Annotated in this window: 54 protein-coding genes and 1 other annotated feature (2 of these 55 cut by a window edge); of the genes, 37 read left to right on the plus strand and 17 right to left on the minus strand. The window is 40.4% G+C overall.

Going from position 1 to position 57,671, the window contains the following annotated elements:
* From ATG70_RS00300 to tyrS, 4 genes are all read left to right on the plus strand, one after another.
* Positions 1 to 349 carry the 3' portion of a permease gene (locus ATG70_RS00300; RefSeq protein ID WP_098442405.1) on the plus strand. It extends 26 nt beyond the left edge of the window, so only the last 349 of its 375 coding nucleotides appear in the window; its start codon lies beyond the left edge, outside the window; the stop codon is at positions 347 to 349.
* A gap of 77 nt (positions 350 to 426) precedes the next feature.
* Entirely contained in the window at positions 427 to 777 is a 351-nt protein-coding gene (locus ATG70_RS00305; RefSeq protein ID WP_098442406.1) for a hypothetical protein, read from the plus strand.
* Positions 778 to 1,153: 376 nt separating this feature from the next.
* The gene (hemH, locus tag ATG70_RS00310) at positions 1,154 to 2,089 is read left to right on the plus strand and encodes a ferrochelatase (protein ID WP_098442407.1); all 936 of its coding nucleotides are present in this window, start codon (positions 1,154 to 1,156) and stop codon (positions 2,087 to 2,089) included.
* A 123-nt stretch (positions 2,090 to 2,212) separates the two neighbouring features.
* Positions 2,213 to 2,437: a binding site (T-box leader), on the plus strand.
* A gap of 58 nt (positions 2,438 to 2,495) precedes the next feature.
* Complete coding sequence (gene tyrS / locus ATG70_RS00315; protein ID WP_098442408.1) at positions 2,496 to 3,743, plus strand: tyrosine--tRNA ligase; 1,248 nt, start codon at positions 2,496 to 2,498, stop codon at positions 3,741 to 3,743.
* 41 nt (positions 3,744 to 3,784) lie between these two features.
* On the opposite strand, the gene ATG70_RS00320 is transcribed toward tyrS, so the two are convergent.
* Positions 3,785 to 4,543, minus strand: a complete 759-nt coding sequence (locus tag ATG70_RS00320) for a FixH family protein (RefSeq protein ID WP_098442409.1) — start codon at positions 4,541 to 4,543, stop codon at positions 3,785 to 3,787.
* 260 nt (positions 4,544 to 4,803) lie between these two features.
* Positions 4,804 to 5,610 carry a GNAT family N-acetyltransferase gene (locus tag ATG70_RS00325; protein WP_098442410.1) on the minus strand — a complete coding sequence of 269 codons (807 nt, stop codon included), beginning with the start codon at positions 5,608 to 5,610 and terminating at the stop codon, positions 4,804 to 4,806.
* Between the two features lie 168 nt (positions 5,611 to 5,778).
* Between ATG70_RS00325 and ATG70_RS00330 the strand changes: the two genes are divergently transcribed.
* On the plus strand, positions 5,779 to 7,899 hold the full coding sequence (locus tag ATG70_RS00330) for a lamin tail domain-containing protein (protein WP_098442411.1): 2,121 nt from the start codon (positions 5,779 to 5,781) through the stop codon (positions 7,897 to 7,899).
* Between the two features lie 97 nt (positions 7,900 to 7,996).
* Here ATG70_RS00330 and ATG70_RS22095 read toward each other — a convergent pair whose 3' ends face one another.
* A complete protein-coding gene (locus tag ATG70_RS22095; RefSeq protein ID WP_142329525.1) occupies positions 7,997 to 8,221 on the minus strand; it encodes a hypothetical protein in 225 nt (74 codons plus the stop codon).
* Here ATG70_RS22095 and ATG70_RS00340 point away from each other — a divergent pair, their 5' ends adjacent.
* Both ATG70_RS00340 and ATG70_RS00345 read left to right on the plus strand, forming a co-directional pair.
* Positions 8,222 to 10,666 (plus strand): metallophosphoesterase, encoded by a 2,445-nt coding sequence (locus tag ATG70_RS00340; protein ID WP_098442413.1) that lies wholly within the window; start codon positions 8,222 to 8,224, stop codon positions 10,664 to 10,666. It begins immediately after the preceding gene.
* 116 nt (positions 10,667 to 10,782) lie between these two features.
* Positions 10,783 to 11,469: an HAD family hydrolase gene (locus tag ATG70_RS00345; protein WP_098442414.1), complete on the plus strand. Its 687-nt coding sequence runs from the start codon at positions 10,783 to 10,785 to the stop codon at positions 11,467 to 11,469.
* A gap of 2 nt (positions 11,470 to 11,471) precedes the next feature.
* Here ATG70_RS00345 and ATG70_RS00350 read toward each other — a convergent pair whose 3' ends face one another.
* On the minus strand, positions 11,472 to 11,999 hold the full coding sequence (locus ATG70_RS00350) for a cysteine hydrolase family protein (RefSeq protein WP_098442415.1): 528 nt from the start codon (positions 11,997 to 11,999) through the stop codon (positions 11,472 to 11,474).
* Between the two features lie 174 nt (positions 12,000 to 12,173).
* Between ATG70_RS00350 and ATG70_RS00355 the strand changes: the two genes are divergently transcribed.
* On the plus strand, positions 12,174 to 12,593 hold the full coding sequence (locus ATG70_RS00355) for an organic hydroperoxide resistance protein (RefSeq protein ID WP_098442416.1): 420 nt from the start codon (positions 12,174 to 12,176) through the stop codon (positions 12,591 to 12,593).
* Positions 12,594 to 12,703: 110 nt separating this feature from the next.
* On the opposite strand, the gene ATG70_RS00360 is transcribed toward ATG70_RS00355, so the two are convergent.
* Both ATG70_RS00360 and ATG70_RS00365 read right to left on the minus strand, forming a co-directional pair.
* The gene (locus tag ATG70_RS00360; RefSeq protein WP_142329526.1) at positions 12,704 to 14,278 is read right to left on the minus strand and encodes an IS1182 family transposase; all 1,575 of its coding nucleotides are present in this window, start codon (positions 14,276 to 14,278) and stop codon (positions 12,704 to 12,706) included.
* 404 nt (positions 14,279 to 14,682) lie between these two features.
* Positions 14,683 to 15,516: a transporter substrate-binding domain-containing protein gene (locus tag ATG70_RS00365; RefSeq protein ID WP_098442417.1), complete on the minus strand. Its 834-nt coding sequence runs from the start codon at positions 15,514 to 15,516 to the stop codon at positions 14,683 to 14,685.
* 274 nt (positions 15,517 to 15,790) lie between these two features.
* Between ATG70_RS00365 and ATG70_RS22100 the strand changes: the two genes are divergently transcribed.
* From ATG70_RS22100 to ATG70_RS00375, 3 genes are all read left to right on the plus strand, one after another.
* A complete protein-coding gene (locus tag ATG70_RS22100) occupies positions 15,791 to 16,024 on the plus strand; it encodes a hypothetical protein (RefSeq protein WP_142329527.1) in 234 nt (77 codons plus the stop codon).
* Between the two features lie 186 nt (positions 16,025 to 16,210).
* Positions 16,211 to 17,800 carry a BCCT family transporter gene (locus ATG70_RS00370; RefSeq protein ID WP_098442418.1) on the plus strand — a complete coding sequence of 530 codons (1,590 nt, stop codon included), beginning with the start codon at positions 16,211 to 16,213 and terminating at the stop codon, positions 17,798 to 17,800.
* A gap of 135 nt (positions 17,801 to 17,935) precedes the next feature.
* On the plus strand, positions 17,936 to 18,289 hold the full coding sequence (locus tag ATG70_RS00375) for a hypothetical protein (protein ID WP_098442419.1): 354 nt from the start codon (positions 17,936 to 17,938) through the stop codon (positions 18,287 to 18,289).
* Positions 18,290 to 18,358: 69 nt separating this feature from the next.
* On the opposite strand, the gene ATG70_RS00380 is transcribed toward ATG70_RS00375, so the two are convergent.
* Both ATG70_RS00380 and ATG70_RS00385 read right to left on the minus strand, forming a co-directional pair.
* Positions 18,359 to 19,168: a ZIP family metal transporter gene (locus ATG70_RS00380; RefSeq protein ID WP_098442420.1), complete on the minus strand. Its 810-nt coding sequence runs from the start codon at positions 19,166 to 19,168 to the stop codon at positions 18,359 to 18,361.
* A 181-nt stretch (positions 19,169 to 19,349) separates the two neighbouring features.
* Complete coding sequence (locus ATG70_RS00385) at positions 19,350 to 19,922, minus strand: thioredoxin family protein (RefSeq protein ID WP_098442421.1); 573 nt, start codon at positions 19,920 to 19,922, stop codon at positions 19,350 to 19,352.
* A 160-nt stretch (positions 19,923 to 20,082) separates the two neighbouring features.
* Between ATG70_RS00385 and ATG70_RS00390 the strand changes: the two genes are divergently transcribed.
* The 16 genes from ATG70_RS00390 (at position 20,083) to ATG70_RS00465 (ending at position 33,951) form a co-directional block, all read left to right on the plus strand.
* Positions 20,083 to 20,637 carry a tyrosine-type recombinase/integrase gene (locus ATG70_RS00390; RefSeq protein ID WP_179886119.1) on the plus strand — a complete coding sequence of 185 codons (555 nt, stop codon included), beginning with the start codon at positions 20,083 to 20,085 and terminating at the stop codon, positions 20,635 to 20,637.
* 15 nt (positions 20,638 to 20,652) lie between these two features.
* Positions 20,653 to 22,125, plus strand: coding sequence for a potassium/proton antiporter (locus ATG70_RS00395; RefSeq protein ID WP_098442423.1), 1,473 nt, complete (start codon positions 20,653 to 20,655; stop codon positions 22,123 to 22,125).
* Between the two features lie 149 nt (positions 22,126 to 22,274).
* Positions 22,275 to 23,096 (plus strand): endonuclease VIII, encoded by an 822-nt coding sequence (gene nei, locus ATG70_RS00400; protein WP_098442424.1) that lies wholly within the window; start codon positions 22,275 to 22,277, stop codon positions 23,094 to 23,096.
* 78 nt (positions 23,097 to 23,174) lie between these two features.
* Positions 23,175 to 24,164: a LacI family DNA-binding transcriptional regulator gene (locus ATG70_RS00405; protein WP_098442425.1), complete on the plus strand. Its 990-nt coding sequence runs from the start codon at positions 23,175 to 23,177 to the stop codon at positions 24,162 to 24,164.
* On the plus strand, positions 24,157 to 25,047 hold the full coding sequence (rbsK, locus tag ATG70_RS00410) for a ribokinase (protein ID WP_098442426.1): 891 nt from the start codon (positions 24,157 to 24,159) through the stop codon (positions 25,045 to 25,047). Before ATG70_RS00405 ends, rbsK begins: the two co-directional genes overlap by 8 nt.
* The gene (rbsD, locus tag ATG70_RS00415) at positions 25,044 to 25,436 is read left to right on the plus strand and encodes a D-ribose pyranase (protein ID WP_098442427.1); all 393 of its coding nucleotides are present in this window, start codon (positions 25,044 to 25,046) and stop codon (positions 25,434 to 25,436) included. Before rbsK ends, rbsD begins: the two co-directional genes overlap by 4 nt.
* Positions 25,437 to 25,450: 14 nt before the next feature.
* On the plus strand, positions 25,451 to 26,941 hold the full coding sequence (locus tag ATG70_RS00420) for a sugar ABC transporter ATP-binding protein (protein WP_098442428.1): 1,491 nt from the start codon (positions 25,451 to 25,453) through the stop codon (positions 26,939 to 26,941).
* The gene (gene rbsC / locus ATG70_RS00425; RefSeq protein ID WP_098442429.1) at positions 26,934 to 27,887 is read left to right on the plus strand and encodes a ribose ABC transporter permease RbsC; all 954 of its coding nucleotides are present in this window, start codon (positions 26,934 to 26,936) and stop codon (positions 27,885 to 27,887) included. The genes ATG70_RS00420 and rbsC overlap by 8 nt, the downstream gene beginning before the upstream one ends.
* Before the next feature lie 10 nt (positions 27,888 to 27,897).
* A complete protein-coding gene (gene rbsB / locus ATG70_RS00430; protein WP_098442430.1) occupies positions 27,898 to 28,821 on the plus strand; it encodes a ribose ABC transporter substrate-binding protein RbsB in 924 nt (307 codons plus the stop codon).
* Between the two features lie 106 nt (positions 28,822 to 28,927).
* Positions 28,928 to 29,947, plus strand: a complete 1,020-nt coding sequence (locus ATG70_RS00435; RefSeq protein WP_098442431.1) for a phosphotransferase enzyme family protein — start codon at positions 28,928 to 28,930, stop codon at positions 29,945 to 29,947.
* Positions 29,948 to 30,016: 69 nt separating this feature from the next.
* Positions 30,017 to 30,946: an aldo/keto reductase gene (locus tag ATG70_RS00440; protein WP_098442432.1), complete on the plus strand. Its 930-nt coding sequence runs from the start codon at positions 30,017 to 30,019 to the stop codon at positions 30,944 to 30,946.
* Between the two features lie 112 nt (positions 30,947 to 31,058).
* Entirely contained in the window at positions 31,059 to 31,250 is a 192-nt protein-coding gene (locus tag ATG70_RS00445; RefSeq protein ID WP_098442433.1) for a hypothetical protein, read from the plus strand.
* Between the two features lie 3 nt (positions 31,251 to 31,253).
* A complete protein-coding gene (locus ATG70_RS00450; RefSeq protein WP_098442434.1) occupies positions 31,254 to 31,460 on the plus strand; it encodes an NUDIX domain-containing protein in 207 nt (68 codons plus the stop codon).
* 168 nt (positions 31,461 to 31,628) lie between these two features.
* A complete protein-coding gene (locus ATG70_RS00455; RefSeq protein ID WP_098442435.1) occupies positions 31,629 to 32,321 on the plus strand; it encodes a Na-translocating system protein MpsC family protein in 693 nt (230 codons plus the stop codon).
* Positions 32,322 to 32,467: 146 nt separating this feature from the next.
* Positions 32,468 to 32,653 carry a hypothetical protein gene (locus ATG70_RS00460; RefSeq protein WP_098442436.1) on the plus strand — a complete coding sequence of 62 codons (186 nt, stop codon included), beginning with the start codon at positions 32,468 to 32,470 and terminating at the stop codon, positions 32,651 to 32,653.
* A 74-nt stretch (positions 32,654 to 32,727) separates the two neighbouring features.
* Positions 32,728 to 33,951, plus strand: coding sequence for a protein phosphatase 2C domain-containing protein (locus ATG70_RS00465; RefSeq protein ID WP_098442437.1), 1,224 nt, complete (start codon positions 32,728 to 32,730; stop codon positions 33,949 to 33,951).
* A gap of 35 nt (positions 33,952 to 33,986) precedes the next feature.
* On the opposite strand, the gene chrA is transcribed toward ATG70_RS00465, so the two are convergent.
* On the minus strand, positions 33,987 to 35,180 hold the full coding sequence (gene chrA, locus ATG70_RS00470) for a chromate efflux transporter (protein WP_098442438.1): 1,194 nt from the start codon (positions 35,178 to 35,180) through the stop codon (positions 33,987 to 33,989).
* Between the two features lie 12 nt (positions 35,181 to 35,192).
* A complete protein-coding gene (locus ATG70_RS00475) occupies positions 35,193 to 35,501 on the minus strand; it encodes a PadR family transcriptional regulator (RefSeq protein ID WP_098442439.1) in 309 nt (102 codons plus the stop codon).
* Positions 35,502 to 35,810: 309 nt separating this feature from the next.
* On the opposite strand from ATG70_RS00475, the gene ATG70_RS00480 reads away from it, so the two are divergent.
* The 4 genes from ATG70_RS00480 (at position 35,811) to ATG70_RS00495 (ending at position 41,282) form a co-directional block, all read left to right on the plus strand.
* On the plus strand, positions 35,811 to 37,295 hold the full coding sequence (locus ATG70_RS00480) for an MDR family MFS transporter (RefSeq protein WP_098442440.1): 1,485 nt from the start codon (positions 35,811 to 35,813) through the stop codon (positions 37,293 to 37,295).
* A 423-nt stretch (positions 37,296 to 37,718) separates the two neighbouring features.
* Positions 37,719 to 39,677 carry an LTA synthase family protein gene (locus ATG70_RS00485; RefSeq protein ID WP_098442441.1) on the plus strand — a complete coding sequence of 653 codons (1,959 nt, stop codon included), beginning with the start codon at positions 37,719 to 37,721 and terminating at the stop codon, positions 39,675 to 39,677.
* Positions 39,678 to 39,830: 153 nt separating this feature from the next.
* The gene (locus ATG70_RS00490; RefSeq protein WP_098442442.1) at positions 39,831 to 40,652 is read left to right on the plus strand and encodes an MBL fold metallo-hydrolase; all 822 of its coding nucleotides are present in this window, start codon (positions 39,831 to 39,833) and stop codon (positions 40,650 to 40,652) included.
* Positions 40,653 to 40,898: 246 nt separating this feature from the next.
* Positions 40,899 to 41,282, plus strand: a complete 384-nt coding sequence (locus ATG70_RS00495; protein WP_098442443.1) for a cupin domain-containing protein — start codon at positions 40,899 to 40,901, stop codon at positions 41,280 to 41,282.
* A gap of 101 nt (positions 41,283 to 41,383) precedes the next feature.
* Here the strand turns inward: ATG70_RS00495 and ATG70_RS00500 are convergent, their stop codons facing one another.
* Positions 41,384 to 41,584 carry a cold-shock protein gene (locus tag ATG70_RS00500; protein WP_098442444.1) on the minus strand — a complete coding sequence of 67 codons (201 nt, stop codon included), beginning with the start codon at positions 41,582 to 41,584 and terminating at the stop codon, positions 41,384 to 41,386.
* Positions 41,585 to 41,942: 358 nt separating this feature from the next.
* On the opposite strand from ATG70_RS00500, the gene ATG70_RS00505 reads away from it, so the two are divergent.
* Positions 41,943 to 42,755 carry an STAS domain-containing protein gene (locus tag ATG70_RS00505; RefSeq protein WP_098442445.1) on the plus strand — a complete coding sequence of 271 codons (813 nt, stop codon included), beginning with the start codon at positions 41,943 to 41,945 and terminating at the stop codon, positions 42,753 to 42,755.
* A 285-nt stretch (positions 42,756 to 43,040) separates the two neighbouring features.
* Positions 43,041 to 43,676, plus strand: a complete 636-nt coding sequence (locus ATG70_RS00510) for a YczE/YyaS/YitT family protein (RefSeq protein WP_098442446.1) — start codon at positions 43,041 to 43,043, stop codon at positions 43,674 to 43,676.
* A gap of 191 nt (positions 43,677 to 43,867) precedes the next feature.
* Here the strand turns inward: ATG70_RS00510 and ATG70_RS00515 are convergent, their stop codons facing one another.
* The 5 genes from ATG70_RS00515 to ATG70_RS00535 all read right to left on the minus strand — a co-directional run bounded on the left by ATG70_RS00515 (position 43,868) and on the right by ATG70_RS00535 (position 51,192).
* A complete protein-coding gene (locus ATG70_RS00515; RefSeq protein ID WP_098442447.1) occupies positions 43,868 to 47,032 on the minus strand; it encodes a bifunctional cytochrome P450/NADPH--P450 reductase in 3,165 nt (1,054 codons plus the stop codon).
* Positions 47,033 to 47,107: 75 nt separating this feature from the next.
* Positions 47,108 to 47,680 (minus strand): TetR/AcrR family transcriptional regulator, encoded by a 573-nt coding sequence (locus ATG70_RS00520; RefSeq protein WP_257147565.1) that lies wholly within the window; start codon positions 47,678 to 47,680, stop codon positions 47,108 to 47,110.
* A gap of 274 nt (positions 47,681 to 47,954) precedes the next feature.
* Positions 47,955 to 48,434: a site-2 protease family protein gene (locus ATG70_RS00525; RefSeq protein WP_179886120.1), complete on the minus strand. Its 480-nt coding sequence runs from the start codon at positions 48,432 to 48,434 to the stop codon at positions 47,955 to 47,957.
* A gap of 218 nt (positions 48,435 to 48,652) precedes the next feature.
* Complete coding sequence (locus tag ATG70_RS00530) at positions 48,653 to 49,753, minus strand: M24 family metallopeptidase (RefSeq protein WP_098442449.1); 1,101 nt, start codon at positions 49,751 to 49,753, stop codon at positions 48,653 to 48,655.
* A 44-nt stretch (positions 49,754 to 49,797) separates the two neighbouring features.
* Positions 49,798 to 51,192 (minus strand): sodium:solute symporter family protein, encoded by a 1,395-nt coding sequence (locus tag ATG70_RS00535; protein ID WP_098442450.1) that lies wholly within the window; start codon positions 51,190 to 51,192, stop codon positions 49,798 to 49,800.
* A 542-nt stretch (positions 51,193 to 51,734) separates the two neighbouring features.
* On the opposite strand from ATG70_RS00535, the gene ATG70_RS00540 reads away from it, so the two are divergent.
* A complete protein-coding gene (locus ATG70_RS00540; RefSeq protein ID WP_098442451.1) occupies positions 51,735 to 53,144 on the plus strand; it encodes an MBL fold metallo-hydrolase in 1,410 nt (469 codons plus the stop codon).
* A gap of 40 nt (positions 53,145 to 53,184) precedes the next feature.
* Here ATG70_RS00540 and ATG70_RS00545 read toward each other — a convergent pair whose 3' ends face one another.
* A complete protein-coding gene (locus tag ATG70_RS00545; RefSeq protein ID WP_098442452.1) occupies positions 53,185 to 54,348 on the minus strand; it encodes an MFS transporter in 1,164 nt (387 codons plus the stop codon).
* 333 nt (positions 54,349 to 54,681) lie between these two features.
* Here ATG70_RS00545 and ATG70_RS00550 point away from each other — a divergent pair, with 333 nt between their 5' ends.
* From ATG70_RS00550 to lhgO, 3 genes are all read left to right on the plus strand, one after another.
* On the plus strand, positions 54,682 to 55,290 hold the full coding sequence (locus ATG70_RS00550; protein WP_098442453.1) for a TetR/AcrR family transcriptional regulator: 609 nt from the start codon (positions 54,682 to 54,684) through the stop codon (positions 55,288 to 55,290).
* 378 nt (positions 55,291 to 55,668) lie between these two features.
* Entirely contained in the window at positions 55,669 to 56,601 is a 933-nt protein-coding gene (gene glaH, locus ATG70_RS00555) for a glutarate dioxygenase GlaH (RefSeq protein ID WP_218925484.1), read from the plus strand.
* Between the two features lie 20 nt (positions 56,602 to 56,621).
* A protein-coding gene (gene lhgO, locus ATG70_RS00560) for an L-2-hydroxyglutarate oxidase (protein ID WP_098442455.1) crosses the window boundary here: on the plus strand, positions 56,622 to 57,671 show its 5' portion. The gene runs 162 nt beyond the window's last position; only the first 1,050 of its 1,212 coding nucleotides appear in the window; its start codon is at positions 56,622 to 56,624; the stop codon falls past the right edge of the window.

A 57,671-nucleotide genomic window follows, 5' to 3' on the forward strand; every position in this document is an offset into this window, starting at 1 on the left:
TTTTGGCGTCTTTTTTGCTTTAAATGCTTTATTACTACTGAGCGTTGGGATTGGTACAGGTAATGAACCGATTCCTGCCAGTTATATGCTGATATCAATGTCCATCATGGGTTTTTGCTTAAGTTACCTTCAGCCGCAATTTAAGGCGAAAGATGAGCGAAGTCGCATGATTCGAGAGAAAGGGATGTTTTATTCCTATTTTGCTGTGCTTGGGTATATCATGGTGTTTCTTTCTCTTCTTCAATTCAACATTGTGGATATCAGTGCAGTAACGGTGCTGAATGTGTTAGCTGCCATGCTGATTAGTACCGTTTTTGTTTCAATGGTGATCGTCGCTAAGCAGCATTAAATGCCATCACGATGATTAGAACGGATGAGAATCGGGAAACCCTTTTTATGAGATCATCAAAAAGGAGTTGGATTGACATGAGTAAATCATTACAAGCCTATTTTACAACAGAGAACGATGCAGAAAGTGCAAAAGCTGATTTGCAGACTTATTCGGTAAGTCAATTGTCAGTTGAACATATTCCAGAAGATAAAAAGCTTAACATTGATGCACCTATTCCAGGACAGGGAACAGCTACACCGGCTGGAGCGAACAACGATTTGTTCTTCTCAAACGAAACGCCTACAGGTAAACAAGAAGAAAATGCAGACCCTTCTGGGAAGGCAGATCGAGAGTTTCGCTATTTGTTAGCATTTGAAACAGATGAATCAGATGATACAGATTTACGTGAAGTGGTTTCAAAACATAATGGTGCTATGGAGAAATAAGGATAAGAGCTGCGCGAATGTGCGCAGCTTTTTCTTTTGAGTGGCGGTAGGGGGTCAGGTACGTACCTGACCCCCGCTTCACTACCGCGCTACTTCACAGCAGTATGAAAACAATCGTTGGTGGGCAGGCTTGAGATTGAAGTAGAAGAAGAGAAAGACAGAACGCACGATGTCCGCTATACTAGTGAAGGAAGCGCATCGGAAGTGGCAATCTACATAAAGATTTGGTTCAATGAGTATGACACAAAACGTTGCGAATTTAAGATCAGATTCCTTTGATTCAGGGGAGAAAAAAAGGTATACTGATATCTAGATGATAATGATTACAAAAAGATAGTGTGTTTAATTAATAACTGGACGAGAGGGGAACACATTCATGGCTAAAAAAACAATGGGATTACTCGTAATGGCGTATGGAACACCGTATAAAGAAGAGGATATTGAACGGTATTACACACATATACGACGTGGTCGTAAGCCGTCTGATGAACAATTAAAAGACCTCCAAGATCGTTACAAAGCCATTGGTGGCATTTCGCCACTTGCGAAAATAACAGAAGACCAGGCGAAAGGGCTAGAAGCTCATCTTAATAAGGTTCAAGATGAAATTGAATTTAAGCTATATATCGGATTAAAGCATATTGAACCTTTTGTTGAAGATGCTGTTCAAGAGATGCACAATGATGGAATTGAAGAAGCGGTTAGCATCGTCCTCGCTCCTCATTTCTCAACATTTAGCATCAAATCATACAATGGACGAGCTAAACAAGAAGCGGAGAAAATCGGAGGGCCGGTTATTCATTCGGTAGAAAGCTGGTATGATGAGCCAAAGTTTATCTCCTATTGGGCAAAAAGAATAAAAGCTATCTTTGACGACATGTCTGACCAAGAGCGTGAAAAAGCAGTACTAATTGTTTCTGCCCATAGCTTACCTGAGAAAATCATCGCAAATGGAGACCCTTACCCTGATCAATTGAAAGAAACAGCCGACCTCATCGTTGAAGAGTCTGGCGTGAAAAACGTGGCAATCGGTTGGCAAAGTGAAGGAAACACACCTGATCCATGGATCGGTCCTGACGTACAGGATTTAACGAGAGATCTTCACGAAAAGCAAGGTTTTACTTCGTTCGTTTATGCACCAGTCGGTTTTGTCGCTGATCATCTAGAAGTATTGTTCGATAATGACTACGAATGTAAAGTTGTGACCGATGAAATTGGCGCAAACTACTATCGACCTGAAATGCCGAACGCACAGGATGAATTTATTGAGATTCTTTCAACAGTCGTTTTGAAAGAACTGAATCATAAGTAAAAGGAGAAAGGCTGTCATGCACGGCGGCTTTCTTTTTAGGAAAGTAGTCTATTACTCGAATAGATGAATTGACAACCAAAGTAAAAGAAGATAAAGTAATGAGAAATTGATGTATCGGAATAATCAAAAGCTGTGAAGAGGAAGCAGTAGCGCGTTATGATCAGTAGTGACAGAGAACCAGTGGGTGGTGTGAACTGGTACAGCATAGCCGTGAATTACCCCTCAGAGCTTTCTTGACGAACGGAGTGATCTTACTAGTCAGGAACGGAAGAACCGTTATCCAAATCGAGCCGGAAGAATTTATTTCTTCAATCAGGGTGGTATCGCGTGTTAAGCCACGTCCCTATTTATTATAGGGGCGTGGCTTTTAATATTATAAAAATTATTTTTTAGGAGGTCGACAGGAATGAACAGCATCATGGATCACTTATCAGCAGAACAAAGAAAGGAAATGGAAAGGCAATATGCGGTCTATACCCATGGAACGAGTCAAGTCATTCCTGGAGAGGAGCTTAAGGAGAAAATCGCTACTTCACTTCTAAAAAATAAGCCGCTTAAAGTTAAATTGGGTCTTGATCCTTCAGCGCCCGATGTTCATATTGGACACACCGTTGTGTTAAATAAATTAAGACAGTTTCAAGAAAATGGTCACATTATCCAACTGATTATTGGAGATTTCACCGGAAAAATTGGTGACCCGACAGGAAAGTCTACGGCAAGAGTGCAGCTTACTGACGAAGAAGTGGAACGAAATGCAAAGACTTACCTTGAGCAGTTTGGAAAAGTTTTGGATCAAAGCAAGGTAGAGCTTCACTATAATTCAAAGTGGCTTTCTGAATTAAAATTTGAAGATGTAATTGAACTCGCCGGAAAAATTACAGTTGCTCGTCTACTTGAACGTGACGACTTTGAAAATCGAATGAAGGCGAATAAACCTGTTTCTCTTCATGAATTCTTTTACCCACTCATGCAAGGCTATGACTCTGTTCATTTAGAAAGTGATATCGAACTCGGTGGAAACGATCAATATTTCAACGTTCTCATGGGGCGTCACCTACAGGAGCAGTTTGGGAAAGAGAAGCAAGTTGTGTTAATGATGCCGCTGCTTGAAGGGTTAGATGGAATTGAGAAAATGTCTAAATCAAAAGGGAACTACATCGGCATTACAGAGAAGCCATCCGAAATGTATGGCAAAGCGATGTCCATTCCGGATGAGCTAGTTATAAAGTATACGGAACTCATTACGGACTTATCTCTTGATGAAAAGCTAGCGGTTCGACAGCAAATTGAACAAGATCACATTCACCCTAGAACGGCGAAAATGAATCTCGCCAAAACCATAGTACGCATGTTTCATGGAGAAACAGCTTCTCAAGATGCGGAAGCGCAATTTCAACAAGTATTTCAACAAAAACAGCTGCCAACCGATATTGAGGAAGTCCTATGGGAAGGTGAGCGCTCGATCTCAGTGCCGAATCTAGTTGTTTCGCTCGACATGCTACCCTCAACGAGTGAAGCGAGACGAATGGTGAAAAATGGTGGCATTAAATTGAATGAGACCAAAGTCACAAATGTTAACGAGGACGTGACACTTGAGGATGGACTCGTGGTTCAAGTAGGAAAACGAAAATTTAAGAAGATCAAATTAAACTAATAAAAGGCTCTCCCTTCGAAGTTAAAGGGAGAGCCTTATCGTTATTCTGTGATTGTCAAGTTTTCTTCTGTATGTTCATGAAGTCCTTCGTCATTCTCTACATGAATGGTAACCGTGTAATTACCAGCTTCTTTAAAAGAAGTTGTGGCTTCGTATTCGCTATCTTTCATTTCTTCTGCGTCAACCCACTTAGCTTTTTCTTCATCCACTTTCGAAATTTCATAACGAACGTCAGCACCTGTTAAAGGGGCATCGTCTTTTTGCAGGTGTGCCATTAGGGAGACCTCTTTATTTGCTTTCATTTCTTCTGGCTTCATCATATGAATGGATACAGCGCTTTCATGTTCGTGCGCGTGTTCGTGACTTGCAGAGTCAGCTTCTTCTTCAGAACCGACAATGATTTCATTTTTCGGCATCGTATGTAGATCGCGAGCTGTCACATGAGATTGAACAAAATGTTTTCCAGCCTTATCGAGTTGCTTTTCAGCCGAATACACGCCATCGCCATCATGAGAAGCTTCGATCATTTCGCTCTCTTCTTTGGATCCTTCTTTCCATACTTCAAATATCACTTCATCTGCATCGTCTACCTTTTCTTCTCCTTGCGTAACCGTGGCAGAGAATGTAACCTTTTCTCCTTTTTCTACTTTTTCAGGAGTATCAAGTGCAACATCAAGCGTTTCCACCTGCGTTTCTTCTGCTGTCGAATTGTTTTCAGTTTCATTCGCATTATCCTGTCCGCATGCCGCTAAAATAATCGCCACACTAAGAATAGAAACCAACGATCCTAATTTTTTCATTTCATTCTTCCTTTCATTATCCACTAAACGATTTTCTAAGTTTACAGTATGACCAAAAATCGAATCTTGTAAACTCGATCAACACTTTAATAGTAAGAAAGTTAGGCGGTGATCTCAAGTGGATATTAGATAGACATGTGACTAGCTCATGACAAAATGGTTTAACTCCTAGCTTGTCATAGGGAATTAAGCAAGGGATGAGAAAAAAGGTTAACCCCTAACAAGAAGAAAACGGTTCGCTTGGAGAGGGAGCGTTTTCTTTAAATCATAGGTGTGCCGGTTTGAAAATGAATCATCATCCATTTCTCAATATCCTGAAATCCTATCCGTTTATAAATCTTACCTGCGTCAGGATTATCATAGAAAAGACAAAGCACTTTCCCTTCGTGTAGAACCTCGAAACATAACTTACTCGTACATGTTGTAGCATAACCGTTCCGTTTATAGTCTGGTAAAGTGCACACGCCCACAACCATGGCGGATTGAGAGTTTTCTGCTGCTGTAGAGGCGGCTGATACAGGCTGGCCGTCCCTTTCAATATAGTAGGTTCTCGATAAGCCTTTCTCTTGATTACGTTGTTTTTCCTCTACGGTTTCGGTGGCATCAAACTCATCAATCTTATTATGTAGGGAATGAATTTTATTTAGATCATTTAAATCTGCTTTTTTCACTTCTTCTATGTTCTTTAGGGAAAGCTGCTCCACGCTTTCACACTTTGCATAGAACAGTTCCCGACTTGAATGAGGGGAGTGTGAGATGTGTGGCTGAATGTGATTGGTTACTCGCTTTAGACCTGACATCATCAAGAAGGATGTATCATTTGAAATCACCTGTGCAAAACCTTCCGCATCAAATTCGGCAGGAGCAAAGGGGATATAGTTTCTTTCATATTTTAATAGAACAGCTCGTAATGTTCCGTCCTCAGAGAAATCTCCCCACAGCTTTTGGAATGGTTGATCATATCCGTAGGCTTCAATGTCTCCTAGTATAAACAAATTTTCAGCTGCATGCGGCGTTAGTAAGGAAAGGCATTGGTGATGGTCTTTTTCTGTTAATCGTCTAATCAATTGGTTTATTCCCTCCTTTTGGATACTAACTTTCAATTTTACATAAGGAATTCAAAAAGTAAATAGATTCGGAAAATTTATCCTAATTTTACAATTTGTAAATAAGCCATTAATAGTTCAACTCTACTATAAGAGTGGGGGCCACTATGAATGAATTAGGGGGATGAAATGAAAAGGAATAAAGGTTTTAAATTAGTCAGTGTAGGAATGATTGGATGCATGTTACTTTCGATGATGTTTTCAACGATCATTGAAACCGCAGCACAAGCAGAGGAAGGTGGGTTCTATCCGCTTCTTATTACAGAAATATCACCGAATATTAAAGGGGCGGAAGATTATGAGTATGTGGAGCTTTACAATAATACCAATCAGCCACTTTATTTAAACGATTACGAATTCCTTTATCGCTATACAGATGGAAGCGATCAAGACAAAAAACTGACTGTCGAACCAGCCGTCATCGCTCCAAGCGAAACAAAGGTGTTATGGTATAACAAAAGCGGCAAAACGATTGTTGATTTTGAAAATCACTATGGAGTGAGCGACCTTCAAGATCATGTGATTAGTCTTGGTGGAGAAGAATTTAGTGGTTTTTCAAACGGAGGTAATCGAGGGGTTGTTCTCTTAGATGGAAAGGGGAATGAAATGCTTCATGCCAGTTATACTGGTGATCAGGCAGCTGAGGATTTGAGCGTCCATTATCAATATCCTACTGGTGATAAAGAGATGGTCGTTTATCAAGCAAAACAAGCGCCAACACCAGGAAGTGTTGAGGAGTCCCAGGTTCCACTTAGTCCTCAACCATTATCGAATGTTGCTATTACTCATGATGCACTGACAACGCAAAGTGCAAATGAAGATATGACGATTACTGCTGGAATAACAGCGGAAACCGAATTGCAACAAGTTTCGATTGTTTATCAGGCATCTCAATTAGAAGTACCTGTTGAACTTCAAATGAAGAAAGTAGAAGATCCTTCAGAACCTTATGGAGGAGTCTACGAAGGCATCATCTCCAAAGAGAATTTTGCTTTTTCAAAGGAAATGACTTACTACATAAAGGTTGAAACAGCTCGATATACAAAGAACCATCCTATTCATTCCGGTGAGCCGTTTACAATAAAAATAGAAGAAGCCTTAAAAAATGAGCCGCCGGTAATCACTCATGAAGTTCCTCAACCAACTGGAAATCAAGATGTGACAATTTCCGCGGAAATAAAAGACGATACTGGGGTGCAATCTGCCGTATTATTCTATCGTCAGGATGAAGAGATGGAACCAGTCTCCATTCCTATGGAGATTGAAGAGGGAGATGTGTATACAGCCGTTATTCCATCTAAAAAGCTTTGGTCTAATAAAATTGTCTATACGATTGAAGCGAATGATGGCAAGCACTCAGTGACTTCTGAAGAGTATCAAATTAACGTTGATCGTCCGGAAATTGATTCAGGGAAATTGCCAGAGTTACTCGTTACAGAAGTTGTTCCTGATTCAACGAATGTTAACGGAGCGGATGGGTATGAATTTATCGAGGTTTACAATACGACAGATCAAGCAATTAACTTCAAGGATTATAAAATCCAGTATCGGTACCCGATGGATGGCCCGGAAGCAGATTTGATTTGGTCACCTCAAAAAGAAGATGTCACCATTCCTTCAGGTCAATCAATGGTTTTTTGGATTATCAATTCAGCAAATCAAAACGAAACGGTTGCTGATTTTAACAAGAATTACGGATCAGCGCTAGTTGAAAATGAATCCATTGTAAAAGTAGAATCGAATGGGATGTCGAATAGCAGTTCCCGAGGAATCCTTGTTGCAACGAATACGGGGAAAGAGATTTCGATTGGTAATTATAACGATCAGGTCGGCATTGATGATACCGCTGCAAATAAAGGGATTCTTTATACGTATCCAACAGATGGTACACAAATATTAAGGAAAATCAGCAGTGCTACTGAGCCAGCTTCTCCAGGTAATGTGTTACCAGGTCAGGTACCCGCTGATTTAATCAAGGTAGAAGAAGATAGCGAACCCCCTTCTATTGAAGCGCTACATGATTTTGAGAAAATGAAGCAAACAGAAAATATCGAACTAATCTTTGATGCCGAGGATAATCATCTTGTGAAGACAGTAGCACTTTTCTATAAGCATGAGAGTGAAGAGAACTTCCGCAAAGTGTATTTAAAAGAAGACTTTGACGATACATTCTATCATCGTAAAAGATGGCGATATTCTCTCTGGAAAGGAAATCATAAAAGGTGCGGCAGATGGAGCAACACCAGATGATCTCCTTCTAAAAATCGATGGGGAAGAGCCAACAAACACGTTTAAAGCATTACACCATTTATTCACCCGATTTAATTGGTAGAAATGGAATTGAGTATTATACGGAAGTATCTGATGGAACGAACCGTATCAAAAGTGAGGTAAAAAAGATTGAGATTGAACAGCCAGTGAAGGAGGCCGTTCGATTAAATGCTATTTCAAGCTGACTGGATTGGATCGGAACCGATAGCGTCATGTAGCGATTGATTGTATCATCAAAAATAAGAAGCGCTTCTTCTCCCATCGTCACGCCATTTTTGAAAAAGAGATTTGTTTTCTTCACATGAACCAAAATACGATTAGCATTCGTTCTGGAACGAAAGTATCACCATTTGACGACAATTCAGAAGAAAACCGTGATGATTTCTATGTCAAGAATATTCGACTTGTCATGAGTGATGGCACAATGATTCAAGACGAAGCTTATATGAATCCAGAACAGGAACTTACAATTGGAGACGGGGGAGGAGCTGCTCCAGTTATCGATTTTAACTTTACTCTTTCAGAAGACCTCTTTTCTTCTCTTGCTTACCAGTGGGATACAAGAAAGACAAGGGACGGTTTGCATACCATTCAGGTTCGCGATCCTAAGAAAGGGAGCATGGAAAAAACAGTTCTTGTTGATAATACAGCTCCAACGATCCTCCCAACGATAGAAACAAAAGAATATAAAGGGAAGTTTACGATTGATGCACAGCTTGTTGATAAAACATCAGGGATGGAAGAGCTAACCGCAACGCTTGATGGAGAAACAATCGAATTGCCTTATGAGACATCTTCTGTTGAACTAGAGGCTGGTGAGCACGTTGCGGTATTTACAGGATATGATGTAGCTGGAAACAAAGCAGAAGAAAAGGTTCCATTTACAGTAGTAGAAGAACAGCCTGAAAAACCTGAAGTCATTTCACCAGAGAATGGAGAAGGAAATGTAACAGGAAACCCAAAGCTAAAAGTACTTGTGGAAGATCCAACAAATGATAAGTTAGACGTTGATTTTTATAAAGGCTATCAATATTCCGCTGGAGATAAAAATATTAGCGTCCATGCGAACACAGTAGATACAGAACCGCCTGGCGTTTTTGAACCAGAAGGGGAGAAAGCATTCACTGAAAAAGAGATTCAGCTAATTTCAGAAGTAGATCAACAATATATGACCACTGATTCAACAACTCAATTCCCATATCACCGTTTTGATATTGAGGTAGAAGAGGCGGTTCAGGATGGTGATCGAATTGCTCTTAATTGGAAAGGAAAATCATTAGAAGGAAGAAAAGTATCGATGTATGCCTGGAACCATAATCAGGAAAACTGGTATCCGATTGTGCAGCAGATCGCACCAGAAGGAGATTTCACTCTTGAAGGATCTGTCACGGCCAAAGATTATGTGAAAGACCAAAAAGTGACGGTTCTTGTTCAAGACGAAATTCCAGAAAATCGTAATCAATATGATTATACGTTTGTATGGATGAGCGATACGCAATATTATTCTGAGAGCTATCCGTATATTTATCAAAAGCAAACTGAGTGGATTAAAGATCAGCAAGAAGAAATGAAAATTAAATACGTGTTCCATACCGGAGATTTAGTGGATGAAGCGGATAAAGTCTACCAGTGGAACAATGCAGATGCAAGTATGAAAGTGCTTGATGATGCCGGCATTCGTTACGGTGTTCTAGCAGGTAACCATGATGTTGATAATAAAACCGGTGACTATACAGCCTTTTCGAAGTATTTTGGAGAGTCGCGCTTTAACGGTCGAGATTATTATGGTGAGTCTTATCAAGATAACAGGGGACACTATGACCTTATCTCTGAGAATGGCAATGATTATCTGATGCTTTATATGGGCTGGGGAATTGAGCAAGAGGAAATCGACTGGATGAATGCTGTTTTAGCTCAGTATCCTGATCGAATGGCGATTCTATCTTTCCATGAATATTTGCTTGTTTCAGGAAATCGAAGCCCACTTGCAGACGAAATCTATGAAAAGGTTGTTGTGCCAAATAAGAATGTTGTTGCAACTTTATCAGGCCATTACCATGACAGTGAGTTATTAGTAAATGAAATTGATGACGATGGTGATGGGAGAGCAGATCGAAACGTGTATCAAATTCTTGCAGACTATCAGGGAGGACCAGAAGGCGGGCAGGGGTATTTACGTTTGTTACATGTCGATGTTGCGAATAATCGAATCTATATGAACACATATTCTCCTTACTTAGATGATTATAACTTCTATGATAATGAGCAATACCCAGGAAAAGATGAATTTACGATTGATCTTAATCTAGAGCCACAAGTGAAACGTGTAGCGACTGATTATTTTGAAGTAAATGTTTATACGGAAGAAAAAATCGGTTCAGATCGCGGTGTAAGGAGTGGAGCCATTGCTGAAGCGAAATGGAAGAAGCTTGCTAAAGGTGAAACGTATTATTGGTATGCCACCGCTTCTGATCAGTTTGGGGGGAAAACAACGTCTGACATCTGGCACTTTACAATGAAGGGGTCAAAAAATGAGAGAGTCGAAAAAGAGAAAGATAAAGAACCTACTCAAAAAGAGGATCTAAAAAAAGAGGATAAAGAAGTAAAAGAAGATAAGAAAGGTGAGAATGGGATTAAGAAAGTTCAAACGAAAGATGAACAAAAACCTAAACCGAACGATGAGCTTGTAGATGAAGAGAATTCAAGCAGTGAGCAAGTAAACGAAGAAGATCCTGAGAATAAATAATTTTGCGGAGATCGTGAGTCTGACTCACGATCTCTTTGTTTTGGAAGGAAATATACGCTCTATAACAGAAGTGAAGAGAGAGAAGTGTGAGCAAACAATGAAAGGAATTAAGAAGGATGATAAAAGGAATTCTCTTTGACCTGGATGAAACACTTTTAAATCGAAAAGAATCGGTGGAATCTTTTATACAAGATCAGTATAAGCGCTACAAACCCTATTTGGCAGGAGTAAAAGGAGAAACGTATTGCTCTCGTTTCATTGAACTTGATAACAACGGATACACGTGGAAAGATAGCGTCTATGAGAGGTTAGTAGATGAATATCAATTACCGTTATCTTCTGTAGAGCTTTTAGATGATTATCTTCTTTATTTTAAACAGCATTGTCACCCTTTTCCAGGCATGCTAGAAATGCTTGAGGCGTTGAAAAAACGGCACTACAAACTTGGCATCATTACAAATGGAAGAACGTCATTTCAACTAAGCAATATTCGTGCTCTTGGAATTGAAGTGTATTTTGATACCATTGTTATTTCAGAGAAGGAAGAAGTAAAAAAACCTGAGAAAACGATATTTCGACGAGCACTTGAACGTATCGGTTTAGAAGCTCATGAAGCAGTTTTTGTAGGAGATCATCTCATTAACGACATAAAAGGTGCGAAAGACGTAGGGATGAAAGCGATATGGAAAAAACGAGATAAGGAAATCGTAGAGACGGGGATAGACTACGTCTATTCGTTGATCGACCTATTATCCGTTGTAGAGGAATGGAATGCGAATAGAAACAAAACTAATCAACATTGAACCTAGCGAAGCCTGTCTACAAATTGATCAGTTGAGATGGTGTTTGCAAACCATTGAAGCGTATGATTATGATGTTGAATCATTTGTGAAGCCTTTAGAATCGGCGTATCCCAGGTACTATGTGCATCTTCAATTAAATGTGTAGAAAAGCCTTTAGAGTGGGCACTTCGGCATGTTGTATCGATACAAACTTCTGTTTGAAGGCCGGCGATGAGTAAGTTTTTGATCCCATTGTCATGTAGCTGTTTTTCAAGAGTTGTTTCACAAAAGGAATCGGGTGTCGTTTTCTGAATCACGAGATCGTCTTTTTCAACAGTTAGAAAAGGATGAAGCTTCCAGTTTTCGCTATGTCGCTGTAAATTTAATCCTTTGGACTCGTGTTGAATGTAGAAGATGGGCATTTGTTTCGATTTAGCAGATGCGATCAGTTTTTTAAGGTTATATAAAAGTTTTGCATCATGATAGACGGATCCTCCGCGTTGAAACATGCGATTTTGAACATCGATAATGAGAAGTGCAGTTTCTTGCAAAAATATCTCCCCCTCCAATAATAAGAACAAGTGTTCTGTTATTTATAATACACTTATCAAAAGAAAAATTCAATCTGTATTTGAAAAAAACATTCATTGGCACTATGAATGTTTAAAACAGGTAAAAAAAGGGGACATTTCAGTTGTATGCAAATTAGAAGGAGCTGATATTCAATGAGTAATGTAATGTTTACTTCACAAGCAACTGCAGAAGGCGGACGTAATGGACAAGTTAAATCTTCGGACGGTTTAATTGACTTAAATCTTGTTATGCCAACAGAGAAATCAAGCGAAACAGGCTCAAACCCTGAGCAACTGTTTGCTGCTGCTTATGCCGCTTGCTATGATGGTGCATTAAACCTTGTGGCATCGAAGAAAAAAATGGACATTGATTCAAAAATCACAGCAGACGTTAGCTTGTTGAAAGATGAAGCAGATAATGGCTTCAAAATTGGCGCAGCCCTTACTGTAGAAATTAAAGGTGTTAGCCAGGAAGACGCAGAAATGTTAGCAAAAGAAGCTCACAAAGTATGTCCTTACTCTAAGGCAACACGAGGCAATATTGACGTAGAAATTAACGCAAAAGCTGTTTAATAGCTAAAGAGGCTGGGACATAACTAGCCTGAAATATCGATAAAAAGGTTCCGTTCATCGTTTTTGATGAACGGAACCTTTTTTGTTCGGTTATTCCTAAGATTATTGGATCACTCTGCACTCATGGCGGTGTACTTTCTCAAGTTCACCGCCATGATCGCAAAGCCCATTTCATTTTTGACCTTCTCTTTGCCCCTTACGGACATCCGAGTGAAACCCAAAATAGCCTTCAGAAATCCAAAAACTGGCTCTACATCGATTTTCCGTTGACCGTAGATTTCACCTGTTTTTTCGTCCGAAAGCAGCTCTTTAACCTTATTCTTTTGTTGTTCCCACTTGGTATTGTAATAGATTCTCCGATTCGTGCCATCTTTGGTCTTTGTACATTGTTTACGTAAGGGACAACCGGTACAATCTTCGCATTCATAAACTTTAAATTCTCGTTTGAAGCCACTCCGGTCAGTGCGATGAGAGACGTAACGGAACGGCAACAGTTTCCCATTTGGGCATGTGAATAAATCTTCTTCTTCATTGTAGTCCCAGTTGGATACGCGAAACGTATCCTTCGTAAAGCTCTTCTTTTTCTCTTTGCGATAGGTATTGTACGTGATGAGAGGGATTCGCTTCCGATTCTCCAGGACATCGATGTAGTTTTCTTCGCTTCCATAACCGGCATCCGCGACGATGTAAGGTGGGAGTTTAAAGGAATCATTCTCCACACGATCTAGAAAGGGACGAAATGTGCGTGTATCCGTTGGATTCGGGAAGATATCATAAGCGAGCGTATATTGTCCCTCCGTCGCAATCTGGAGATTGTAACCGGCTTTGAGTTGCCCATTTTTCATATAGTCATCTTTCATGCGCATGAACGTGGCATCGTGATCGGTTTTGGAATAACTGTTCCGTTCTTTGAAGATAGCCATATCGTTTTCGTATTTTGTTTTGCGCAATACGAAATCCTTCATTTGTTTAAGGAACTGCTTCGATCCTTTTCGCTCTGAACGAAGCTTTTTTCGTTCGGTTACATCGGCACTGGTTTCAATCTTCTCATTGTATTCTCCGACTTTTTCTTCTAGCTTTTCTTCTATTTTAGAAAGTTCTTTAATGGAAAGTTGTTCTGGACTTTCCCGTTCGATTTCGGGGATCACTTCTTTTTCAATCAACTCATCGTACATCGCATTCGACTTTTCAATCAGACTCTCGCTGTACCTTTCAACAGCCTTTCGCCACACAAATGTAAACTTATTGGCATTCGCTTCAATCTTCGTACCATCAATAAAGATCGCTTCATCATCAATGAGGTCTTTTTGAACGAGCTGACAACGAAACTGTACGAAGCCCTGACGAAGAAGTTCTTTGACTTCTGGGTGGACACGGAACCGATTGATTGTGCGATAGCTGGGTTCATACCCTTGCGCTAACCACATCATCCGTACACTATCCTTGAGGAGACCTTCAATCTTTCTTCCTGAAAAAGCCGATTGGGTGTACGCACATAAAATAACTTTCATCATCATACGTGGGTGATAAGCAGGGCATCCCGTATCACGTAGGAACGCAGAAAAAGCTTCATCCGGAATCTGTTCGACCAACTCATGGACGGCATAGGCGATATCATTTTCTTGTAATTTCATTTCTAAATCTAGGGGCAAAATCACTTGATTCATGTTATAATCTTTAAACATAAGGGCACCTCCGATGGTTATTGTGTGGTAACTATAATTTTATCAGAGGTTGTCCTTATTTTATTGTTAAATTAAGATGAAAATATAGAAAGAGTGGCCCTGCGAACAAATTCTTTGTCCGCAGGGCCACTCTTATTTTAATTTACTGGGTTTTGTCCCAGCCTCTTTTTCATTAGGCTCTTTTCTAATAGATTGTTGCTTTTGAATCAATTATTGAATAAAAAACCACACTTCGCTAATTGTAGCGGAAGGATGCTCGACTCCTGCGGGACTAGCGGGACAGATGAGACCCCACAGGAGCGAAAGCGACGAGGAGGCTCACCGCCCGCCCCGCGGAAAGCGGGTAGGAGCGGAAATTAACCACTTATCTAAAAGCAACAATATCTAAGAAAGGAGCGGTTAAGTTATTTCTCGAATTCAATATCTTCCGGTAGCTCTGTTACATCTGCATCGTTAAAGAATGTCTTTGAGAGGTCGCGGATAGTACCGTCTTCGAGCATTTCTTCAATAACGCCATTCACCTTTGAAATGAGTTCTTCGTTTTCTTTATTCATCAATAGTCCACCTTCACTCGGCATGTACTGAATATCAGGGTGAATGGTAAGGTCAAGTTCAGGGAAGGCTGCTAGAGCCAATCGCTGTAAATAGACATCATTTAAAATAACATCCGTTCTTCCGTTATCAACGTCACGAAGGTACTGTTCATTTGTAGCGTTATCGTAGATGACTTCTTCAGCGCCTTTTTCTTTTGCAAGCTTCATAAAGTTTGTTGTCGCAGCCCCAGCTGCTTTTTTGCCTTCCAAATCGTTAATTGAGTCAATCCCAGAAAGGTCATCAGCCCGTACGATCGCTGTACCGTAAGAATGTTTGTATGGGGTAGACAGGGCGAATTTTTCTTTACGCTCTTCTGTAATGCCAATATCGTTAGCGGCCATGTCAACTTTTCCCGTTTGTACAGCCGTCAACATTCCATCAAAGCCCATTTCAACAAATTCAACTTTTAAATCCAGACGGTTAGCCATTTCTTTCACGATTTCAACGTCGAAACCGGTTAAGTCATTCGTTTCTTGCTCGTGATAAGAAGTTGGGTAAAGCGTGCCAGATGTTGCCACTTCAATTGTTCCCTTATCCTGAATTTCTCCCCATGTCGTTTGTTCCTCTTCTTTCGCATTATTGTTACCACATGCTGCTAGTACTCCAATTAAGACTAGCAATAAAAGCATTTGCTTTAATTTCATCTAGTATTTCCCCCTTTTTAGTCAGAACTTTACCATAGCAAATCTTAATACATTCTAGCAAACGATTAGACTAAATTTTGTTAAGGAGATTGGAGGTGGGTGTCTGTTTCGTACAAGTCCTGACGCAAACCAATAATGAAAAATTGACTAGATAAAAAGTGTGTAATCGACGGCCATAAGACCTAGTTTAGTTTATAAATGAGAGGGTAACTGGAGCATATCGAACCCCCTTGAGATTGCTGTGGGTTATTCAATAAAGGAAGGGGAATGAGCTTTGAAACAATCGGTTGGAAGTTGTACGCACCGATACTCGGTCGTGCAACACCAAACAAAAATGGCGATTGAACATTCCAAGCGCTTGTCTAAAAAGAAAGTAGATGTTCGGAGGATATCTCAAATGACTGGATTTTCAGAAGAACAAATTCTTGAATCGATGGAATTTGGTGATCCCGATTTTAAAGTTGAACGTCCGACGCTTCCAAAACAACATATCCATTTGGACCTATAATGTAAACGTCCAGCAAATGAGTGAGCCTGCTTAGGTGATAAAAGTAGGCTTTTTTTTGTGATGCCTGATAAAAGGGAAAAGTTGGTTAGTTTCGTAGCTAGTTGGGTACAAGATAGACATAGAAAAATGGATTAATCTTGATTGAGAGTTGATGAATGATAACTTTCAATCTGAAAGGAGAGGTGTATGAAAGAAAAGAAAAATCAAAAAGGAAATTCAGTATTTTGGATATCGGGTTTAGTCATATTCGTGCTCGTCATATGGGGAGCTCTTGTTCCTCAATCCTTCTCATCTGTCGCAAGTTCAGTCTATTCATTTACAACGAATGCATTTGGCTGGTTTTATTTATTGGCCGTTATTTTCTTTGTACTGTTTTGTTTCTATCTTGCGATTAGTAAGTATGGAAAAATTCGATTAGGTGATGATGAGGAGAAACCGGAATATCCCTTTTTTACATGGATTGGCATGTTGTTTAGTGCAGGTTTTGGAGTTGGTCTTGTCTTCTGGGGTGTCGCAGAGCCGATGACGCATTTCGCAAACCCTCCAACTGGTTTTGGGGTTGAAGGTGAGACGGAGCAAGCAGCAAAGCTGGCGATGCGGTATTCATTTTTCCATTGGGGCATACACCAGTGGTCTGTATTTACAGTTGTCGGTCTTGTGATGGCGTATTTCCAGTATCGGAAAGGTCGCAGAAGTTTGATCAGTGAAACGATTTCGAGTGGCTCGAATGCGAATAAAAAATCATCATGGAAAAAAGTGATCAATATCCTTGCTGTTATTGCAACCGTAATGGGTGTTGCCACATCGCTTGGCTTTGGCATCTTACAGATTAACGGCGGTTTAGATTATATGTATGGGCTTCCTCAAAATGCCCTGGTTCAAATCGCTATTACTGCAATTCTTTTTCTCTTATATATGGCTTCTTCGACAACGGGACTTAACAAAGGCATCAAGTATTTGAGTAATTTAAACCTGGCCCTTGCTCTTCTACTGATGCTGTTTATTCTTTTCCTTGGGCCAACGGTGTTTATTCTTGAAAGCTTTACGCTTGCACTTGGAGGATACATTCAGAAGTTTATTGAAATGAGCTTCTTTATGACGCCATATCAAGGCGGATCATGGGTGAAGGAATGGACCGTCTTCTATTGGGCGTGGGTCATTGCGTGGTCACCCTTTATTGGCGCTTTCGTTGCCCGCGTTTCAAAAGGACGAACCATTCGTGAAATGATTTTTGGCGTATTGATTGTTCCTCCATTCATTGCGATGATATGGATAGCTGTATTTGGTGGAGCTGCTTTTCATCTGGACCTGTTTCAAGGGACAGCCATTGCAGACGCTGTCAATAATGATGTAACAAGTGCTTTATTTGTGACCTTAGAGCAATTTCCACTCACTCAGGTGCTATCCATCTTGTCACTGTTTCTAATCTGTGTCTTTCTTGTTACTTCCGCTGATTCAGCTACGTTTGTTCTCGGGATGATGACCTCAGATGGTGACTTAAATCCTTCTCTTTTCTCAAAGCTTGTATGGGGCACCTTGATTGCCGCCATTACCGCGGTCTTAATTATTAGTAGCGGGCTACAGGGGCTTCAGACGGCTTCTCTTGTGGCAGCTTTACCATTTACGGTGATCTTACTCATCATGTGCGTGAACCTTTTTAAATCGCTACGGAAAGAAGTAAGAGTAGCAAATAGGAAGCGAGAGCAAACATTATTGAAAAAAGTAGCTGAAGCAACGAAAGAGAAGAAAGAACATCGACAAAAACAATCTTCTTAACAAGTTATTCAATAGAAAAGTTTTTTTCATGTATCTATCTTGTCTCTTATTCTTGTAGACTAGTAGTAAGGGTGTGCTTGAAAAATAGTGAGGTAGAGTTAATTTCACGAAGTTGTGAAAGAAAGAGGATTGAGAATGTCAGATCTATTATGGATTACGTATCTTGGAATTTTAGGAGCCCCAGCGATAGGGTTTTTATTAAAAGGGAAATATAAAACAATCGCGATGAAAGTTGATTTTATCGTCTCATGTATGACATGGACTGGTTTATTTGGATATGTAACGAGTATAAGTATTGGACCAACTCTACTATGGAAAATTGTTTTCGTCGTCGGAATCGTGTGGGATCTCCTATTTGTGATTTATATCGACAAAAGTGATGAAGCGGTTGAGGGATTGAGTGAGAAAACAGTGAAAGCTACAACAGTCGTATTCTCAATTTTGATGCTCCTACCACTATATTATGGGCTCTTTCGCTATGCTTTTTAAAGGGAATCTTAATCGTTTGTAGAAAGAAAAAAGCGCGTTCCCCCGGGGAACGCGCTTTTCGTATGCGGACTAGCCAAGTGCTACATCGAGAACCATCATGACGGAGAAACCAATCATAAGTGACATGGAAGCAATTTGAACATTCCCTTTCTCTTGAGAACCAGGAATGATTTCTTTCGCTACTACAAAAATCATCGCGCCAGCTGCAAAGCTCAGCGCATACGGTAAGAGGGGTTGAATGTAAATGACAGCAAGTGCTCCAACAACAGCTGAAATAGGCTCAACAACTCCTGATAGCTGTCCGTAGAAAAAGCTTTTCGCTTTAGACATACCGTCACCTCGAAGTGGTACAGAGACGGCGGTACCTTCAGGAATGTTTTGAATTCCAATTCCGATCGCAAGTGCAATCGCACCGGCAAGTGTTGAGCTCGAAAACTCTGCAGCTACAGCACCGAATGCGACACCAATAGCAAGACCTTCAGGAATGTTGTGCATCGTAATGGAGAAAACAAGCATTGCGGTACGGTGTTTTGCTTTTTTATCTTTAATGTCTTTAAAATACAAATCTTCATTGATGTGTGGCAAGATACGATCAACGAGAAGAAGGAAAAAACCTCCTAATAGAAAACCAACAACTGCAGGAATATACCCAGGTACTCCCTGTTGTTCAGCCATCTCTATCCCAGGGCTAAGCAGGGACCAAAAACTTGCTGCGATCATAACGCCTCCCGCAAATGCAAGCATGCCATCAAAGACTTTTTGATTAACAGTTCTTGTGAAAAATACAAATGATGCCCCAAGTGCAGTGGCGCCCCATGTAAACATCGTAAAAAGGAATGCCTGTGAGACAGGGCTTAATCCAACAATCCAATCACCCATGAGTAAACTCTCCTTCTAAGAATCTATCTATACTTTCCTATCATCATATTTTTTGCCTTTAGGAAAAATCTATACACTCAAGTCTAATCCGACTGTTGGTAACTGTCAACATACGTGAATTATAGGAAGTGTTTAATAATCAATTTAAAAAAGCCCGGCAATTGTGCCGAGCTTTGTAAAACTATTTTGTAACGGTCACCGATTGACTTAGCATAGCTAGCATGTCGTCCTTGATGTGCTTCCACATGTCATGATCCGTTGTAAATCGTTCAGTGGTTTCACTAATAAATGAGAGGAACGCCTTCTTAAAGTCTGGATCGCCCTTTGGTGGAAGTGATTGTTTTGCTCGATCCACATAGGCTTGGACTTCTGGAGCACGTGGCCCCCATTTTCCAACTTCACGGCCTTCTGAATCAATCAATACAATAATCGGAATCGATCTTGCTGTTCCATTTGTTAAATATTGATCCATCAGTTCAAGGTGATTGTCACGAATAAAGTATGCACTTTCAATTAAAGCTTCATCAGCCATGCGCATAAAAATAGGAAGGTTAACCATTGCATCACCGCACCAGTCAGCTGTTAGGACAAGAGCACGGAGCTTTTCTGATTGAAGAGAATGAAGAAATTCAAGGTCATCTTTTTCGAGAGTAACATGATTATAAATGGTTAATAAATCTTCTCGATGTTCGTCCATACTATGAATGTATTGTTGCATGGACATGCCCCTATCAAACCAATTCGTTAGATCCATTGATGGCCCTCCTTTATTCGAATTCTACCATAATTAATTATACTACGAAAAAGCCTGGAAATCCTTTTTATCATAGAATAGCCTTTTCGTATGAAAGCATATCGATAGTGACATAACCTAGGCTATGATATAATTGAGTCACATAAAGGACGTGATAAGAGTGAATTCTGTCGGAGCCATTCAAAGCACGGAGCAGATTGAGATATTAAAAAGAGCGTTATTGAACCGATCAAAACGAGACTATTTGTTGTTTATTTTCAGTATTAATACGGGCTTGCGTTTAACGCCTCTTTTGCATCTTACCCTTAATCATGTGATGAATGGATCTTTTAATGAATTCCTAGAATCATCTATTACCGAAACAACAGATATCTACCTCAATTCAGAAGTGAAACGCGCTCTTACGCTTTATGTGAATGAGCATCCTTCAAATGATAACTTTTACCTTTTTCATACGAAAAAAGATCCTACTCATCCAATTACAAGACAGCAGGTTCATCGCATCTTATCTCAAGCGGGAAAAGATGCCGGACTTGAGCATCCAATCAGCTTTCATAGTTTAAGAAAAACGTTTGGTTATCATGCGTTTCAACAGGGAGTAGCCGTGTCTCTCATTCAAAAAATTTATGGACATGCGACGAGAAGTGAAACATTAAAATATATCGGTATAAATTCTGAGCAAATTCCGAAACTGAAGATTGATGTACATTTATAGAAGGGAGGAAGATCAATGGATACGAATGCAGTAATTTTATTCAGCGCCATCTTTTTAATCGGTGGTGTCCTGATGGCCAAATTTTCTTCCCGGTTAGGTGTCCCGGCACTTGTCTTGTTTATTATCGTGGGAATGATTACAGGAAGCGATGGACTCGGATATATTTATTTTGATAATGCTTCACTTACACAGTCACTTGGTATATTAGCTCTTGTATTGATCTTGTTTGATGGTGGCTTACAAACAGAATGGCGTCGTACGAAAGCCGTTCTTCCTATTTCATTGTCTCTCGCAACAGTAGGCGTTCTTATTACTTCAGGGTTATTTGGTGTTGCTGCCAAAATGATTTTGGATGTGAATTGGAATGAAGCTCTACTCTTAGGTGCGATTGTAGGTTCAACAGATGCAGCAGCGGTCTTTGCCGTTTTGAAAGGGAAGAACATTAAGCGGAAGTTGCAATCGACCCTTGAAGCAGAGTCAGGCTCGAATGATCCAATGGCAATGTTTTTAACACTTACTTTATTACAACTTGCCATTGGCGAGACCGCCTTTGGTGCGTCCGTCATCCTGTCGTTCTTCTGGCAAATGGGCGCTGGACTATTACTAGGTGTCTTGTTTGGCTACGCGGCCTCATGGGCGATGAAGAATATCGAGTTAGGTTCAAACGGGTTATACCCTGTTTTTTCAATTGCGATTGCCTTAATTACATATAGCGCAACAGATTTAGTCAACGCAAGCGGACTGCTTGCTGTGTATGCTGCTGCCCTTGTACTTGGTAATACAAAAAGTCTTCCATATGGTCAAACGATTTTCCGCTTCCATGATGGGATCGCTTGGATGATGCAAATCTTAATGTTTATTATGCTAGGTCTCCTTGTTAATCCTTCTGAACTATTCTCAACCTGGATTGTCTTAAAAGGGCTAGCTCTCTCGTTTATCTTGATTGTGATCGCACGTCCAATTGCTGTTTTTCTCTCAAGTATCCCGTTTAAGTTCACACTTAAAGAAAAAACTTTTCTTTCTTGGGCCGGATTACGAGGAGCGGTGCCAATTGTGTTAGCGACTTTCCCGCTGTTAGAAGGACTAGAAAATAGCCAGCTTTTCTTTAACCTCATTTTCTTTATTGTCCTCACTTCTGCCCTTGTACAAGGAGCTACTATTCCTCTTATAGGGAAAAAATTAGGGCTTACTAGCCCTGAAGTTCATGTGCCTTCTCATTCATTAGAACTGGTATCATCAACAACGGTTAACGCCGAGATGATTCCTTATACCATTAGGCCATCTTCTAAATTAATTGGAAAAGAGTTATCCGATATATCATTTCCAGATAAAGTGCTCGTTAGTGCAATTATTCGCCGAGATGAATTGATCGCACCTTCTGGAGATACGAAAATAAAAGTGAACGATGTACTCTATATTCTTGTTGAAAATCAAAAGAAATCAGAGCTTGAAAAGGTACTGGGGATCCGAAAGACAATCGGTGGATAACTAAAAAATTTCGAATGAAGGGGCTCTGCACTGCAGAGCCCCTCCATTCGTTTCATTCGCATAAAGTTAGGGAAAATCCCTCCTAAATCATAAGCATCATTTATGCAACAAAACGATTATCTAACAATGAAGAAAGAAGGTCATCGATAATGCCTGAAGGTCCTGAAATTAGAAGAGCAGCAGACCAGGTTGAGAAAGCGTTACGAAAAGGAAGCGTGATGGATGTATTCTTTGCTTTTGAACATTTAAAGGGATATGAATCTCTCTTAAGCGGGGCAGAGGTAACGAGGGTAGATACGAAAGGAAAGGCGATGCTGATTCGATTTGATAATGGGTATACCATCTACTCGCATAATCAGCTCTATGGGAAATGGGTGATACGGAACGCCTACAATTATCCAAAAACAAATCGTCAGCTACGTCTAGCCCTTCATAATGAGAAGAAGTCTGCCCTTCTATATAGCGCATCTGATATTGAAGTGCTTCGCGATGAAGAAGTGCCTCTCCACCCTTTTATTGCGAAAGTGGGACCTGATTTACTGAGTGAAGAAGTAAGTGCGGAACAATTGAAGGAGCGCTTTGAATCAAAAGCTTTCCATAAGAAAAAGTGGACTTCCCTTTTGCTAGATCAGTCTTTTATTGGTGGTATTGGTAACTATTTAAGAAGTGAAATTCTCTTTCTAGCAGGTATTCATCCGGATTTACGTCCAATTGATTGCTCGGAGCAGCAGTTAACGAAAGCGGCTGAAGCCACCGTGAAACTCGTTCATCAATCCTATGAACATAACGGAATTACGAATGATCTTGAGTTAGCGATGAAGCTTAAGGAGAAAGGACAAAAACGCCCTCAATATAGACATTGGGTTTTTAACCGAGAAGGGGAGGCGTGCCGAATTGAAGGAACAGAAATTCAAAAAATGAAAGCTGGATCAAGAAGATTGTATTTTTGTCCAATGTGTCAGGCGAAGTAAGAAAAAAACTTGCAAACGCATTCAATGGTGTGGTAAGTTATATGTAACCGGTTACACAAGGACGAAGGAGTGAAGCACATGGCTACAATTCGAGATGTAGCAGAACATGCGGGAGTATCTGTTGCGACCGTTTCTCGTGTATTAAATGATAATGGTTATGTAGGTGTCGAAACGAGAAAACGTGTGATGGATGCGATCAATAGTTTGAACTACAGTCCAAATGAAGTAGCGCGCTCACTCTATAAGCGAGAATCAAGGTTAATTGGACTGCTTCTTCCTGACATTACGAACCCTTTTTTTCCACAGTTAGCTCGTGGGATTGAGGATGAAGTCAACCGAGCTGGATTCAGGTTGTTACTTGGAAACAGTGATGAAGAGGCAATGAAAGAATTAGAGTACATCCAAACCTTTTTGCAAAATCAAGTTGTTGGCATTATTTCAGCAACAAATAATACAGATAACGAGAATTATACAAATCTTGATTTGCCCGTTGTCTTTCTAGATCGTGTGTCAAAACAACATCCTTCTGTTTATGCTGATGGAATTGAAGGCGGACGACTGGCAGCGAAAGCGTTAGTTGAGAGAGGGTCAAAAAGAATTACACTGATTAAAGGACCTGGGCATGTAAAGCCAGCGATGGATCGGTTTCAAGGAGCACTCGCTGAATTAAGTGCAGCAGAAGTCGATTTTTCGGTTCTTTCAACTTCCTCTTACGCATTTGATGATGCACGAAAAAGGGCTGAAGAGCTCTTTGAAAAGCATTCTGATACGGATGGAGTGATTGCAAGTAACGATATTGTAGCAATTGCCATTTTACATGAGGCACTTCGTCTTGGCAGAAGGATTCCGGAGGACTTACAGCTGATTGGTTACGATGATATCCCGTTTAGTAGCTTGTCTTATCCTTCTTTATCAACGATCAGGCAACCTGCTTATGAAATGGGGAGGGAAGCAGCGAAATTACTCATTCGAATGATTCGAAAAGAAAAGGAAATTGATCAAACGATTCAATTGCCAGTTACGCTAATTGAACGAAATACGACAAGAAAGGTTGATCCAAATGCGTAAAGCGAAAATAGCTGTAATCGGAAGTTCCTCAATGGATCTTGTAGTAACTTCCAAGAAACGTCCAGGAGCGGGAGAAACGGTATTAGGAGAATCATTTAAAACCGTCCCTGGCGGCAAAGGGGCAAATCAAGCAGTTGCAGCGGCAAGGCTTGGTGCAGAAGTGCATATGATTGGCTGTGTCGGTGACGACCATTACGGCGAGGCGATCTTAAGAAACTTTAAAAACAATGGTGTTAAAACCGACCATGTGGAACCGGTTACAGGTGTTGAAAGCGGAACGGCTCACATCATTCTTGCAGAGGGCGATAACAGTATTGTGGTTGTTAAAGGAGCGAATGATTACATTACGCCTTCTTATATTAAAAAGAAGGCTGAGCTCATTGAAAGTTGCGATCTGGTCATGATTCAGCAAGAAATACCGGAAGAAACGGTAGCGTTTGTAGCTGAGTTATGTAAGAAAGTGGATGTGCCGTTGTTACTTAACCCAGCGCCGGCAAGACCCATCTCGCAGCAGGTGATTGATTTAGCTACGTATATGACACCTAATGAACATGAGGCAGACGTTTTATTTAGTGGGCAATCAATGAATGAGTCATTAAGAATGTATCCTGAAAAGGTATTTATTACGGAAGGCGCAGCAGGTGTACGTTATTTCAATGGGCAAGAGGAAGTGTTGATTCCCTCATTTAAAGTAGAAGCCATTGATACAACCGGCGCAGGAGATACGTTTAACGCTGCATTTGGTACAGCAATTGCGGAAGGAAAAACGCTAGCGGATAGCATAACTTTTGGTAATCGCGCTGCTTCTCTTTCTGTTACTGGTTTTGGAGCACAAGGCGGCATGCCGACACGTGAAGAAGTGGAAAGGATGCTAGCAGAATGAAAAGAAGAGGAATGTTAAATAGTCATATTTCTAAAGTTCTTGCAGATCTCGGGCACACCGATCAGATTGTTATTGCAGATGCTGGCCTCCCCGTTCCGGTTGGTGTCCCGAAAATTGATCTCGCATTACGTCCGGGGCTCCCAGCATTTCGTGATGTGGTGAGTGAACTTCTTCAAGAGATGGTTGTCGAGCGTGTGACGCTTGCATATGAAATTGAAGGTAACCAAAAGGTGCATGATTGGCTAAAGCAGGAGCTTGAAGAAACGGAACGGAATTATGTCGATCATGAAGCATTTAAAGAGCAAACGAGGCAGGCGAAAGTTGTCATCCGCACAGGTGAGACAACGCCATATGCCAATTGCATTCTTCATTCAGGAGTAATCTTTTAAACGAGGTGAACAGCATGCAAATTAGCATGAGAGACATTCATAAAGCATTTGGAGCGAACAAAGTGCTTGAAGGCGTGAACATCGACATTCATGATGCCGAAGTTCATGCCCTTATGGGAGAAAATGGAGCGGGGAAGTCAACGCTCATGAACATTCTAACTGGTCTTCATAAGAAAGATCATGGCACAATGGTGATCGATGGAAAAGAACGGGTTTTTGATAATCCGAAAGAAGCTGAAGAAAATGGTGTTGCTTTTATCCATCAAGAGCTAAACATCTGGCCAGAATTAACGGTATTGGAGAATTTGTTCATTAATAAGGAACCGGTTACATCTTTTGGTCTTATTCATTCGAAAAAAATGAAAGCGATTGCGAATGAGCAGTTTAAGAAACTAGCCATCTCCATTCCTCTTCAGCAGGAAGCAGGAAAATGTTCCGTTGGAGAGCAGCAGATGATTGAAATTGCAAAGGCATTAATGACAGATGCGAAAGTGATTATTATGGATGAGCCCACAGCAGCACTAACGGAACGTGAGATTCAAACGCTGTTCCAGGTGATTCGCTCACTAAAGAAAAGCGGCGTTTCCATTGTCTACATTTCGCATCGTATGGAAGAGATCTTCACAATCTGTGACAGCATTACCGTCATGCGAGATGGAAAAACAGTTGATACAAAGGCGATTCCAGAGACGAATTTTGATGAAGTTGTTCGAAAAATGGTTGGTCGAGAATTAACTGATCGCTTTCCTGAACGTTCTCCGAAGCCTGGTGAAACGATGTTAGAAGTCAAAGGCCTCGCTAGAAAAGGCGTGTTTGAGAATGTCAATTTTTCCGTAAGGTCCGGTGAGATCGTTGGCGTTTCGGGGTTAATGGGTGCTGGTCGAACTGAAGTCATGCGGACGATTTTTGGACTGGATGGAAAATACACTGGCGATATTTTCATTAGTGGTAAAAAAGTAGTCATTAAAAATCCTTCTCACGCTGTTCAACTAGGACTTGGTTTTATTACAGAAGATCGAAAAGAAGAGGGACTTGTGCTCGATTTCTCTCTGAAGGATAATATCGCGTTACCGAGTCTTTATAGCTTTGCTCCGAAAGGCTTAATCAATGAAAAAAGCGAGCTGGACTTTGTTGAGCTCCTCATTAAACGGCTAACGATTAAAACTGAGTCTGCTCAAACAAGTGCCAAAAACCTTTCTGGAGGTAATCAACAAAAGGTGGTTATCGCTAAATGGATTGGGATTGGACCGAAAGTATTGATTTTAGATGAACCTACACGTGGTGTTGATGTAGGAGCGAAGCGTGAGATCTATCAATTAATGAATGAGTTAACGGATCGTGGAGTTGCGATTATCATGGTTTCCTCTGAACTACCGGAAGTGCTTGGCATGAGTGATCGAATTCTTGTTTTCCGTGAGGGTCAACTGACCGGTGAGGTATCCAAGAAGGAAGCAACGCAAGAGAAAATAATGACGCTGGCAACAGGAGGTCAAGAAGATGAATAATTCAATGAAAACAAATCATGTTGGTAATGTGATGCAAAAGCTAGGACCACTATTAGGTTTACTTGTGCTTGTTGCAACCGTTTCTATCTTAAATCCAAGTTTTTTAGAACCACTTAATTTATTGAATTTACTTCGACAAGTGGCAATTAATGCGCTTATTGCTTACGGAATGACATTTGTTATTTTAACAGGCGGAATAGATTTATCGGTTGGTTCGATTTTAGCACTCTCAAGTGCACTGATGGCTGGCATGATGGTGTCAGGAATTGACCCGATTTTGGCGATACTCATAGGTTCTTTGCTAGGAGCTGCCATGGGTATGGTGAATGGACTGTTGATTACGAAAGGAAAAATGGCTCCGTTTATCGCAACGCTTGCAACGATGACTTTATTCCGAGGATTAACGCTCGTCTATACAGATGGGAATCCGATTACGGGGCTTGGCGATAGCTATGCTTTCCAGCTTTTCGGAAGAGGCTATTTCCTTGGTATCCCAGTTCCGGCGATCACGATGTTACTATCATTCGCTGTTCTCTGGGTAATTCTTCATAAAACACCGTTCGGGCGTAAAACGTATGCTATCGGTGGAAATGAGAAAGCGGCTCTTATTTCAGGTATTAAAGTGAATCGCATGAAAGTGATGATTTATTCTCTAGCTGGTCTACTTTCAGCTTTAGCAGGAGCAATTCTAACGTCAAGATTGAACTCAGCACAACCAACTGCAGGAACATCGTACGAGCTTGATGCAATCGCGGCAGTTGTGCTTGGCGGAACAAGCCTTTCCGGAGGTCGAGGTTTAATTATTGGAACATTAATCGGTGCACTGATTATTGGTACGTTAAATAACGGATTAAATTTGCTTGGTGTATCTTCTTTCTTCCAGATGGTTGTCAAAGGTGTTGTTATTATCATTGCTGTGTTGATTGATCGTAAAAAAGCAGCTTAGGAGGATTACTATGAAAAAGTTACTGCCATTCCTGCTCAGTTTGTCATTGCTTGTGCTTGGAGCATGTTCGCTTCAGCCGCCTGAATGGGCAAAGCCGAGTCAGGAGACAGATATAGAGGATATTAAAATTGGTTTATCCGTTTCAACGTTAAATAATCCCTTTTTCGTATCGATGAAAGATGGGGTAGAAGCGGAAGCGAAAGAACAAGGCATGGACATTGTTGTCGTAGATGCGCAAAATGATGCGGCAAAGCAAATTAGCGATGTTGAAGATCTGATTCAGCAGGGTGTCGATGTATTATTGATTAATCCAACCGATTCAGCAGCGATTTCAACGGCGGTCCAATCAGCGAATAGCCTGGGTATTCCAGTCGTTACGCTTGACCGCTCTGCCGAGAAAGGCGATGTAGCCACTCTTGTTTCTTCGGATAATGAAAAAGGCGGAGAGATGGCTGGCGAGTTTTTAGTTGAGCAGTTAGGAGAAGGGGCAAAAATAGCTGAGCTTGAAGGAGTACCCGGTGCATCGGCTACTCGTGAACGCGGGAAAGGGTTCCACAACATTGCAGATGAGAAGCTAGATGTTGTTGCAAAACAGACAGCTAATTTCGATCGTACAGAAGGTTTAAATACGATGGAAAACTTGCTTCAAGGTAATCCTGATATCGAAGCGGTATTTGCCCACAATGACGAGATGGCGCTTGGAGCTCTCCAGGCTATTCAAAGTTCGGGGAAAGACATTCTCGTTGTTGGATTCGATGGAAATGAAGATGCGATTAATAGTATTCAAGATGGAAAGCTATCAGCGACTGTTGCACAGCAACCTGAACAAATAGGTTCACTCGCCGTTCAGGCAGGTGTTGATGTATTAAAAGGGAACGAAGTCGATGAAACAATTCCGGTTCCATTAAAGCTAGTAACGGAAGAAACAAAGTAAGGTTAAACGCTCCCACTACTGGGAGCGTTTTGTCGTATAAAAGGAAATGAAAGAGATAAGTCGAATTTAATGGTAGTAGAAAAGAAGGAAGAAGGAGGATGTGGAGATGGAAGCCTGGATTGAAGCAATGTTCTCCGAAACGTACGTGGATGAAGCGATTGTTCGATTTGGTATTCAAGTATCGAATATAAGAAAGCTAGGCGATTTTGAAAACTATGTTTATGAAGTCAAAGAGATTGAAAGGACATGGATCCTTCGTTTTACTCATAGCTCTCACCGTACTCTTGAAGAAATAAAATCCGAACTCCTGTGGGTCAATCAATTAAGCGGTGCAGGCGTTCAAGTGGCACGCGCCTACCCTTCTATAAAGAATGAAATGGTAGAACTAATCTTAACAGAGAAGGGGACGTTTTATGCTTGTTTATTTGAAAGGGTGCCTGGAAATGCGATTAAAGTAAATGACGACTTGTTTGGACCCGCTCTATTCGAAGCATGGGGAAAAGAGATTGGGAAGATGCACCGTTTTTCGATGAAGAACAAGGTTTCATTAATACGAGCGAGATGGGATGAAGGTGACTTGCTTCAGTTCGACCGGTATCTCTCCAAACCTGAAGATGCAAGAATCATAATTGAAGGGAAAAGACTGATCGAAGAAATCCAGACGTTTCATGAAACAGGAAATACGTTTGGTCTCATTCACTCCGATGTCCATCACGGAAACTTTCATTACGATGGCAATGCAATTCATCTATTTGATTTCGACGATGCGATGTATCATTATTATGTGAGTGATCTTGCGATTCCTGTCTATTATGCGGTTTGGCAAAAATGTGGAACCTCGTCTTTTACAGAACGATCGAGCTTTGCTACAGCATTTTTACGTTCCTTTTTGAAAGGGTATCGAGAAGAAGTAAAGGTCTCTTATGAATGGCTTAAAACGCTTCCTTATTTTATTCGATTAAGAGATTTTGAACTCTATACTGTATTTCATAAAAAATACGATGTGACTAAGTTGAATGCAAAAGAGAAAGCCATGTTAGACGGCATCCGTGAACGATTGATTCACTCTGAATTAATTGCAGAGCCTGCATTAGAGGATCGAGAGAAGTGGATTGAAAGCACGTAACGATGTTTTCCAATTACTAAGAAGTGGTAATGTACTTTGTGTAGCTTTTAACAGAAAGGATGATTGAAAGTGGCAAAAGTACAAATTGGAAAATCTGGTTTACAGGCAAACCCAATCGGTTTAGGTACAAACGCCGTGGGTGGACATAATATTTATCCGAATTTAAATGAAGAAACAGGGAAAGATCTTGTAAGAGCAGCAATAGATAATGGTATTAATTTATTGGATACAGCTTATATATACGGACCTGAGCGCTCTGAAGAACTTGTTGGTGAAGTGATCAAAGAACGGGGAAGCCGAGACGATATCGTTCTGGCAACAAAAGGCGCTCATGAATTTAAAGGAGAAGAAGTTGTTTATAACAATTCACCTTCGTTCCTAAAACAATCGGTGGAGAACAGCTTAAAGCGACTTCAAACAGATTACATCGATCTATTCTATATTCATTTTCCAGATGAACATACGAACAAAGCTGAAGCAGTAGGTGCTCTTAAAGAATTGAAAGATCAAGGGAAAATTAAATCGATTGGTGTTTCTAATTTTGATTTAGAGCAGTTAAAAGAAGCAAACAAGGATGGCTATGTGGATGTGCTTCAAAGTCATTACAACTTGTTTCATCGTGATGCTGAGGAAGACCTTCTTCCTTATACTGCGGAACAGGGCATTTCCTTTATCCCATACTTCCCACTTGCTTCTGGACTTCTAGCAGGTAAATATGATGAGAACACGACGTTCGATGATATTCGCTCGAAGGATCCTCTTTTCCAGGGAGAAGCATTTAAAGCAAACCTAAAGAAAGTTGATCAGGTACGAAATATTGCGAACGCAAAAGGTGTTGAGGTTACACACCTTATCCTTGCGTGGTATTTAACGCGTGATAGCATTGATGTGCTTATCCCAGGGGCTAAGCGTCAAGAACAGGTTGTTGATAACTTGAAAACACTTGATGTGAAGTTAACAAGTGAAGAAATCCAGCGTATCGATCAGATTTTCAAGTAAGAGAAGTACAAACCAGAGGATGTTATGTCCTCTGGTTTTTTGTAGGAAATTCTATCTGTTTTGTCCAGGATTATGCGGATATGCCCATCATACATAAAAGGAGGCCTCCAACTTGAAAAAGAGCGTGCTTTTTATTCTTACACTTTCTCTTGTGCTCATTGCAATTCTTCTCATTTTCCTTTTCGAGGATGACCGTGCAGTACGGCCAGGTATGATCATGTCACTCGGTGCGCTTGCGGTCGTTTTTCAGCGCGTCGTCTTGTTACTAGTGAGACGAAAAAGGAAGAAACACAAAAGGAGGTAGTGAATGATAAAAGTAAAAGCACTTGGGCTCCTTTTTAGAGAACAAGAGATGTTAGTTGAAGCTTATTATGGAAAGCATTCAAAAGGATCTGGAAGTTATTATCGTCCACTTGGAGGGAATATAGAATTTGGAGAGCATTCTAAAGTAACAGTAGTAAGAGAATATAAAGAAGAGCTTGGAATTGAAGTGGACGTAAATCAGTACCTATGAAGCGAATGACAAAACAAGATAACTAATCATGTCACTATCATGACGATACTGTCACCTAAATGAAATATCAAATTCAATCCATATTCTTTTAATAAAGTGGAAAGACTACTATAATGAATACTGGGTAGGAAATACGATGTTCCTATCTTAGAATAAAGGGTGAACCTAATGGAACGTAAGTCAAATGAAGCTGAAATTGCGAGTTATGTCGGCAAACTGTTAAGAGATAACTTTGGGAAAGGCCCATCATCGGTTTACGTATCGATACAGGAACCGTATATGACAATATATTTTCGCGATTTTCTGGCACCGATGGAACGAGTACTAGTGGATCAGAAAGAAGATATGCGTGTTGAAGAAACGCGCGATTTGCTGATTCAAGGCTTGTTACCTGAAATTAAAGCATCCATTCGAGTGATGACTGGTATTGAAATCCAGTCATTTTATCATGATTGGTCTCTTCAAAATCGCTCAGGAGTTATTGTTGGTGTCATGAATAACATCAATGAAATGGAAGGTAAAGCACTTCCTGAATATGATAAAAAAGAACGCGTTCATGAGGAAATTATTCGAGTCAGTATGCTTGCGGAAAAAGCACCAGAGAAAGTAGACTCCTGCATGCTAAATGACCGAACGCTCGTCGTGCTTCGGGATGGTATTCTCGTTCGCATAGAGAAAGAGTTAATTCGCGATGGTTTTGAAGAACAATTAAAATTATCGAAAAGACGGCTTGAGAAAAGCTTGCTTCATGATCAACAATTTGAATCGATCCTTTCTACAAAAGTAGAAGATATTTTTGTAGACTGGGATTTTAATCTAGATAAAAGCTATATTACATTAATCCTTAAACCAAACAGATAATAGGTGGAAATAAACTGGGCGATAGAACCAGTTATAAGCCAAAAAGAACCAGACTTCTGGTTCTTTTTGGCTTTTTTATATTTTCTTATCCTTCCAATGCAGCAGAAAACACACTATGAATATAGAATCAGACAAGGAGGAAGATAATGAAATACCTAATCGATCATTCAAAACGCATTATTCATCGCACACCATTTGCTGGTGATCAATGCGAATTTCATACGACACCTATTACAAAGAGAGAGGGCACGCACGATCATCTCTATCTTCAAAAGCTGATTGATAAAGAGTTATATGAAGTGTGTTGTTATTGTAAAGGAAGTATTCAATAATCCCTCGCAAAAGAAGGAAGTCCTCACTAGCGTTGCGAATGTCTTAATGATGTTAGGCGGATAGGAGGTACGTGATGGACCGAAACAGAGCGGGCGTGATCATTATTCAAAATGATCAAATCGCTTTAATAGAGCGAAATCGAAATGATGAAACGTATTATGTTATTCCAGGTGGTGGAATGGAAGAAAGTGAAACACCCCAACAAGCTGCCAAAAGAGAAGCCCTTGAAGAACTAGGAGTAGACGTACGTGTAAAAGCGTTCTATACTTCTTTTCAATTTAATGGAGAACATTTTTACTATACAGCCGAAATCCTTAGTGGTGAATTTGGAAACGGAACCGGTAGCGAGTATCGGTATTCTTCTCATAAACGAGGCACGTATAAAGCGGTTTGGGTACCAGTTTCTGAACTAAACGGATTACGTATCTACCCTGAAGAAGTCATTTCAGTATTGGTGTCTGAGAGGAGTCTTAAACTTACTGAAGCTAATTCTAAGATAGGAAAAAGTTATCAATTAAGCTGGGTAGGGAGTATGTATCCTTATTTAGATGAACCAACCTGTACTGAAGTTGGGAACGTCTCGGTCGGTCGTTTCGGAGGGAACACTTCAGCAGGACAGAATAAGAATGAAGATGGTTGTCTCGTCTGGACTGGAGTAGATTGGGAATTTGCAGTCCTATTAGATGCACATAAATCGGCGAGTAGTGCAGCGCTTATTTTAGATGAAGTTGAGCGATATCACTCGATGCTTACGAACATTCTTATAAAAAAGACGCAAGAAGCAGTGAGTGAATTGCCGAAAGCTGTAGTTGGCCTTTTTCAAAACGCAACATTTAAACAAAAGTGCCGGGAAGTGGAAGGGGAGACGGCCTGTTTAATTGTCGTTCGAAAAAATAAGTATCTATGGTGGTTCTCCGTTGGTGATTGTTTATTGCTTTTGATTCATCCAGAGCTGGAAGCGCTTGGAGAGTCGGTGCAAAATCATCGAAGTTTCTACGAGTGGATCGGGGAAGTGAACACATTTGATACGATTGTCCCATGCTATAGCACAGGCACAAAAGAATTAAGAAAAGGTGATAACCTCATCTTCTTAACGACGGATGGATTACTTGAGTGTCCTCATACTAATTTTCATTTTCCAGATCAAATCGTGGCGCGAATGAAAGGGAAGTGTGTTAAAAAAGATGTCCAACAGTTATTGAAAGAAATAGAGGGTAAGGGTGTAAGAGATAGCACAACCATAGTTGCATGGAAGATTAACATAGTAGAAAATGGCGTAATGCCTAGTGACTTATAATGAAAGAAGACGTCGCATGTGTGCGACGTCTTCTTTTAGAATGAACTGATGATTTGAATGAGATACCCGCCGATGATGCCTATACCAACGATCATCCAGGCTGGGAACTTCCATATTGAGAGTAGAGCGAATAAAATCGCGGCAAGGGCGAAATCTTCTCCTGAATTAATTGCGCTTTTAATAACAGGGTCATAAAAGGCCGCTAATAAAATACCTACCACACTAGCGTTCACGCCAATTAAAACTTTTTGAAATGAAGCCCGCTTTCGTAATTCATTTAGAAATGGGAGGGCAGCTGTAATCAGTAGAAAGGACGGTAAGAATATCGCTATTGTGACGACGATTGCTCCCGTAATGCCTCCTAGCATCGTACCGAGATAGCTTGCGAACGTAAACAGTGGACCTGGAACTGCTTGGGCCATTCCATAACCTGCAAGGAATTGATCGCTTGAAAGAAGACCCTGGGGAACGATTTCTCGTTCAATCATCGGTAGGACGACATGTCCTCCTCCGAATACAAGCGCACCTACTCGAAAGAACGTGTCAAATAAATTGAGAAGCGCATGATCTGTTAAACGGTTAAGAATTGGTAGAACGATTAAGAGCGTACCTAACAAGGCTAGCGAGCTAATACCAACTTTTTTTGATATAGAAACGGGAAAGGGTTTTACGGTTGTTTCTGTTTTGTCGTTAAAAAAACGTAAACCTATTAGCCCAGCTCCTGCGATAACAAGAAGCTGCATCCATGCAGACGGATAGAGTAGCATGATGAGAGCTGCGGCTAAGGCGATTCCAATCCTCGTTCGATCCGGTGTTAATTTCTTACCTAATCCAATAATGGCATGAAGCACGACTGCTGCCGCAACAATTTTTAAGCTATGAATAAATGTCCCATCACCAAGCGAAAAGGTTTGATAAAGCAGGGCAAAGATGACAAGAATGATGATAGAAGGAACTGTGAAGCCAAACCATGATAGAAAGCCACCAAACATCCCACCCCGCATCATACCGATTGCTATTCCAACTTGACTGCTAGCAGGTCCCGGCAAAAATTGACATAGTGCAATGATGTCAGCATACATTTTGTCATCAAGCCACTTCCTTCGATCAACATATTCATCCTTAAAATAAGCAAGATGCGCAACAGGACCTCCAAATGAGGTTAAACCCAGTCGCGTTGATACGAGAAGAATTTCAATAAAGGTTTTGAAAGAGTGTTTACCAGGCATATTGACCCTCCATTAGTCTTTGATTTCTTTAAATAGTTCGTATGCTTTAGATTGTGCTTCTAACAATATTCGATCGCCTTTATCGGTGGTACGGTAATATTTTCGTATCTTTCCATTTACGTTGTTTTCTTCTTTCGAAAGTAAACCATCATTCTCCATATTGTGAAGGATGGGATATAAGGTACCTGAGCTCATTTCATATCCGTGTTCACGAAGTTCTTCTAGCATCCATGAGCCGTAGATCGCTTCTTCCTTAGCATGGTGAAGAATATGAATTTGAATAAAGCCTAGAAAAAGTTTCCTTAGTATTTTATTATCCAAATGCTACCACCTCTTATTATTTGATTTCGATATCGGTTTTCGATATTGCTGATAAGCAAATTTTAACGGGAAAATGATTGAGCCACAAGGGGATGGGAGCGTTTTTTACAAATCCTTAACATGGTCGAAGTTTCACCTTTCAGTGACTCAACCAACCGTTAAGTGAACAAGTTCATAAGCTTAATTTCTTTTAATAGTGCTTTAGTTATAGTAAGATATTGTCTGTTGTTTAAAACGTTTTTGAACGGTAAACCCTAAGTGGAATCAAGATTTAGGGCACAACTGCTAAGGAGAAAAGGAGGAGAATCCATGGAGGAAAAGGAAACGTATGAATTCCTAGCTGATGATCCCAATTTTAATGTTAAACCAGTCATGATCTCGCTTATCATCGGGGCTTTTTTTGCTATCTTAAATGAAACTCTATTAAATATTGCATTAACAACGTTAATGGAGAAGTTTAGCGTCACACCTGCCACTGTCCAATGGATGGCAACCGGCTTCTTGCTAGTAATGGGAATTTTAACACCGGTTTCCGCACTTCTGCTACAGTCCTATACGACGAGACAGATGTTTCTTGGCACAATGACGATTTTTACGATCGGAACCGTTATATGTGCAATCGCGCCGACTTTCGCTATCCTTTTAAGCGGTAGGCTGTTACAAGCGGTGGGTACAGGATTATTAATTCCAATCGTTTTTAACACATTTTTACTCATTTTCCCTCCAGAACGCCGGGGAAGTGTGATGGGAACGATCGGTCTCGTGATTATGTTTGCGCCGGCCATTGGTCCAACCCTTTCAGGCGTGATTGTGGACAACCTTGGTTGGAGATATTTGTTTATTACCGTTATTCCTTTCGCGCTGTTTTCGATTGGATTCGGCTACAAGTTCCTTCGTAATGTTGGTGAGGTAACGAAGCCTAAAGTTGATATTCTTTCGATACTCTTCTCCACATTAGGATTTGGAGGCGTTGTACTTGGATTTAGTTTTGCGGGTGAGGGTGAGGTTGGCTTCTTAGCCCCGCAAGTCTTTTTACCTCTTGTAATTGGGGTTGTTTCCCTGATTATCTTTGTACTTCGTCAGTTGAAATTAAAAGAGCCAATGCTTGATGTACGAGTCTTTAAATATCCGATGTTTACAGTTGCCGTCTTGCTCTTTATTATCATTATAATGGCGATGTTCTCATCTGAAATTATTTTACCGATGTACATGCAGGGTCCACTTGGATTATCGCCACAAACAGCCGGATTGATTCTACTGCCTGGTGCGCTGTTAAATGGCTTAATGTCACCAGTAATGGGGAAGTTATTCGATAAGTTTGGACCAAGGAAATTAATTATTCCTGCTGCTCTTGTATTGACCGGTGTTATGTTCGTGTTTAGTACAGTGAAGGTTGATACATCCATTGTGTTAATTGTTTCCACTTATATTTTGCTCATGCTTTCGATTTCAGCAATCATGATGCCAGCTCAAACGAATGGACTTAATGGACTTCCAAAAAATCTTTATCCACACGGTACGGCTATCATGAATACGCTACAACCTGTTTCAGGAGCAATTGGCGTCTCTGTTTTCATTAGCATTATGACAACACGTCAACAGACTTATCTCGATAATGCTGCTAACCCAGCAGACCCAACAACTATTAGTCAGTCCCTCGTGTCGGGAGTGGAACTTGTCTATCTTGTTGCATTCGGTTTTGCTGCAGCTGGCTTTCTTATTTCATTATTTATTCGTAAAGCAATGCCTGAAGATCGAGCAGGTCAAACTGAATCAAAAGCGGTTAATGACTAACGAAAAAAGCGTCTCACAGCGAGGCGCTTTTTTGTTGTCACAATTTCGTAAATGAAATCATGACTTTATGCTTTTATAAAGAAAAGCTAAATGTAATATACTTGAAACGATTGAAACAAAAGCTGGGAGTAAACCAAATATAAAGAAACAAATGGTAGTACCTTTCTAATTATTGTTATTTTTTTACCGATATTTCACTGCTCTTTAACAGAAGAGTTACGAATCAGTTGGGTACGTTACTGCTGTATTAAAAGAACGTTTTCATTGAAGGGAAATGAACTGCAAGCAATTGTAATGGAATTTGACATTAAATTTTTTAGGGAGTATTATACTCAAGTATTAGGATTTAAAAAAAATTAACATTTTTACATTTAAAATATATTCAACACATTATGTAATTCTACAAGGAGGTCTTCAACTGGCATGCGAAATAAATTAAGCAGTCAGATTAATAAGCCATGGGCGTTGTTCTTTGGTGTCATTCTATTATTCTGGTTAAAAACGTATGCTGTCTATCAAACTGAATTTGATCTTGGAATTCAAAATGGTATGCAGTCGTTTCTATTAGTCTTAAACCCGATTAGTTCTTTGTTGCTATTCTTTGGGTTTGCCCTATTCTTCAAAGGACGTAAACGAGCATGGGCGATTCTAATTATTGATTTTGTCCTATCCTTTATTCTTTATGCAAATGTCGTGTACTACCGTTTCTTTAATGACTTTATTACACTTCCAACAGTAATGCACACAAATGATGCTGGAGAGCTGAAAGACAGTGCCTTTGCATTAATGCAGTTCTCTGATGCGTTTTATTTCATTGATACGTTGCTTATTCTTGGATTAATCTTATTTAAAGTTATAAAGCCACAAGTCGCGATGAAAAAGAAGAAAATTGCACTTGTATTTGCCTCAGCAGCTGTCTTCTTTACAGTGAACCTCGGACTTGCTGAAGCTGATCGTCCAGAACTTTTAACGCGTGCTTTTGATCGCACGTACCTTGTGAAATATCTTGGTCAGTTCAACTATCAAATTTTTGACGTCGTTACAACCGTTAAGTCTAGCTCTCAAAGCGCGTTTGCAAGCAGTGATGATTTAACAGATGTTCGAAACTTTGTTGAAGCAAATCGAACAGAGCCAAATCCAGAGTACTTCGGTAAGGCTGAGGGAATGAACGTCATTTATATTTCTCTTGAATCGATGCAAAGCTTTGTAATTGGAAAAGAAATCGATGGTCAGGAAGTAACGCCGTTCTTAAACAGTCTTGTTGAAGATCAAAACACATTCTATTTCGATAATATTTTCCATCAAGTTGGACAGGGAAAAACGTCGGACGCTGAGTTTATGATGGCAAACTCTCTCTATCCACTACCAAGTGGATCAGTAGCGATGGAGAAAGCGCGGAACACGTATCAGGCGCAGCCAGCCATTTTGGAGCAAAAAGGCTACTCAACATCATCCCTACACGGTAATGGTAAAACGTTCTGGAACCGTGATGAGATGTATAAGTCATTTGGTATTCAGAAATTCTTTGATTCAAGCTATTACGATATGAACGAAGAAGATGTTCATAACTATGGTCTAAAAGATAAGCCATTCTTTGAACAATCTATGCCATATCTTGAAAGTCTCGAACAACCGTTTCACGCGAAAATGCTAACTTTATCGAACCATTTTCCGTTTACAATGGATGAAGGTGATGTCGATTTCCCAACACCTGAAACGAATGATTCAGTTGTAAATGGTTACTTCCAGACAGCGAAGTATATGGATGAATCCATTGAACAATTCTTTAACGACTTGAAAGAATCAGGACTTTATGACAACACCGTGATTGTTATGTATGGGGATCATTATGGTATTTCGAATAACCATAATAAGGCGATGTCTGAAGTGATGGGTGAGGAAGTGGGCCCATATGAAAATGCTCAGCTACAGCGTGTGCCTCTGTTCATTACTGCACCTGGTGTAGAAGGTAAGCAGGTTCATGAATATGGTGGGCATATGGACATCCGTGATACCGTTCTTCATCTACTAGGCGTTGAAACAGATGATTATATTTCGTTTGGATCTGATCTCCTTTCAGAAGATCATCGTGAAATCGTCCCATTCCGTAATGGTGATTTCGTAACGCCAGAAGTAACGTCTATTAATGAGAAGTGTTATGCGAATCCATCAGGTGAAAAAGTAGATGCTGAACAATGTGAGCAGCCAGGACAGTTTGTCGAAGAGTCACTTGAACTCTCAGATAAAGTAGTCTACGGCGATTTACTGCGCTTCTATGAGCCTGAAGGTTTCACTCCTGTTGATCGTAGTGATTACGACTATAATGTTGATCAAACAGAACCAGTACAAGAAGATCCTGCACAAGAAAAAGAACAGAAATAATGTGAAAGCATCCCGATAAACGGGGTGCTTTTTTTGTGCTCAGAAAATGTTCTCCTTCTAAAGGTGTAGAAGAAAATAAGTCATTAGCTACAGTGATTGAATGGGTAAATAGGTTATAATTTCCATAAGGGTGAAAAAGAGGGAGAGATGATCATGAAACGACCGATTTGCATCACGTGTGGCACGCAATACGTTGATATGGAGGTGAATCCTGAAACGTGTCCTATTTGTAAAGAAGAAAGACAGTATGTTAATCCAGATGGACAGGAATGGACAACGCTTATCTCCATGCAGAAACAGCAATTTCAAAATCAAATTATCGAAGAAGAAAAAGGCTTATATAGCATCACAACAGCTCCGACTTTTGCAATTGGTCAAACAGCATATCTGGTCCAGAGTACTGGATTTAATGTGCTATGGGATTGCATTTCTTATCTTGATGAAGCGACAATCCAAGCGGTTAAAGACCTAGGCGGCATTGATGCCATTGCTCTGTCACATCCACATTATTACTCATCTCAGGTAGAATGGGCAGAAGCCTTTCATGTGCCGATCTATATTCATGAAGATGATGCCAAATGGGTGATGAGAGAGAGTGAGAGGGTTGTGTTCTGGAATGGAGAGTCATTGGAACTTGCCCCTCACTTAACCATTCATCGCCTTGGCGGACACTTCCTTGGTGGTGCAGTGCTTCATCTGAAGGATGTGAGTGGAGGGAAAGGGATACTGCTAACGGGCGACATTATACAAGTTGTCGCTGATCAGGAATGGGTTAGTTTCATGTATAGCTATCCTAATTTAATACCGTTACCTGCTAGGAAGGTGAAAGAAATGGCTCATAAGGTTAAGCCACTAAAGTTTGATCGTCTTTACAACGCCTTTCATCGCATCGTTGAATCTGGCGCAGATGAGGCGGTTCAACGGTCGGCTACTCGATATCTTCAAGCTCTTGAAGGAGAGCTTTTTCATACGTAAAAGCAGAACCTCCTTAATAGAAGGAGGTTCTGCTTTTAGGAGCAAGGAAAAGGGAAAACTTTAGATAGAGCGAATATAGTTTAGAAGGGGAGTGGATGGAAAAATAAAACGGGTGTTGAATTGCTAGACAAAGGTTTGGAAATAAGGAGAAGTGGAAAAACCATTACACATAGTGAAAATAATAGGAAAATGTTAGAAAGAAAAGGTGTTTAAGTATCGATTAGGTTTTACGAAGGAGGAGTAGGGATGAAAATTTATAATTTTGATCGGTCGGCAGGAAAAGAAATTACAAAATTCGGATCGCAATTTATGATGTCTCGCATTACTCAGACGAATTCTAGCGTACATATAGGTGCCATGTATCTGGACAAAGAAGGGCTGATTGGCTTTCATCAGGCCGTGACGCCGCAATTATTATTAATCATCAGTGGTGAAGGGTTGGTAAGAGGAGAAGATAATGAGTTAATGAAGGTAAAAGAAGGGGATGCTGTCTTCTGGAATAAGGATGAATGGCATGAGACGACTACGGAAAAGGGTTTAACCGCTATTGCCATTGAAGGTGAATTTGATCCGGAGTTGTTTTTAAATGAAAAAGAGGAGGTAGAAGAGAGAGAAGAAACAGAAGCATAAGTGGAATACAGAAACAAAATGATCTGATTACGAGAAAGCAACTAGATAAAGATAAACAAAAAAAAGCTCTTCCGCCGGGGAAGAGCTTTTTTATATATGATTTATGCTTTAACTACGTTAGTAGCTTGTGGTCCGCGGTTACCTTGCTCAGTGTCAAAAGTAACTGTTTGACCTTCTTCAAGAGTTTTGAAACCTTCGCCTTGAATAGCTGAGAAATGTACGAATACGTCGTCTCCGCCTTCAACTTCGATGAAGCCAAAACCTTTTTCTGCGTTAAACCATTTTACTGTACCTTTGTTCATGTGTGTATCCTCCAAGTGCATTTTGCACAAATATTACTATTACTGCTCTACATAATCATTTGAGATGTAAGTACTTCCTAAAGTAGCCTGCTCTTTAATAATCAGTACCGAACAACAATAATTAACCTTAGTATAACACGTCTCCCAAAAAAAGCAAACCTCTTCTGGAAATTCCCCTAAATTAGTTGTAAAAAGAGTCTTTGGAATGAAGGCGTTTGGCGTCGTAATTACTGATGCATTAGGGTTTATAGCTATCTTTAGAAATATAAATAAGGCAGTGAGAAAGTTTTTAATGTAAAATGAAGTGTGTTCCTCTATGATAGGGTAGAGAATCGATTTATCAGCGGAGGTAGAAGATATGCCAATTCAGAAATCGATCATTGACCAGGAAGTTCAATTAATCGGAAAACAGCTAGAAGCAAGAAAGTTAGATATTGCAAAAAGATTACTCAAACCAGGCGCGGACAATGCAGAAGCACTGAGGTTACATACAGAGCTTGTTCAACTGTGTGCCGACACCATTTTAATTGGTATAGAAGAAACGATGCCTAACGTTACAAAGTGGGGAAGAGAGACGGGAGAGCTGGCGGTTAGTTATGGCTCAGAACTAGATGAGTCACTGAAAACCACGTCAGAATTTAGACAAGCAATATGGGATGTCATTGAATTAATAACAGTCGAAGCAAACCATACGGTTCAAAGTGTTTTTAGAGCCGGGAAATTGGTTGATCGTATGCTTGACCATGCTGTTTATGCATACAGCACAGCCTATGTCACCTCATATAAGAATAATCTCAGCCATGCACAAGAAGTATTTCTAGAGCTTTCTGTTCCCGTTGTACCAATTCTTGAGGGCGTCGCTGTTTTGCCGATTATCGGTGATGTTGACACGCATCGGGCTAGTCTTCTTATGGAAACAGCACTAAGAGAATCAACTGAAAAACACTTAACGCATTTATTTATCGATCTTTCTGGTGTCACTATTGTTGATACAATGGTTGCCAACAACATTTTTAATATTATTTATTCTCTAGAGCTGTTAGGCGTTAAGGGGATCCTGTCAGGAATTAGGCCTGAAGTGGCACAAACGATGATTCATCTCGGGATCGATTTCTCTTCCATTCAAACGCACAGTACGTTAAAACAAGCATTAGCAAGGCATATTTTATAATCTGCTTAAACATTATTAAGAGAAAGCTGTCCAAAACAGGCAGCTTTTTTTTTGGGGAGAAAAAACGAAAAAATTGGAATGTTTTTTTAAAATGAATTCCATTGACGGTGAAGACAATGACTAATAAAATGGTCTCGAAAAATCTTAGTAAGATCCTCTCTTCCACAAGCAAGAACGCTACCATCTTAAGCGAAAAGACGGTTTGTCTTCAAAGGTCTGACTGACTAGCAGATGGAATCAGGATGCTCAGGTTTTCTTTATTTTTTAGGAAGGGAGGATGACGTAATGCTTTATCGAATTACGGTTTATCTTCTTGGTATGTTTATTAACTTTTTTGGTGTCGCGCTTGTCATTCATGCGACGCTTGGAGCTGGATTTTGGACTTCTTTTTTTATTGGGCTATCAGATTTAGCAGGACTTACCGTTGGGTTTTGGTATGGCTTGTTTCAAATCCTTGTCATTTTCTTGAATGGGAGTTTAATGAAACAGAAGCCCGAATATGGAGCGGTTCTGCCGATTATTCTAGAAAGCTTTATCCTCGACTTCTGGTTAGAAATTGTGTTTTCTTCCGTCCAGCTAACAGCAGCACCACTAATGGTAAAAGTTGCGATTCTAATTGCGGGAATGGTCGCAATTGGGTTAGGCGTAGCCATCTATATATTGCCACAATTCCCGCGAGCACCATTTGATCAGCTTTTTCTTGTAATTAGTGCAAGATTCAATCTTAGTTTGCAAATGGGACAGACGATTGTTGCCATTGTCATGGCAACACTTGCTCTAATGATTGGTGGTCCAGTTGGTGTAGGAACAATTGCGCTCGTATTTTTACTTGGACCGATTATTCAATTCTGGTATGAGAGAGCGTATCCAATGTATTACATGCTGTATCCAACGCAAGCACCGCACGAGGAATATTTATAAACGTGTATGACGAGACGCTTTTGTGAAAATGCAAAAGCGTCTTTTTTGCGGAAATTGGGTTTTATAAGAAAAAGGAATTCTCTATTAATTAAGGGTGCTTAAAGTGCCGATTGTAACGTCAGCAGTTCTTGTAAAAAAATGAAGAATAAAAAAGACAGCGAACCAATTAAAGTTCGCTGTCTTCTTCCGTATTAAGCGCCAGCCCATACATCTTTCGCATATCGGCCGTCTCGCTCAAGTTCTTCTAGCCATTGAATCGCTTCTTGCTCAGTTGTTTCATACATCGATTGATAGCTTGTGATCATCGTTTGTTCAACTTCAGGAGCCATGTGGCTACCGTCGCCGCAAACGTATAAGCGTCCACCGTCTTTTAGAAGTGGGATGACATCTAAAGCATTCTCGGTTACAAGATGTTGTACATACGTTTTTTTCTGTCCAGGGCAACGAGAAAATGCCGTATGAAGGGTAACAAGTCCATCTTTTTCAGCCTGTTCAAGCTCTTCCTGATATAAATAATCATGTTCAGGATTACGGCAACCGAAGTAGAGGTGAGCTGCACCAAGCTCGTTGCCTTGCTTACTTAATTCCCGGCGGGCTTGAATGAATCCTCTAAATGGCGCAATACCTGTTCCAGGTCCAATTAGGACCATTGGTGTTTCTGGATCTTCTGGAAGCTGGAAGTTGGACTGTGGCGTATTGATAAAGCAGGCCACTTTGTCACCAAATTCACGCGTTGCCAGGTAGTTCGAAGCAACACCCTTGTATTCTCCCTTACCATTCCAAGCAGTGTCACGAACGACACTAACCGTCATGCTCGCTTCTCGTTCTTTATAAAGCGGAGAACTTGAAATCGAGTAGTAGCGAGCCTTCAATGGCGGAAGTAGTGCAATGAACCGCTCAAATGGAATCTCGCAAGCTAGATAGTGTTCAACGAGTTCTAGCATCGTAACGCGCTTCTCAAGAACTTCCTTTTTATAGGTGTCGTCTTCAAGTAATTGCTCGAGTTCAACAACATGAGGTGGGCAAACTGTATGTGAAGCTAGCGCCCGTATTTGAGAACGTGTTGCTGGTTCTTGAAGTTCTACATAAGAAGAAAGAAGCTCCTGGAGTTTCACTGGTTTGTCAGTAGGAAGGTGAGCCGCTTTACCAGAATCTCCAGTCAGTAGAACGTGATCATGCCCATTTAACGAGAAGCGTTCAAGAACACGATTGACCATTTCATCACTATTTTGTGGAAGGATGCCGACATGATCACCTTCTTGATAGGTCACACCGTCAGGTAACATCAATTCAATGTGTCGCGTGCTTCTTCCACTCTCTGTATGCTGTAATTCAACATTTCGATTAATAATCGCAGTGAACGCGTGGTGTGTTCTAGCGAGAGGCGTATCACTTACGCCACTTACGAAACTCATTGAAATGGCACTGTTTTCTGAGCTGTTTTCATTTAGTTCGATATTCATTGCTTCTGCGAGATTTGGCCATAGCGTTGCTTCCCATTTCTCATAATCGCCTTCAAAGTCATCGCTTGCATCCCCATCCCCCGTTTCAGAAATTCGCTGAGCACCTTTCTTTGATAGCTGCTCATCAATTAGGGCTGGAATCCGTTGATACGTGTTGGCCCAGTTGCGGTCACCGCAACCAAAGACGGCATAATGGACACCGTTTACTGCTCCATCTTCCATCTCATCAAGCCACTGTACAAATTCATCCGCATTGTCTGGAGGATTTCCGTTATAGGAAGCGGAAACAATCAGAACAGCTCCGTCTTGAGGAAGTTCCTTCACATAATCGTTCAGAGGAGCAACTTCAGAGCTAAAGCCCTGTTGGCGGCCAGTTTCAGCAAGGTCACGAGCAATTCCTTCAGCTGTGCCTAGATTAGATCCATATAAGACAAGAAGAGGAGTTCCGTGCGCATTTTCGACGGGTGCTGGTGCTGTTTTCTTTTCTTTTTCAACAGGTTCAGCTTGTGTAACAAAAGAAATCGATTCCTTTCTTTGCTTCACTTTCATTTTTAGACCATCGGGTTTGAGCGTTAATGTTTCTTTCACATCAAGTTGATAGTTCGAATGATCGATGAGATCAAAGTGCTGAATAACCATACCGAGAACGAGCGTGGCTTCATGTAGTGAGAATTGTTGCCCGATACATGCGCGCTGCCCATTTCCGAACGGCTTATAAGCGTGTTGGGGGATAGAAGACGGGTCTTCAAAGCGTTCAGGTACGAATTCTTCCACATTATCACCCCAAATGGATTTATCACGATGTAGTTCGGGGAGTAGGAGCGTGAACTCGTCACCTTTTTCTACATCATATTCTCCATTCAATGTTGTATCTTCCTTCGCATAGAGAGAAAAGGCAGGAGCGGTTGGCCATAAGCGAAGGGATTCATTAAGAATCATTCGAACATATTTGAGCTGCTTTACCTGCTTATAATCAGGAATAGCATCGCCAACGACACGGTCGACTTCTTCTTGAGCTTTGGCAAGCTTATCTGGATTATTCATGAGGTAGTAAAGTGTAAAGGAAAGCAGTCCACTTGTCGTTTCATGTCCAGCGATTAAGAATGTGATAATTTGGAAACGGATATTCTCATCATCAAGCGGTTCACCTGTTTCAGGGTCTTTTCCTTTCAACATATGTGCTAAAAGATCATCCTCGCCTTGATCACCATTCTTCTTACGGTCTGCGATTAAGCCATCGACTAGAGAAAACATATAGTCAATATCATCTTTAAATTGTTTTTTGGAGCGTACCATCAGTTTATCTTGAACCCCAAGACGCTGTGATTGATTCATCGCTTCATCCAAAGCACGAACCATCGCATCAACAAATTCATGGTTGGTTTCTCTGTAAAAGCTATTAAAGCGAAAGTCGAAGCCACAAAGGCCAATCGTATCAAGAGTCAACCGCGTCATATCTTCCGGAACATCAATTTCTTCATCAGGGTTAAGGCGTGCCCACTTCTGAATAAGCTGTGTAGCAAGGTCGACCATTTTATTATGATAGCCTTTCATCGCTTGTTGACTAAAACTTGGGAGGAGGATGTTATGGGCTTTTTTCCAATTCTGTTCGTTCGTTTCACTTGTGAATAAGCCATCTCCTCCAAAAGCACGAACTTTTTGAAGAACGGGTCCTACTTTTTTGTCGAAGCGTTTTTCATCTGTTATTTCCGAGACAAGGGATGCACTAGAGACAAACGTACTGGTGCGTCCAGGAAATTGAAACTGATAAATTGGGCCCAATTCTTTAGCAAGTTTCATAAACGATTGAATGGGTTTTTCTTTATCAATAAGAGGAAGGTTTCCTAAAGGTCCATATGTTTTTGGCTGTGGGAACGATTTCTTAGTAGTCAAGATGAATCACCTCATTAGTAATTTTTGGATCGGAATGAACGTTCATTCATTATCTTGTATGAAGAGACTTGCTCTTCATTGATGGGATCTAACTGAGTCCCATAAGCTTTCTTCAATATTTGACAGAAGCTCTGGATCAGGATCGAGCTCACCTGCTCTTACAAGGTTCTGAAGTTCAAGAAATGCGCCATATACAATAGCGATCAGGGCTTCAGAAGGCAGGTTTCGAATAACAGCATGTTGTTTACCAGTATCAAAGAAATTTCTTAATAAGTTCAGCAATTGATTAAAATCAGTCCGACTTTGTTGGTCCAAAAAGTGAGATGCACTATGTTTTTTAATAAAATATAGTGCATGTTCATTCTGGTTTGTAAACAAAATCATTGCCTTAAAAATATGATGAAACTGATTTCGTATAGGCTTATGAAATGGAAATTGATCCTTAATCGTATTTGTAAATGTTTCAACATAATCTTGAAAGAGAGTGTTTACAAGAACCTCTTTATTCTCGAAATAACGATAGATGGTGCCTGCTCCAACATTTGCTGAAGTGGCAATCATCGGAACCGTGGTTGCATTAAACCCTCGCTCCGCAAATAGAGCAAGAGCGCTTGTCATAATACTTTCTCGTTTCGTTTGAATTGTCACGAGCCCCTCTCTATAAAATAATACGGAATGAATATTCATTCCCCTCTCATTTTAAACCTGTTGAAAAAGCATAACAATAAAGCAGATGTCCTAAAAAGATTGAAGATCCTGTTAACTTGAGGGTCTAATCCCCTATTTTAATGTTAAAAAATGGTATAAAATAGCATACAAAAGAATAATTTCCATCTGAGAAGTGTACTCCCTTTGTTGTATCCTTATAAATCTAAAGAGGCTTCTCACTATAAGAAAGCCTCCACTGATTTTCGCTATTTTCTTAGTCGATTGGATCTTGCGCTTTTCCGTATCGAATGACATCGATAATCGCCATGCCATCACTCGGTTTACCGGCATCATTTCGATAAGGCATTAGGGAGAAGAAAATAAAATAAATCGAGAAGTAAGTAAATTGATAGAAGAAGAGATCAACTGGAAGAATGTCGGCATAAATTAATGCGTTTAGAATGAGAATAACAATAATGTTAAATAAACTACCAGCCGCATAAATGGCGACGTGAGCCCATGTTTTGTTATAGGTTAAATCTTCATATTGGCACCAACCTTCCATAAAGTATTTCTTTTTTACTTCAAGAGGACCGATATGAAAAATGGTTTTCCCAGTACCGATACAGAATTTGATTTTGCCTCCAAAAACTCTTGCTACAAGAACATGTCCAGCTTCGTGTAGGAGAGTGATAATGGGTAATATGATAAAAAAGTTCACGAAGAACATTGGGATGTCGCTTAGTGTAAACATTTAAAACCTCCAAAATGGTTATCAGTTGTTACGCCTTTAACTAAGCCGTTCCCAAAAATGTTGATTCTGTAACACGTTTTTAAAATGTTCTATTTATCAAAAAGGTTAGTAGTGAGGGGCGGATGATAATAAAAAGAACAGCTCGATTGAGCTGTTCTAGTGAAAAGAACCGTCCATCAGAAGATGTCATCTCCCTTTACAAGATGAATGGGGCTGACCTATTTAATAATCTGAAGTTCTTTCGGATATTTCGTTAAAGTTTCATACCCTGTTTTCGTAACAAGAACATCATCTTCAATTCGAACCCCGCCTACTTCAGGTACATAGATGCCTGGCTCGATGGTATATGTCATTCCTTCAACTAGAAGAGAGTCGTTGTTTTCACTCATAGATGGATATTCATGAACTTCAATTCCAATTCCATGACCGATTCGATGAGGGAACTGGTCTCCATATCCAGCGTCTGCAATGATTTGTCTGGCTGTTTTATCAAGATCCCCAAGTCTTGATCCTGGTTGAGAGATAGTGAGCGTTTCAAGCTGCGCGTTCAATACGACATCATAAATTTCTTTTTGCTTTTCGTTCACTTCTTTATAAGCAACTGTTCTGGTAATGTCTGAACAATAGCCATCTAACACCACGCCAAGATCGAATAAAACGAGGTCGCCTCTTTTAAGCTTGCGATCTCCAGGATGACCGTGTGGCTGTCCTGCTTTTTCACCGAAAAGCACCATGGTTGAAAAGGACATTTCTCGAATTCCTTTTTTCTTTAGTTCGTACTCGATCGTTGCAAGAACTTCCATTTCAGTACAACCTTCTTGGAGCGCTTTAACTCCCGTCTCAACCCCGAAGTCTGCTAGTGCTGCAGCTCTTCTTAGAATCTCTAATTCTTGCTCATCTTTGATTAAACGTAGTTCGTGAAGTTTCTCTTCAGCACTTGTAAATGAAACGGATGGATAGCGCTTCATAACTTGTTCAGCACGTCCATAAGAAAGGGTTTCTTTCTCAATTGCCACCTGATTTGCTTCAGTAACCCCACGTTTCTTCAATGCATCGTGAATGAATTCCCACGGGTCATCAGCGTCACCATGTCCGATAATCTCATGCTCCCATCCTGCATCTCTTGCTTGAGATACTTCCATACCCGGACAAACAAGAAATGGTTCTGCATCAGGGAAAATAAATAAACCTAATAGTCGTTCATGTGGTTCACATTCAAAGTTGGAAAGATAAAATACATTGGATGAAGAGTGAACAAACGCAAAGGTTTGTCCAGTATCTCCTAGCCAATTCGAAAAACTTTCTAAACGATGATTCATTTCTTCTCACAACCTGTTCTCAAAAAATTTGGATGATGACTGTCTTATTCAGACTTTGTTTTGTTTGTAGTTACTAAAGTTACGACAATTAATACGATAACCGCTACTGGAACAGCGAAAAGAACACTGTTTAGATCAAATGGTTTAGCAAGTGGGATTTCCCAAACAAGCGTTGTAACCACACCGGCGATCATAGAGGATACGCCGCCATAAAGGTTGACGCGTTTCCAGAAAAATACAGCTAATACTGCAGGAGTAATACCAGCTCCGTAAACGGTGTAAGCATACATTTGAACAGATAGTACTGTAGGGAAGAAGCTAATAATGACATAAGCAAGGACCCCGAGGATGACGATGAACCATTTGGTCATGACTAACAACTGTTTATCAGTCGCATCCTTTTTTAAATATTTTCCGTACAGATCATACGTGACGTTTGTAGCGGCAGAAAGAAGGTAAGAGTTACCTGTAGTGATAATAAATGCTGTTGCTGCCGTTAATAAAATACCGCCGACAAACGTTGGCATAACGACAGTTGTTGCCATCAGTGCCATCCCTGGATCAATATCAGGGAAGATTGATCGTGCTGCAAAAGCGATTAAACTAATTGTTGGAGAAATGAGAAGCATCGCCACAAGCCAACCAATTTGGGCTTTTTTCGATGATCGATCTCCACTTGATGAAGCCAACCGTTGATACATGTTCTGGTCAGCAAGTAATAGAAATAAAGAGGGTAATAAATAACCTAATAATTGAATGTTCGATAACTGGCCACTGAATGTTAAGTGTTCTTTTGGTACATTCGCCAGGATGCTGTCCCAACCTCCAGCAATAACAAATATGGTTGGTAACGTGATTCCTAACCCGACAACCATCAAAATGGCACTTACAGCGTCAGTAGGAGCTACTGAGCGTAATCCGCCAATTGTTGCCAGGAAGATGATAAGAGCAGCACCAATAATGGTCCCTGTTTCAACTGAAATACCTGTTGTCAGGTTCAGGATGAAGCCAAACCCTTTCATCTGATAGGAAACAATTCCTACATAGGCAAGAATAATGATAATGCCTGCCAGCGTCCTCGCGAATGAACCGTATTTTTCTTCAAGTATTGAAGATACTGTATATTTCCCAAATGCTCGGATTCTTGGAGCAATGATATAAAGAATCAAGATACCTACTATCGTTGGAATGGCCATAAGAAACGCAGGAATAATTCCATAGCTATACGCCATAGACGTTTCGCCACCTGAAATGCTTCCACTACCTGTCCATGTTGCTAGCAATGTACCAGTTAGAACAAGAGCACCAAGTCCTTTACCAGCGAGGATAAAATCCTCACTATTTGATACTTTCTTAGAGAAATAAATTCCAAGTCCCACCATGAGTATGCCATAAGCAATAACAAACCATAGAAGGTTAGGATTGTGTGTAATTTCCATTACGTAAACGTCACTTCCTTATCTTAGTTGTGTTTTTCTTAGGTGCGCACCGTGTTAATTATGCTACCACAATAAATTGAGTTAATAAAAAGCGGGAAATAGTTTTGTTGGAATACTTTAGTAACATTTTTTATCATCATCGAGATAAGTAGTTCTATTTTCATATTTTATTGGTTTTATTTTGAATTTAATAGAAAATAAAAGAAACATTATAGTTATAAAGAACTAAATTAAAAAATCTTTAAAGACAAATAAAAGCGTTATTATTTAGATTTTTTGCGCAATTTTAATAGTTTATGGTTCGCTAAACACATGATTTGGAAATAATACTAAGGAGAAATTTCTTTGAAAGAAGTCTTTTCTTACCTAAAAAGGGTAATTACTTATAGGGTATTAATTTTTTTAAAAGGGAAAATTTTGTTTTGAAGAATGATGTAATCAGGGTATAAAACATGATGGTTGCTGAAAAATGAAAAAGGGTTTATGATGGTTATAGATACCCACAGGGGTAATTTAAAAACTGTTACTAGGAGGATAATGACATGTATTTACGTACGTTTTTTGATGAAAAATTGGCACAGTATTCTTATATGATTGGCTGTCAACGAACTGGTGAAGCGCTTGTAATTGATCCAGCGCGAGACGTTACACCGTATTTAGAAACAGCGAAAAAGGAAGGCTTTCATTTAGCGGCAGCAGCAGAGACGCACATTCATGCTGACTTTGTCTCAGGCGCAAGACAACTAGCTGAAAAGCATGACGTAAAGCTGTACTTATCCGATGAGGGAGATCAAGACTGGAAATATGGTTATCTCGATGGTTTGAATGTGGAACTTGTAACTGAAGGTTCTATGATTCATGTAGGTAACGTTGAACTTCGTGTGATGCATACCCCTGGGCATACCCCGGAAAGTATTTCGTTCGTTCTTACAGATCGTGGAGGCGGCTCTGAGGTCCCAATGGGAATTTTCACTGGTGATTTTGTATTCGTAGGTGATATTGGTCGCCCGGATCTGCTTGAAAAAGCTGCTGGAGCTGTTGGCACAGCTGAAACGGGAGCAAAATCAATGTTCAAATCGCTACAAAAGTTTAAAGAGCTACCAGAATTTATAACGGTCTGGCCTGGTCACGGCGCAGGTAGCGCATGTGGAAAGTCACTTGGTGCTGTTCCTCAGTCAACAGTTGGTTATGAACTTCGCAATAACTGGGCATTGAAGGAAGAAAATGAAGAGACATTCGTCAAAGAACTATTAAATGAACAGCCTGAAGCTCCGACGTACTTTGCTGTGATGAAGAAAGTAAATAAAGAAGGCCCAAACGTCTTAACAGGTGAAGAACTTGAAAAGGTTGAAAGTGTTGATGAAGTTCGTGCGCTTGCAACGAATGGGAATACGACAATCGTGGATACGCGACCAGCACAGGATTTCGCGGATGGACATATTGATGGGGCGATTAACCTTCCATTCAATAAAGCATTTACGAACTGGTCAGGTTGGGTATTAAACTATGAGCGTGACTTGCTTCTTATCGCAGAGGATGATCAAAAAGAAGAGATCGTAAAAGCATTACACTCCATTGGCATTGATCGGATCAAAGCATACGCTGGTCCTGAGCTTCTCTCTCAATGGGATGATCTTGAAGGCTATTCCTTTGTGACAACGGAAGAATTGAAAGATGTTTATGATAAAGAAGATGTTTATGTTGTTGATATTCGAAAAGAAAACGAATGGAATGCGGGCCACATCCCTGGGGCCAATCATCACATGCTTGGATATTTAGAAGATCAAGCGAAGAATATTCCAGAAGATAAAACAGTTGTGGTGCATTGCCAATCAGGAACTCGTTCAGCAATTGGAACAAGTTTACTGCAGTCGCTTGGTTTCAAGGACATTTTGAACTATAGCGGTGGTTTTGCTGCATGGGAAAAAAACGGAGATAAAATTGAAAAATAATCTAAAAAGAGCGTAAAGCCACTGCTTTACGCTCTTTTTCTTATGCACTCATTTCAGTTTCTAACGTAGCCGGTTTAGGCTTTATTAGCATTAATCCAATCCCCCCAACACTAAGGACAGCTGCAACGAGGAACGGTGCGTGAGCTGATACTCCCTGGCCGATCAAACCAGAAAGAACTGGGGCAATTGCAGCACCGAGCCAGCGGAGGAAATTGTATCCTCCTGACGTTATGCTTCTTTCATATGGAGAAACTTCCATCACGTAGCTTGTAAAGAGGGCGTTATTGAGTCCTGAAGCAAGCCCTGAAACGATAACCACAGTAATCAGAAGTGGTGTCGTTGGAACAACAAATAGCAAGGCTAGTAAGAGAGCAAATATCAATAAGCTATAAGGAAGAATCTTCTTCGGTAGAAACTTTTTCTCAAGTTGGTGACTTAGAATGGCTGAACCGTAGGCGAGCATTAACCCCCACCCAAAGAATACAAATCCAATTTGAATCGCATTAAGTCCGATAATGAGCGGCGTATAAGCCAGCACTACGAAAAACCCGTAGTAATAGAGCATCGCTGCAAGAGCGGACGTTAGGAATGGTTTGAATGAAAAGAGCCCTTTTAACTCATTCATTCCAACAGGTTTACGTTTTTGTTTGCCATTTGGTTCAAACACAAAGAAGAGAACAAGGCAAAATGCAGCTAGAATTAGGATCGACGTTGCAAAGAAAGGGAATCTCCATGAATAACCACCAAGAACACCACCTACAAGGGGGCCGCCCGCCATTCCTAGTCCAATCGCTGCCTCATAGTAGCCAACGGCTTTTTGTGGGTCTTTAGATAAAGCGATTAATAGCGTCATGGCTGTCGCGAAGAACATAGAATTACCAAATCCCCAACCTGCTCTAAAAATCGATAGGCTTGCGATTCCATTTGATAGAGCACAGAGAAGCGCAAAAACCGTCACAATACATAAGCCAAATACCATCATGCGCTTATCGCCAAAGCGACTTGCAAAAATCCCTGCAGGAATCATCATAATGGCCATTGTTAAAATGTAAGCAGTAAACAGCATTTCTACTTGCCAGTGGTTTGCACCAATTTGTTCTGCGATCGTTGGAAGGATCGGATCGACAATCCCTATACCCATAAAAGCAAGAAAGGTTGCTGCAATTGTAATCCACCGGGCTTTTGTGAATTTCTTATCATTCATTCAATTTAACCTCCAATAAATATCGTTTGAAAAGAACAACGGTTGTTATTTATCTCACCTTAAGGGGAAATAAAACCCCCACCTAATTAACCTAGGTCAATAAGTACGTCAAGGTGGGGGCAACTTCCCCTAAATGTCAGATTGGTTCCTCTAACCATCAGAGGGGAAGAAGTAAAACCCCCTCTGATGGAAGTTTCACTTTATACAACAAGTGTCGTAAAATATTTTAACAGAGTCATGAAATTGAGCAATAATCAAGTTTTCGAAGAACGTGGTCTAAACGACAAGTTATAAAGTGTTGTTGAGAAAAAGTTTAATTTGGAGGAGATTTTTATGAGAAAAAAGGAAGACCCGCGCGTTACGCGAACTCGAAAGCTCTTGCAAGATTCGTTTATCCATCTGATGTCAGTAAAAGAATATGAGAAAATCACGATTGCCGATATTACAACAGAAGCAACGGTTAACCGCGCTACTTTTTATTTGCATTATCAGGATAAAGAAGAGTTACTACTTCAAACGGTTGATGAAATGCTTCGGCAGCTGTTTGGCGAGGCACTGACCATTCCTCCTGGTAATTTATCAATTGATGAACTTCAGCGTTATATCGCAGAACATATTTTCTCAAGTATCGCAGAATACGATAAATTCTTTCACGTAATGTTAATCAAAAAAGGAATGCCGAACTTTCTTGATCACATGCGTAGCTTCTTCTTTGATTTCTATGACAATCGAATTGCAAAGGGGAGATTCGATCCTCTCCCGTTACCAAGTGAAGTGATTGCAAGCTATATTGCATCTGCTTATACAGGCATGATTTCCTGGTGGCTTGAAAATGACATGCCTTACACACCGAAAGAGATGGCTGAGCAAATGATTCAATTAAATCAGAAAGGGCCGACTGGGATTTTGAAGATGCATGTTAAAAAACAAAAAGAACGATAGGAAGCGAGTCCAGGCTTCCTATCGCATTGTTCGTTCATATCGTTATAATAAATAGTAGAACAGGAGTAGATGATAAAGAATTCCAATGAAAAGGCAGGAACCGTAGCGTCACAATGTTATTTGACAGAAAATTCTATCCATTGTATTCTTAACGTATTAGCTCATACGTCCCTTAAGAAAGGTATCCCTTTCATAACTAGGAGAGTAGAGCGTCCACAGAATGATAACAATTACAATAACTGATAAAACTGTTGAAGCTCTTGCCAGAGTTTCGTGCGCAGTTTAAAGCCAGTATATTTTTTCCGTAAGACGGGAGAAGTGTGCTGGCTTTTTTGTTTTTCTTGTCATTCTAAAAAAATAAAAGGAGAGATGCGTGCAATGGAACTTACAAGGATGAAGCAGGACGAAAGAAGTGTGAAAAAAGGCAAAGGGTATGAGATTAAACCGAGTGCAGTTCATGAACGACTTTATGTAGTGGATCTGGAAGAAGAAGTGATCACTCGTTTTTTTGAAGACGTTCGTGAGATTAGTAGTCAGCAGTTAGCGTACATCCCTTACATGCGATTTATTCTGACAGAGAAGCTCTCACGGCTTTTAGATAAAAACTTTCAAAAAGCGGTTCGAGCAATTCTCCATGATCGACAGACGGGCGGATTTACCGTTGGGGTTAACAAGCAAACGACTGATCCAGAGGACTATGTAAAGTTTTCAACCGCATTTTCTCACCTTGTTGGCATCCCTAATTTCGATGCGATGTCCGGAAATTACTACGCTCGTTTTTCAGTAAAACATACGGATACGAGTGATTCTTACCTTCGTCAGGCGTATCGTCTTTTTACACTCCATACAGATGGAACATATGTAGATGAAGCGACGGACTGGTTGTTGATGATGAAATTTGAGGAGCAACATGCGGTTGGTGGTCGTTCACGACTTCTTCATCTTGATGATTGGGAAGAGCTTGAGCGGTTTTATCAGCACCCGATGGCATCACAGCGATTGATTTATAAGGCACCGCCAAGCAAAAATGTGGTGAAGGAAGTGTTCCGTACGACGTTCTATGAACAAAACAATGAACCTTGTATTTGTTTTATCGATCAGTTCGTTCATCCAGAAAACATTGCGCAGGCAACTTATTTACAGGAACTATCACTTTCGATGGAGAATTCTTCTGCCACAAAAGGACTTGAGCTACCAGCAGGAGAACTGATTATGTTAAATAACCGATTCTGGCTTCATGGAAGAGAAGCCTTTGAAGAAAATACTGGACTTCACAGAGAGCTTTTACGCCAGCGTGGTCGATTTGCTTGAGTTGAATTGGAGGAAACAGCATGTATGATTATCTCGTGATTGGCGGCGGAATCGTTGGTTTATCCACAGCGCTTTCGATTCGACAGCGTTACCCAAATGCAACACTTGCAATCGTTGAAAAAGAAAAGGAATGGGCTAGTCATCAAACAGGTAGGAATAGTGGTGTGATTCATTCAGGAATTTATTATAAGCCTGGTAGCTTGAAAGCGACATTAGCGAAGCGGGGCAGTGAGTCGATCGTTCGCTTTTGTCAGGAGAATAATATTGCACATGATGTGTGTGGAAAGGTTATCGTAGCTGTTGATGAAACGGAAAAAGGTCATCTAAATCACTTGTATGAACGTGGATCGGAAAACGGTCTTGACGTACAAAAGCTCACAAAGGAGGAGCTTAAAGAGGTCGAACCTCATGTAAATGGGATAGGTGGGATTCGGGTGCCGTCTACTGGCATCGTGAATTATAAGAAAGTGACTGAGAAATTAGCGGAAATTCTATCGAACCAGGAAGTTGACTTGTTTCCGGGGACCAGAGTAACAAATATCGAAGAAAGTCTTGATGAAGCGGTGGTTGATACGTCTAAAGGAACGTATAAAGCAAAGTATATAATTAATTGTGCTGGTCTTCAAAGTGACCGTATCGCGAGGCTCTCGGATATTTATACCGATTTAAAGATCGTTCCGTTTCGAGGCGAGTATTTTGAATTGAAGAAAGAGAAAAGTCATCTGGTTAAAAACTTAATTTATCCTGTACCAAATCCAGATTTTCCGTTTCTTGGTGTTCATCTCACTCGTATGATGGATGGCTCGATTCATGCTGGACCAAATGCGGTACTTAGCTTGAAGCGTGAGGGCTATCATAAGCTTTCATTTAATCCAAAAGATGCCCTCGATGTGCTGGCATTTGAGGGGTTTTGGAAAATGGCGGGAAGTAACATGAAAGAAGGGTTAAAAGAAATGGGACGGTCCTTTCACAGAAAATCATTTGTGAAAAGCCTCCAGAGACTTGTACCAGAAATTCAAGAGGACGACGTGGTTCCAACTCACTCGGGAGTAAGGGCTCAGGCTCTCCTT

The sequence above is a fragment of the Bacillus sp. es.036 genome (assembly GCF_002563635.1).
Taxonomy (GTDB): Bacteria; Bacillota; Bacilli; order Bacillales; family Guptibacillaceae; genus Guptibacillus.

Coding starts and splice junctions, on each gene's coding strand:
- ATG70_RS00305 (WP_098442406.1), top strand. CDS start 427: ATGAGTAAATCATTACAAGCCTATTTTACAACAGAGAACGATGCAGAA.
- hemH (WP_098442407.1), top strand. CDS start 1,154: ATGGCTAAAAAAACAATGGGATTACTCGTAATGGCGTATGGAACACCG.
- tyrS (WP_098442408.1), top strand. CDS start 2,496: ATGAACAGCATCATGGATCACTTATCAGCAGAACAAAGAAAGGAAATG.
- ATG70_RS00320 (WP_098442409.1), bottom strand. CDS start 4,543: ATGAAAAAATTAGGATCGTTGGTTTCTATTCTTAGTGTGGCGATTATT.
- ATG70_RS00330 (WP_098442411.1), top strand. CDS start 5,779: ATGAAAAGGAATAAAGGTTTTAAATTAGTCAGTGTAGGAATGATTGGA.
- ATG70_RS00340 (WP_098442413.1), top strand. CDS start 8,222: ATGAACCAAAATACGATTAGCATTCGTTCTGGAACGAAAGTATCACCA.
- ATG70_RS00345 (WP_098442414.1), top strand. CDS start 10,783: ATGATAAAAGGAATTCTCTTTGACCTGGATGAAACACTTTTAAATCGA.
- ATG70_RS00355 (WP_098442416.1), top strand. CDS start 12,174: ATGAGTAATGTAATGTTTACTTCACAAGCAACTGCAGAAGGCGGACGT.
- ATG70_RS00360 (WP_142329526.1), bottom strand. CDS start 14,278: ATGTTTAAAGATTATAACATGAATCAAGTGATTTTGCCCCTAGATTTA.
- ATG70_RS00365 (WP_098442417.1), bottom strand. CDS start 15,516: ATGAAATTAAAGCAAATGCTTTTATTGCTAGTCTTAATTGGAGTACTA.
- ATG70_RS00370 (WP_098442418.1), top strand. CDS start 16,211: ATGAAAGAAAAGAAAAATCAAAAAGGAAATTCAGTATTTTGGATATCG.
- ATG70_RS00375 (WP_098442419.1), top strand. CDS start 17,936: ATGTCAGATCTATTATGGATTACGTATCTTGGAATTTTAGGAGCCCCA.
- ATG70_RS00380 (WP_098442420.1), bottom strand. CDS start 19,168: ATGGGTGATTGGATTGTTGGATTAAGCCCTGTCTCACAGGCATTCCTT.
- ATG70_RS00385 (WP_098442421.1), bottom strand. CDS start 19,922: ATGGATCTAACGAATTGGTTTGATAGGGGCATGTCCATGCAACAATAC.
- ATG70_RS00395 (WP_098442423.1), top strand. CDS start 20,653: ATGGATACGAATGCAGTAATTTTATTCAGCGCCATCTTTTTAATCGGT.
- nei (WP_098442424.1), top strand. CDS start 22,275: ATGCCTGAAGGTCCTGAAATTAGAAGAGCAGCAGACCAGGTTGAGAAA.
- ATG70_RS00405 (WP_098442425.1), top strand. CDS start 23,175: ATGGCTACAATTCGAGATGTAGCAGAACATGCGGGAGTATCTGTTGCG.
- rbsK (WP_098442426.1), top strand. CDS start 24,157: ATGCGTAAAGCGAAAATAGCTGTAATCGGAAGTTCCTCAATGGATCTT.
- rbsD (WP_098442427.1), top strand. CDS start 25,044: ATGAAAAGAAGAGGAATGTTAAATAGTCATATTTCTAAAGTTCTTGCA.
- ATG70_RS00420 (WP_098442428.1), top strand. CDS start 25,451: ATGCAAATTAGCATGAGAGACATTCATAAAGCATTTGGAGCGAACAAA.
- rbsC (WP_098442429.1), top strand. CDS start 26,934: ATGAATAATTCAATGAAAACAAATCATGTTGGTAATGTGATGCAAAAG.
- rbsB (WP_098442430.1), top strand. CDS start 27,898: ATGAAAAAGTTACTGCCATTCCTGCTCAGTTTGTCATTGCTTGTGCTT.
- ATG70_RS00435 (WP_098442431.1), top strand. CDS start 28,928: ATGGAAGCCTGGATTGAAGCAATGTTCTCCGAAACGTACGTGGATGAA.
- ATG70_RS00450 (WP_098442434.1), top strand. CDS start 31,254: ATGATAAAAGTAAAAGCACTTGGGCTCCTTTTTAGAGAACAAGAGATG.
- ATG70_RS00455 (WP_098442435.1), top strand. CDS start 31,629: ATGGAACGTAAGTCAAATGAAGCTGAAATTGCGAGTTATGTCGGCAAA.
- ATG70_RS00460 (WP_098442436.1), top strand. CDS start 32,468: ATGAAATACCTAATCGATCATTCAAAACGCATTATTCATCGCACACCA.
- ATG70_RS00465 (WP_098442437.1), top strand. CDS start 32,728: ATGGACCGAAACAGAGCGGGCGTGATCATTATTCAAAATGATCAAATC.
- chrA (WP_098442438.1), bottom strand. CDS start 35,180: ATGCCTGGTAAACACTCTTTCAAAACCTTTATTGAAATTCTTCTCGTA.
- ATG70_RS00480 (WP_098442440.1), top strand. CDS start 35,811: ATGGAGGAAAAGGAAACGTATGAATTCCTAGCTGATGATCCCAATTTT.
- ATG70_RS00485 (WP_098442441.1), top strand. CDS start 37,719: ATGCGAAATAAATTAAGCAGTCAGATTAATAAGCCATGGGCGTTGTTC.
- ATG70_RS00490 (WP_098442442.1), top strand. CDS start 39,831: ATGAAACGACCGATTTGCATCACGTGTGGCACGCAATACGTTGATATG.
- ATG70_RS00495 (WP_098442443.1), top strand. CDS start 40,899: ATGAAAATTTATAATTTTGATCGGTCGGCAGGAAAAGAAATTACAAAA.
- ATG70_RS00500 (WP_098442444.1), bottom strand. CDS start 41,584: ATGAACAAAGGTACAGTAAAATGGTTTAACGCAGAAAAAGGTTTTGGC.
- ATG70_RS00505 (WP_098442445.1), top strand. CDS start 41,943: ATGCCAATTCAGAAATCGATCATTGACCAGGAAGTTCAATTAATCGGA.
- ATG70_RS00510 (WP_098442446.1), top strand. CDS start 43,041: ATGCTTTATCGAATTACGGTTTATCTTCTTGGTATGTTTATTAACTTT.
- ATG70_RS00525 (WP_179886120.1), bottom strand. CDS start 48,434: ATGTTTACACTAAGCGACATCCCAATGTTCTTCGTGAACTTTTTTATC.
- ATG70_RS00530 (WP_098442449.1), bottom strand. CDS start 49,753: ATGAATCATCGTTTAGAAAGTTTTTCGAATTGGCTAGGAGATACTGGA.
- ATG70_RS00535 (WP_098442450.1), bottom strand. CDS start 51,192: ATGGAAATTACACACAATCCTAACCTTCTATGGTTTGTTATTGCTTAT.
- ATG70_RS00540 (WP_098442451.1), top strand. CDS start 51,735: ATGTATTTACGTACGTTTTTTGATGAAAAATTGGCACAGTATTCTTAT.
- ATG70_RS00545 (WP_098442452.1), bottom strand. CDS start 54,348: ATGAATGATAAGAAATTCACAAAAGCCCGGTGGATTACAATTGCAGCA.
- ATG70_RS00550 (WP_098442453.1), top strand. CDS start 54,682: ATGAGAAAAAAGGAAGACCCGCGCGTTACGCGAACTCGAAAGCTCTTG.
- glaH (WP_218925484.1), top strand. CDS start 55,669: ATGGAACTTACAAGGATGAAGCAGGACGAAAGAAGTGTGAAAAAAGGC.